The sequence below is a fragment of the Lysinibacillus sp. A1 genome (genome assembly GCF_000801965.1).
GTDB classification, from domain to species: Bacteria; Bacillota; Bacilli; order Bacillales_A; family Planococcaceae; genus Lysinibacillus; species Lysinibacillus fusiformis.
This window is the reverse complement of sequence record NZ_JSZM01000001.1, coordinates 173,015-230,685: the sequence shown is the minus strand read 5'-3', so window position 1 is coordinate 230,685 and position 57,671 is coordinate 173,015. Positions and strand designations below refer to the sequence as shown.

General features: G+C 38.1%; 55 protein-coding genes, 1 pseudogene, 1 riboswitch and 2 other annotated features (2 of these 59 running past the window's edge). Of the genes and pseudogenes, 9 read left to right on the top strand and 47 right to left on the bottom strand.

The window, feature by feature from the left end:
• The 3 genes from sdhB to PI85_RS01015 all read right to left on the bottom strand — a co-directional run.
• Positions 1-328 carry the beginning of a succinate dehydrogenase iron-sulfur subunit gene (sdhB, locus tag PI85_RS01025; RefSeq protein ID WP_008179159.1) on the bottom strand. Its footprint begins 452 nt before the window's first position, so 328 of the gene's 780 nt are visible here — the first part of the coding sequence; the start codon lies at positions 326-328; the stop codon falls past the left edge of the window.
• 5 nt (positions 329-333) lie between these two features.
• A complete protein-coding gene (gene sdhA, locus PI85_RS01020) occupies positions 334-2,088 on the bottom strand; it encodes a succinate dehydrogenase flavoprotein subunit (RefSeq protein WP_036119419.1) in 1,755 nt (584 codons plus the stop codon).
• A 65-nt stretch (positions 2,089-2,153) separates the two neighbouring features.
• Positions 2,154-2,762 carry a succinate dehydrogenase cytochrome b558 subunit gene (locus PI85_RS01015; protein WP_036119422.1) on the bottom strand — a complete coding sequence of 203 codons (609 nt, stop codon included), beginning with the start codon at positions 2,760-2,762 and terminating at the stop codon, positions 2,154-2,156.
• A 272-nt stretch (positions 2,763-3,034) separates the two neighbouring features.
• Between PI85_RS01015 and PI85_RS01010 the strand changes: the two genes are divergently transcribed.
• On the top strand, positions 3,035-3,469 hold the full coding sequence (locus tag PI85_RS01010; RefSeq protein WP_036119424.1) for a YslB family protein: 435 nt from the start codon (positions 3,035-3,037) through the stop codon (positions 3,467-3,469).
• Positions 3,470-3,559: 90 nt separating this feature from the next.
• On the opposite strand, the gene PI85_RS01005 is transcribed toward PI85_RS01010, so the two are convergent.
• From PI85_RS01005 to zapA, 14 genes are all read right to left on the bottom strand, one after another.
• Positions 3,560-4,786 (bottom strand): aspartate kinase, encoded by a 1,227-nt coding sequence (locus PI85_RS01005; RefSeq protein WP_036119426.1) that lies wholly within the window; start codon positions 4,784-4,786, stop codon positions 3,560-3,562.
• A 131-nt stretch (positions 4,787-4,917) separates the two neighbouring features.
• Positions 4,918-5,096, bottom strand: a riboswitch (Lysine riboswitch).
• Positions 5,097-5,188: 92 nt separating this feature from the next.
• Positions 5,189-6,979 (bottom strand): excinuclease ABC subunit UvrC, encoded by a 1,791-nt coding sequence (gene uvrC / locus PI85_RS01000; protein ID WP_036119428.1) that lies wholly within the window; start codon positions 6,977-6,979, stop codon positions 5,189-5,191.
• Positions 6,980-7,099: 120 nt separating this feature from the next.
• Positions 7,100-7,411: a thioredoxin gene (gene trxA / locus PI85_RS00995; RefSeq protein WP_008179170.1), complete on the bottom strand. Its 312-nt coding sequence runs from the start codon at positions 7,409-7,411 to the stop codon at positions 7,100-7,102.
• Positions 7,412-7,538: 127 nt separating this feature from the next.
• Entirely contained in the window at positions 7,539-8,849 is a 1,311-nt protein-coding gene (locus tag PI85_RS00990; protein ID WP_036127309.1) for an amino acid permease, read from the bottom strand.
• Positions 8,850-8,944: 95 nt separating this feature from the next.
• Positions 8,945-9,177: a binding site (T-box leader), on the bottom strand.
• Between the two features lie 152 nt (positions 9,178-9,329).
• Complete coding sequence (locus tag PI85_RS00985) at positions 9,330-10,307, bottom strand: electron transfer flavoprotein subunit alpha/FixB family protein (RefSeq protein WP_036119430.1); 978 nt, start codon at positions 10,305-10,307, stop codon at positions 9,330-9,332.
• 37 nt (positions 10,308-10,344) lie between these two features.
• Positions 10,345-11,118, bottom strand: coding sequence for an electron transfer flavoprotein subunit beta/FixA family protein (locus PI85_RS00980; RefSeq protein WP_036119433.1), 774 nt, complete (start codon positions 11,116-11,118; stop codon positions 10,345-10,347).
• A 116-nt stretch (positions 11,119-11,234) separates the two neighbouring features.
• Positions 11,235-12,008, bottom strand: coding sequence for an enoyl-CoA hydratase (locus tag PI85_RS00975; RefSeq protein WP_036119435.1), 774 nt, complete (start codon positions 12,006-12,008; stop codon positions 11,235-11,237).
• Positions 12,009-12,022: 14 nt separating this feature from the next.
• Positions 12,023-12,604: a TetR/AcrR family transcriptional regulator gene (locus PI85_RS00970; protein ID WP_025114529.1), complete on the bottom strand. Its 582-nt coding sequence runs from the start codon at positions 12,602-12,604 to the stop codon at positions 12,023-12,025.
• 148 nt (positions 12,605-12,752) lie between these two features.
• Positions 12,753-14,447, bottom strand: a complete 1,695-nt coding sequence (locus tag PI85_RS00965; RefSeq protein ID WP_036119437.1) for a long-chain-fatty-acid--CoA ligase — start codon at positions 14,445-14,447, stop codon at positions 12,753-12,755.
• A 427-nt stretch (positions 14,448-14,874) separates the two neighbouring features.
• Complete coding sequence (locus tag PI85_RS00960) at positions 14,875-15,288, bottom strand: DUF350 domain-containing protein (protein WP_008179180.1); 414 nt, start codon at positions 15,286-15,288, stop codon at positions 14,875-14,877.
• A gap of 22 nt (positions 15,289-15,310) precedes the next feature.
• Positions 15,311-17,677 (bottom strand): endonuclease MutS2, encoded by a 2,367-nt coding sequence (locus tag PI85_RS00955; RefSeq protein WP_036119439.1) that lies wholly within the window; start codon positions 17,675-17,677, stop codon positions 15,311-15,313.
• A gap of 18 nt (positions 17,678-17,695) precedes the next feature.
• The gene (gene polX / locus PI85_RS00950) at positions 17,696-19,405 is read right to left on the bottom strand and encodes a DNA polymerase/3'-5' exonuclease PolX (RefSeq protein WP_082011527.1); all 1,710 of its coding nucleotides are present in this window, start codon (positions 19,403-19,405) and stop codon (positions 17,696-17,698) included.
• Between the two features lie 59 nt (positions 19,406-19,464).
• Positions 19,465-20,004, bottom strand: a complete 540-nt coding sequence (locus tag PI85_RS00945; protein ID WP_012295574.1) for a CvpA family protein — start codon at positions 20,002-20,004, stop codon at positions 19,465-19,467.
• Between the two features lie 5 nt (positions 20,005-20,009).
• Positions 20,010-20,270, bottom strand: a complete 261-nt coding sequence (zapA, locus tag PI85_RS00940) for a cell division protein ZapA (RefSeq protein WP_008179187.1) — start codon at positions 20,268-20,270, stop codon at positions 20,010-20,012.
• Positions 20,271-20,405: 135 nt separating this feature from the next.
• Between zapA and rnhC the strand changes: the two genes are divergently transcribed.
• Positions 20,406-21,332, top strand: coding sequence for a ribonuclease HIII (rnhC, locus tag PI85_RS00935; protein WP_036119446.1), 927 nt, complete (start codon positions 20,406-20,408; stop codon positions 21,330-21,332).
• A 204-nt stretch (positions 21,333-21,536) separates the two neighbouring features.
• Here the strand turns inward: rnhC and pheT are convergent, their stop codons facing one another.
• From pheT to PI85_RS00920, 3 genes are all read right to left on the bottom strand, one after another.
• Complete coding sequence (gene pheT / locus PI85_RS00930) at positions 21,537-23,954, bottom strand: phenylalanine--tRNA ligase subunit beta (RefSeq protein WP_036119449.1); 2,418 nt, start codon at positions 23,952-23,954, stop codon at positions 21,537-21,539.
• A 12-nt stretch (positions 23,955-23,966) separates the two neighbouring features.
• Positions 23,967-25,004: a phenylalanine--tRNA ligase subunit alpha gene (gene pheS, locus PI85_RS00925; protein ID WP_036119452.1), complete on the bottom strand. Its 1,038-nt coding sequence runs from the start codon at positions 25,002-25,004 to the stop codon at positions 23,967-23,969.
• Positions 25,005-25,397: 393 nt separating this feature from the next.
• A complete protein-coding gene (locus PI85_RS00920; RefSeq protein WP_036119455.1) occupies positions 25,398-26,162 on the bottom strand; it encodes an RNA methyltransferase in 765 nt (254 codons plus the stop codon).
• Between the two features lie 195 nt (positions 26,163-26,357).
• Between PI85_RS00920 and PI85_RS00915 the strand changes: the two are divergent.
• A pseudogene (locus PI85_RS00915) lies at positions 26,358-26,753 on the top strand ((deoxy)nucleoside triphosphate pyrophosphohydrolase).
• A 7-nt stretch (positions 26,754-26,760) separates the two neighbouring features.
• Here the strand turns inward: PI85_RS00915 and PI85_RS00910 are convergent.
• From PI85_RS00910 to PI85_RS00900, 3 genes are all read right to left on the bottom strand, one after another.
• A complete protein-coding gene (locus tag PI85_RS00910) occupies positions 26,761-27,738 on the bottom strand; it encodes a sensor domain-containing diguanylate cyclase (protein WP_036119458.1) in 978 nt (325 codons plus the stop codon).
• 27 nt (positions 27,739-27,765) lie between these two features.
• On the bottom strand, positions 27,766-28,557 hold the full coding sequence (locus PI85_RS00905; protein WP_036119461.1) for an alpha/beta fold hydrolase: 792 nt from the start codon (positions 28,555-28,557) through the stop codon (positions 27,766-27,768).
• A 150-nt stretch (positions 28,558-28,707) separates the two neighbouring features.
• A complete protein-coding gene (locus PI85_RS00900; protein ID WP_036119463.1) occupies positions 28,708-30,057 on the bottom strand; it encodes an FAD-binding oxidoreductase in 1,350 nt (449 codons plus the stop codon).
• 163 nt (positions 30,058-30,220) lie between these two features.
• Between PI85_RS00900 and PI85_RS00895 the strand changes: the two genes are divergently transcribed.
• The 3 genes from PI85_RS00895 (at position 30,221) to PI85_RS00890 (ending at position 32,116) form a co-directional block, all read left to right on the top strand.
• A complete protein-coding gene (locus tag PI85_RS00895) occupies positions 30,221-31,630 on the top strand; it encodes a LysM peptidoglycan-binding domain-containing protein (RefSeq protein ID WP_036119466.1) in 1,410 nt (469 codons plus the stop codon).
• A 117-nt stretch (positions 31,631-31,747) separates the two neighbouring features.
• On the top strand, positions 31,748-31,915 hold the full coding sequence (locus PI85_RS24170; protein WP_115663427.1) for a YfhD family protein: 168 nt from the start codon (positions 31,748-31,750) through the stop codon (positions 31,913-31,915).
• A gap of 12 nt (positions 31,916-31,927) precedes the next feature.
• A complete protein-coding gene (locus PI85_RS00890; RefSeq protein WP_008179225.1) occupies positions 31,928-32,116 on the top strand; it encodes an H-type small acid-soluble spore protein in 189 nt (62 codons plus the stop codon).
• A 49-nt stretch (positions 32,117-32,165) separates the two neighbouring features.
• Here PI85_RS00890 and PI85_RS00885 read toward each other — a convergent pair whose 3' ends face one another.
• Positions 32,166-34,316 carry an EAL domain-containing protein gene (locus PI85_RS00885; protein ID WP_369794206.1) on the bottom strand — a complete coding sequence of 717 codons (2,151 nt, stop codon included), beginning with the start codon at positions 34,314-34,316 and terminating at the stop codon, positions 32,166-32,168.
• Positions 34,317-34,506: 190 nt separating this feature from the next.
• The gene (locus PI85_RS00880) at positions 34,507-35,049 is read right to left on the bottom strand and encodes a sigma-70 family RNA polymerase sigma factor (protein WP_036119469.1); all 543 of its coding nucleotides are present in this window, start codon (positions 35,047-35,049) and stop codon (positions 34,507-34,509) included.
• A 236-nt stretch (positions 35,050-35,285) separates the two neighbouring features.
• Here PI85_RS00880 and sspI point away from each other — a divergent pair, with 236 nt between their 5' ends.
• The gene (sspI, locus tag PI85_RS00875; protein WP_008179231.1) at positions 35,286-35,495 is read left to right on the top strand and encodes a small acid-soluble spore protein SspI; all 210 of its coding nucleotides are present in this window, start codon (positions 35,286-35,288) and stop codon (positions 35,493-35,495) included.
• A gap of 78 nt (positions 35,496-35,573) precedes the next feature.
• Positions 35,574-36,953 (top strand): FAD-binding oxidoreductase, encoded by a 1,380-nt coding sequence (locus tag PI85_RS00870; RefSeq protein ID WP_036119472.1) that lies wholly within the window; start codon positions 35,574-35,576, stop codon positions 36,951-36,953.
• A gap of 41 nt (positions 36,954-36,994) precedes the next feature.
• Here the strand turns inward: PI85_RS00870 and PI85_RS00865 are convergent, their stop codons facing one another.
• From PI85_RS00865 to PI85_RS00810, 12 genes are all read right to left on the bottom strand, one after another.
• Complete coding sequence (locus tag PI85_RS00865) at positions 36,995-37,507, bottom strand: GNAT family N-acetyltransferase (protein WP_025114512.1); 513 nt, start codon at positions 37,505-37,507, stop codon at positions 36,995-36,997.
• Positions 37,508-37,524: 17 nt separating this feature from the next.
• Positions 37,525-38,232: an amino acid ABC transporter permease gene (locus PI85_RS00860; protein ID WP_036119475.1), complete on the bottom strand. Its 708-nt coding sequence runs from the start codon at positions 38,230-38,232 to the stop codon at positions 37,525-37,527.
• 11 nt (positions 38,233-38,243) lie between these two features.
• Entirely contained in the window at positions 38,244-38,948 is a 705-nt protein-coding gene (locus PI85_RS00855; protein ID WP_036119478.1) for an amino acid ABC transporter permease, read from the bottom strand.
• 24 nt (positions 38,949-38,972) lie between these two features.
• Complete coding sequence (locus tag PI85_RS00850; protein WP_036119480.1) at positions 38,973-39,797, bottom strand: transporter substrate-binding domain-containing protein; 825 nt, start codon at positions 39,795-39,797, stop codon at positions 38,973-38,975.
• Positions 39,798-39,816: 19 nt separating this feature from the next.
• Complete coding sequence (locus PI85_RS00845; RefSeq protein WP_036119482.1) at positions 39,817-40,095, bottom strand: glutaredoxin family protein; 279 nt, start codon at positions 40,093-40,095, stop codon at positions 39,817-39,819.
• Between the two features lie 12 nt (positions 40,096-40,107).
• A complete protein-coding gene (locus PI85_RS00840) occupies positions 40,108-41,121 on the bottom strand; it encodes an LLM class flavin-dependent oxidoreductase (protein WP_036119485.1) in 1,014 nt (337 codons plus the stop codon).
• Positions 41,122-41,167: 46 nt separating this feature from the next.
• Complete coding sequence (locus PI85_RS00835; RefSeq protein ID WP_036119489.1) at positions 41,168-42,496, bottom strand: LLM class flavin-dependent oxidoreductase; 1,329 nt, start codon at positions 42,494-42,496, stop codon at positions 41,168-41,170.
• A 185-nt stretch (positions 42,497-42,681) separates the two neighbouring features.
• Positions 42,682-43,578 carry a LysR family transcriptional regulator gene (locus PI85_RS00830; RefSeq protein WP_036119492.1) on the bottom strand — a complete coding sequence of 299 codons (897 nt, stop codon included), beginning with the start codon at positions 43,576-43,578 and terminating at the stop codon, positions 42,682-42,684.
• 305 nt (positions 43,579-43,883) lie between these two features.
• Entirely contained in the window at positions 43,884-44,849 is a 966-nt protein-coding gene (argF, locus tag PI85_RS00825) for an ornithine carbamoyltransferase (protein ID WP_036119495.1), read from the bottom strand.
• Between the two features lie 312 nt (positions 44,850-45,161).
• Positions 45,162-46,667, bottom strand: coding sequence for a thiol-activated cytolysin family protein (locus PI85_RS00820; protein WP_082011526.1), 1,506 nt, complete (start codon positions 46,665-46,667; stop codon positions 45,162-45,164).
• A gap of 217 nt (positions 46,668-46,884) precedes the next feature.
• Positions 46,885-47,973 (bottom strand): M42 family metallopeptidase, encoded by a 1,089-nt coding sequence (locus PI85_RS00815; protein ID WP_008179256.1) that lies wholly within the window; start codon positions 47,971-47,973, stop codon positions 46,885-46,887.
• Between the two features lie 97 nt (positions 47,974-48,070).
• Entirely contained in the window at positions 48,071-48,556 is a 486-nt protein-coding gene (locus PI85_RS00810) for a dUTP diphosphatase (protein ID WP_036119501.1), read from the bottom strand.
• Positions 48,557-48,661: 105 nt separating this feature from the next.
• Here PI85_RS00810 and PI85_RS00805 point away from each other — a divergent pair, with 105 nt between their 5' ends.
• The gene (locus PI85_RS00805; RefSeq protein ID WP_036119503.1) at positions 48,662-49,054 is read left to right on the top strand and encodes a hypothetical protein; all 393 of its coding nucleotides are present in this window, start codon (positions 48,662-48,664) and stop codon (positions 49,052-49,054) included.
• A gap of 27 nt (positions 49,055-49,081) precedes the next feature.
• On the opposite strand, the gene PI85_RS00800 is transcribed toward PI85_RS00805, so the two are convergent.
• The 10 genes from PI85_RS00800 to coaE all read right to left on the bottom strand — a co-directional run.
• On the bottom strand, positions 49,082-49,345 hold the full coding sequence (locus tag PI85_RS00800; protein ID WP_025114501.1) for a DUF1294 domain-containing protein: 264 nt from the start codon (positions 49,343-49,345) through the stop codon (positions 49,082-49,084).
• Positions 49,346-49,478: 133 nt separating this feature from the next.
• On the bottom strand, positions 49,479-49,838 hold the full coding sequence (rplT, locus tag PI85_RS00795) for a 50S ribosomal protein L20 (RefSeq protein WP_004226314.1): 360 nt from the start codon (positions 49,836-49,838) through the stop codon (positions 49,479-49,481).
• A gap of 55 nt (positions 49,839-49,893) precedes the next feature.
• Positions 49,894-50,094 carry a 50S ribosomal protein L35 gene (gene rpmI, locus PI85_RS00790; RefSeq protein ID WP_004226312.1) on the bottom strand — a complete coding sequence of 67 codons (201 nt, stop codon included), beginning with the start codon at positions 50,092-50,094 and terminating at the stop codon, positions 49,894-49,896.
• Between the two features lie 31 nt (positions 50,095-50,125).
• Positions 50,126-50,629 carry a translation initiation factor IF-3 gene (gene infC / locus PI85_RS00785; protein WP_025114499.1) on the bottom strand — a complete coding sequence of 168 codons (504 nt, stop codon included), beginning with the start codon at positions 50,627-50,629 and terminating at the stop codon, positions 50,126-50,128.
• A gap of 95 nt (positions 50,630-50,724) precedes the next feature.
• Positions 50,725-50,873 (bottom strand) — a sequence feature (ribosomal protein L20 leader region).
• A gap of 170 nt (positions 50,874-51,043) precedes the next feature.
• On the bottom strand, positions 51,044-52,975 hold the full coding sequence (gene thrS, locus PI85_RS00780; protein WP_036119505.1) for a threonine--tRNA ligase: 1,932 nt from the start codon (positions 52,973-52,975) through the stop codon (positions 51,044-51,046).
• A 428-nt stretch (positions 52,976-53,403) separates the two neighbouring features.
• A complete protein-coding gene (dnaI, locus tag PI85_RS00775) occupies positions 53,404-54,333 on the bottom strand; it encodes a primosomal protein DnaI (RefSeq protein WP_225316173.1) in 930 nt (309 codons plus the stop codon).
• Positions 54,334-54,360: 27 nt separating this feature from the next.
• Entirely contained in the window at positions 54,361-55,725 is a 1,365-nt protein-coding gene (locus tag PI85_RS00770) for a replication initiation and membrane attachment family protein (protein WP_036119509.1), read from the bottom strand.
• Between the two features lie 16 nt (positions 55,726-55,741).
• Positions 55,742-56,212: a transcriptional regulator NrdR gene (gene nrdR, locus PI85_RS00765; protein WP_008176873.1), complete on the bottom strand. Its 471-nt coding sequence runs from the start codon at positions 56,210-56,212 to the stop codon at positions 55,742-55,744.
• 181 nt (positions 56,213-56,393) lie between these two features.
• Entirely contained in the window at positions 56,394-57,416 is a 1,023-nt protein-coding gene (locus PI85_RS00760) for a glyceraldehyde-3-phosphate dehydrogenase (protein WP_008176871.1), read from the bottom strand.
• 204 nt (positions 57,417-57,620) lie between these two features.
• On the bottom strand, positions 57,621-57,671 hold the final stretch of the coding sequence (coaE, locus tag PI85_RS00755; protein WP_036119512.1) for a dephospho-CoA kinase. It continues 543 nt past the right edge of the window; only the last 51 of its 594 coding nucleotides appear in the window; the start codon falls outside the window, past its right edge; its stop codon occupies positions 57,621-57,623.

Below are 57,671 nucleotides of genomic sequence, written 5' to 3'. Positions count from 1 at the left end.
TAACAGGGAATGTTTTCATTGGCTCCAATTTAATTGGCTCAGTCAATTGGTCAACAAGTGTTGAACATGATTGACGTGGACGGCCATTAATAACCATTGAACATGCACCACAAACTTCTTCTAAACAGTTCATATCCCATGATACTGGCGATGTATTTTCACCATTTTCAGTAACAGGATTTTTTTGAATTTCCATTAAAATAGAAATTACGTTCATACCATGACGGTAAGGCACTTGGAATTTTTGCCAATAGCTATTGCCGCCCTGTGTATCTTGACGTAAGATTTCAACTTTAACCATTCTTCCAGTATTAGCTGCGATTTGCATAACTTTTAGTCTCCTTTCGCAGAGTAGTCGCGTTTACGTGGTGGGATTAAAGAAACGTCGACTTCTTGGTACGTGATGATTGGATTACCAGTAGCTGGGTCAAACTTCGCCATTGTTGTTTTCAAGAATTGCTCGTCATCACGGTTAGGGAAATCAGGCTTATAGTGCGCACCACGAGATTCATTACGTAATAATGCACCTTTTGTCATTACTTTCGCAAGCACTAACATATTTTTAAGCTGACGTGTAAAGTGTGCGCCTTGATTACTCCATTTTTGTGTATCGTTGATGTTGATGTTGTTCCAACGCTCAGTAAGGTCATCAAGTTTTTTCAATGTATCTTCAAGCTGATCATTGTAACGTACTACAGTCATTGTAGCAGTCATCATTTCACCAAGCTCTTTATGCAGTAAGTAAGCGTTTTCTGTGCCTTCCATTTTCATGATAGCATCCCATTTCGCTTGTTCTTCTGTTACGCGAGCATCGTAAATCTCTTGTGGAATATCTTCTGCATGCTTTTTAAGATGTTTTACATAATCTACTGCGTTTGGTCCTGCAACCATACCGCCATAGATAGCAGATAATAATGAGTTCGCACCCAGACGGTTTGCACCGTGTTGAGAGTAATCACATTCACCTGCTGCAAATAGACCAGGAATTTCAGTCATTTGGTTGTAGTCAACCCATAATCCACCCATTGAATAGTGAACTGCTGGGAAAATTTTCATAGGTAATTTACGTGGGTCATCTCCTACGAATTTTTCGTAGATTTCGATGATACCACCAAGTTTAACGTCCAACTCATGTGGATCTTTATGAGAAAGATCTAGGTATACCATGTTTTCGCCATTGATACCAAGTTTTTGGTTTACACAAACGTCGAAAATTTCACGTGTTGCAATATCACGTGGCACTAAGTTACCGTAAGCTGGGTATTTTTCTTCTAAGAAGTACCAAGGTTTACCGTCTTTATAAGTCCAAATACGACCACCTTCACCACGAGCTGATTCTGACATTAGACGGTTTTTGTCATCTCCAGGAATCGCTGTAGGGTGAATTTGAATGAACTCACCATTCGCATATGAAGCACCTTGTTGGTACACGATAGAAGCAGCAGAACCTGTGTTAATAACAGAGTTTGTTGTTTTACCGAAAATAATACCAGGGCCACCAGTCGCCATAATAACAGCGTCTGCACGGAATGATTTAATTTCTTCTGTACGCATATCTTGCGCTACGATACCACGGCACACGCCGTCTTCATCGATAATAACACCAAGGAATTCCCAGTGCTCATATTTATTTACTAAACCAGCTACTTCATGAGAACGAACTTGCTCATCAAGCGCATATAGTAATTGTTGACCAGTTGTTGCACCAGAGAAAGCTGTACGGTGCATTAAAGTACCGCCAAAACGACGGAAATCTAATAATCCTTCTGGTGTACGGTTGAACATAACACCCATACGGTCCATTAAATGGATAATGCCAGGTGCTGCATCACACATACCCTTAACTGGTGGTTGGTTCGCTAAGAAGTCCCCACCATATACTGTATCATCAAAGTGGATCCATGGAGAATCCCCTTCACCTTTTGTATTTACTGCACCATTAATTCCGCCCTGCGCACAAACAGAGTGTGAGCGTTTTACAGGAACTAATGAGAATAAATCAACTTCAGTACCAACTTCAGCTGCTTTAATCGTTGCCATCAGACCGGCAAGACCACCGCCGACAACAATTACTTTGCTTTTCGCCATGATTATTTCTCACTCCTCTTAAAAAATTGCAATGATTGCATGTGCTCTATTGTAGCTCTATTGAATTATACGAAAGCTAAAATAGCAGCCACACCAACTACACTTAGAATTACGAAAATAATGTTTGTTACGTAAGTAGCAATCTTTTGAGACTGAGGAGATTGTACAATACCCCAGCTTACTAGGAATGCCCATAAACCGTTAGATAAGTGGAAAGTTGCTGATAAAATACCAACAATGTAGAATCCAAGCATGAATGGATTAGCAACAATATTCGCCATCATGTCGTAATCAACGTGTGCTCCAAGTGCTTTTTGAATACGAGTTTGGAAAATATGCCATGCAATGAAAATCACTAGGAATACACCAGTGAAACGTTGTAATGAGAACATCCAGTTACGGTATGTGCTGAAACGTCCTGTGTTTGGTGAAGCAGTGAATGCAATGAACACTCCATAAAATGCATGGAACATCAATGGAATATAGATGACAATCCATTCAACTAGGATAAGGAATGGAATCTTTTCCATTACTGCGGTAGCATCGTTATAACTATCTGCCCCGCCTGTTGCTGTAAAGTTAATGAACAGGTGCATCGTTAAAAACAGACCTACTGGAATGATCCCAAGTAGAGAATGTAAGCGACGCCATAAAAACTCTCGATCTTTCGACAAGACTGTTACCCCCCTTAGTACTTAAAATAGCACAACAAAAGAAGTCATCATTTTGTAAATGATACTTCATTGACTGTGTATTTCATCATGGTACAATATTATGACATGTTTATTGTACTCTCAAGAGCTACGAGCGTCAAGGCAACTCGGAGTTTTTCATAGAGCTTATTAAAGAACTAATCTAGTGCATAATGCGTCGTTTTTTCTCGAAAAATCTACCATTACTTTATTAACGTTAAATTATAAGAAAATTCTAAGAAAGAAGGATAACAATGTTAAACACTCCATCTCCTACAATCTCATCCTTTGGTTATGAGATCATTCGCGATCATATTCTATCTTCTGTACTCGGTAAACATGAGGATGATGTCCTTTATTGGGCAGGTAAAGAGCTTGCGCGCAAGTTTCCATGTAAAAGTCAAGACGAACTAATCGCATTTTTCGCAGATGCCTGTTGGGGTACATTAGAGCTAATGAAAGAATCGAAGGACGGACGTATTTTCCAGTTGACAAACGACCCTGAAATCTTGCAAATCAAACAACGCAGCTTCAGACTTGAGGCAGGATTTATAGCTGAACAGATTCAGCTAGCTAAAGGCTATTTGACAGAATGTTATGATGAAAAACGTGAAAAGCAACATTACGTTATGTTTACAGTCAAATGGGACGTGAAGGAACGAATTATGCATACGATTCCAACAGAATAACAAAAAAAGGATTGTCTCCCATACAATAAACGGGATGACAATCCTTCCTTTTATTTCGGACAATTACAGAAAATGCTGTTTCTTCTATTATTATATGTAAAGAGCCTGCTCTAAATTAAATTCATCATGCAATGCATTTGCTGCACGAATCATTTCATCCTGCGGTACTACAACAGACACTTTAATTTCTGAGGTGCTCACCATCTTCACAGGGATATTTTCACGACGTAAACGATCGAACATGCGAGCAGCGACACCTGGATTCGAGACCATACCGGAGCCAACTATCGAAACTTTCGCTAATCCAATTTCGAAATCAGCAAAGCTAAAGCCAAGTGATACTTTGCTATCCTCTAAAACACGTAAAGCTTCTGCAAATTCTTCTTTCAAAATCGAAAAGGACACAGTTGGTTTTAATCCATCAATGATTGCTTGAACAATGATATCCACGTTGATGCGATTTTCAGCAAGAGTTGAAAATATATCCGCTAATGAAGCATGTGAATAAGCATCATACCCAATTGTTAAACGAATAACATCTGATTCAAAGGCCACACCACGCACTACTAAATTTTTCTCCATCTCTACTTCCTCCTTCAATAAAGTACCTACTGACTCCACTAAACTAGAGCGTATGATCACTGGCATTTGGAACTTTTTAGCTAACTCCACTGCACGTGGATGAATGATGTGTGATCCTAAATGTGCTATCTCTAACATTTCATCATAGGAAATTTCCTGTAGTTTTTGCGCCTTTACAACAAAGCGTGGATCTGCTGTATACACACCATCAACATTCGTGTAAATGTCTGTCCGCTCAGCATCTAATGCAACAGCAAGTGCAACGGCTGTCGTTTCCGTTCCACCTTTCCCAAGCGTTGTTATATTTTGGTCATTATCAATGCCTTGATCTCCAGCAATAACGACGATTTGTCTTTGCAGCAAATGCTCATCGATACGGCTAACATCGATATGATTGATCCTTGCATGACTATGCATAGGATCCGTGTAAATGCCAGCCTGCCAGCCTGTTAGTGACACCGCATTATAGCCAGCTTCTTGTATTGCAATGGCAAACACGGAGCTGGATAACTGAGAGCATGAAGATACAGCTGCATCTAATTCACGTTTTGACACATCATCCGTGAAATGAAGTACGCTCATTTTCACATCCTGTATCGTTTGTCTCATCGCACCAACTACTACTACCACATCGAACCCTCTATCTCTTTCAGCAATTGCTTTTCGAGCAGCATCTTGAATTTGTTCGGGCGATGCTAAAGCAGCCCCTCCAAATTTCATCACTATTCTAGACATTTCTTTTGTTCTCCTTTCCAGTCATGTAATTCACCTAAAATGAGGTGTAAAACAGCCTCTAGAAAACTAAAAAGGCAGCCTTCACAAAACGTGAAAGCTGCCTATAACATGTACAATAACAAAACTTGCGCATGTGTGATAGCTCTCCGAAACGTTTAGAATCGACAGTCTTACATTTTTTAAATGCAAAACCAGTACAACAGCGGAAACAACAATGCTGTACTTCGGCAAGCTCCCCTTTCACGCAATGTCTTAGGATTTGTTCATCCTCTTTTGCGCTACTTTTGAATCTTGCACCTCTATCATCACCTTAAAAGTGATTATATTAAATTTTTCCGCCCTCATCTAACAAGTGGGCTGTTAACATTGGATCACAATGTTATTTACAACCTTAGCATATGTCTATTCCTTTGACAATGACTCCTGCTGAAAATAGGCATAAATCTGAATTGCTAAATTAGCTGGCATCCCAGCTTCCTGTAAAGCTAGCTCACTAGCCTCCCGTATTTTCTTCACGGAACCAAAGTGTTTCAGTAACTGCTGTTTTCGTTTTGGACCGACACCTTCAATTTGATCCAGCACAGATTGGATAGCATGCTTTTCATGCTGTTGACGCAAGAAGGTAATCGCAAAACGATGGACTTCATCTTGTATTCGCTGCAATAAATAAAAACCGTCACTTGTGCGTTTTAAGGCAATGACCTCTGGTGGATCACCAAACAATAGCTGGGATGTATTATGCTTGTCATCCTTTGCTAAACCAGCAATAGGTATAACTAGTCCTAATTCATCCTCTAATACTTCACGCGCAACTTCCATTTGACCTTTACCACCATCAATTAGCACTAAATCTGGTAATGGAAGACCTTCCTTCAAAACACGGATATAGCGTCGACGAATTACCTCTTGCATAGCACCATAATCATCATGCTTGGCTGCTGTACGGGTTTTATATTTGCGATATTCCTTTTTGGCGGGTTTGCCATCAACGAAAACAACCATTGCAGATACGGCATCTGTTCCATGCATATGACTATTATCAAAAGCTTCAATTCGTAATGGTGTCGTTATGCCCATCGCATCACCAAGTGCCTCGCATGCACCAATAGTACGTTCTTCCTGCCGTTCGATAAGCTGGAATTTAGCGGACACTGCAATTTCAGCATTTTTCGTCGCTAAATCTACCAACTCCTTTTTTTGACCTCTTTTTGGCGTAAGAACTTTGATACCTAACAATTCTGTTAAAATGGCACCATCAATTGCTTGCGGAATAAAAACTTCTTTTGGCTTAATATGCTCTGGTTTTTCATAAAACCGTCCCACAAATGTTAGGAACTCTTCCTCTGCGTCTTGATAGATCGGGAAAATAGAAACATCTCGCTCGATCAGTTTACCTTGCCGAACGAAGAAAACCTGAACACACATCCAACCTTTTTCCACAGCATAGCCAAAGACATCACGGTTAGTAGTGTCACTTGATACTATTTTTTGCTTCTGCATAACTGTATCAATATGGGCGATTTGATCACGAAACTCCTTAGCTCGTTCAAACTCTAAGTTTTCGGCAGCCGCAAGCATTTTTACTTCAAGCTCCTTTTTGACTGCCTCCACACCGCCGTTTAGAAACTTCGTCATATCCTCAATCATTTCCTGATAAACATGACTATCAATTTCTTTCACACAAGGTGCTATACATTGACCCATATGATAATACAAACAAACTTTTGAAGGTAGCTGCACACATTTTCGTAGTGGATATAAACGGTCCAACAGCTTCTTTGTTTCGCTTGCCGCATAGGCATTGGGATACGGTCCAAAATATTTAGCCTTATCCTTTTTTACTTTACGTGTCGTAATTAGACGAGGATGTTTTTCATTCGTAATTTTTAAATATGGATACGTCTTATCATCTGTTAACATGACATTGTATTTTGGATCATGCAGTTTGATGAGATTCAGCTCTAAAATGAGTGCTTCAATATTTGATGATGTCACGATATACTCAAAATCTTCTATTTCGCTTACAAGTCTTTGCGTTTTACCTTCATGTGTTCCTGTAAAATAAGAACGAACACGATTTTTCAGTACCTTCGCTTTACCGACATATATAATTGTCCCCTGTCGATCTTTCATCAAATAGCAGCCAGGCTGGTCTGGTAGAATATCCAGTTTACGCTTGATTAAATCGTTCATTACCTACCTGCCCCCCTACGTAAGATTCCCCTCAATGAATCATTTTTATCTTCCTTTATTATATAACGAAAAAAAGCCGAACACATCAATTGATGGTCCGGCTTTTGTGAACTTCATTCATTACGCATGTTTTGCGATAAATGCTTCTAAAGCTTCTTTCGGTTGGAAGCCTACAGTTTTGTCAACTAATTCTCCATCTTTAAATAATAATAATGATGGGATTGACATGATTTGATACTCAGCAGCAGTACCTTGGTTATTATCTACATCAACTTTTACAATTTTAGCCGCACTACCTGCAGCGTCCATTTCTTCAAGAACTGGCCCAATCATTTTACAAGGTCCGCACCAAGCAGCCCAAAAGTCCACTAATACTAACCCTTCTTTAATATCGCTTTGGAACGTAGCATCTGTTGCATGTACAATTGCCATTTGAAATCCTCCTTAAACTTACTATGATTGTAGTATAGCATGGATAAATTCACTTGAGCGAACAATCTGCCTGTAATGTATTTTTTATGAAAATCCGTGTCGAAAAATTAAACGCTATCGATTAATTTTATTGATGACGGCCTTTCCATAAATACGTTAACGTAATGAAAATGTAGATGGCTAATGTAATACCTGTCACGATTATTGAAGTGGTAAAAATAATACCAATTAAGATCGTACTCAACGCAATAATCGCTATCCAAGTAGTATAAGGGTACCATTTCACTTCATACACACTTGAGTTGGCTGACTGTTTTTTTCTTGATTTTAAATGGGCTATTGCAATAATTAACCAAATAAATAATACCGTATATCCAAGTGACCCCATTAGAAAATCAAACGTCTTGCTTCCAGCATATAACGAAAAGATGACACCTACATACAATGCTAAAGTACACATCAAAATCGCATATACGGGAACATTTCTTTTGGATAATTGAGCAAATATTTTAGGGACACGACCGTCAACCGCTTGCGTATAAAGTACACGGGATGAACCATAAAGGCCCGAATTCATCGAAGAAATAATGGCAAGTAAAACGACAGCATTCATAATATGATCCGCGCCAGGAATTCCGATCATTTTAAATACCATGACAAATGGACTTTCTGGTACTCCATTCACTTCATTCCAAGGAATCAAACTAACGATAATAAAGAATGGCAGTAAATAGAAAGTAACAATACGGATTAATGTACTGCGCACAGCTTTTGGGACTACCTTTTCAGGATTTTTTGTTTCAGCTAATGTAATCCCTATGATTTCCGTTCCACCATAGGAATAGATCACCACAAGCATAGCTGCAATTAATCCCATTGATCCATTTGGGAAAAAACCACCGTGCGAAGTTAAGTTAGAGAAACCTACAGCACTATGATGACCAAATGAGACAAGCAATAAAATGAGTCCTGCAATAATAAATACAATAATAACTGTAATTTTAATCAATGCTAGCCAATATTCCGTTTCAGCAAAAATCTTCACAGATAACAGATTAATAGCTGTCACTAGCACCGAGACAGATAACGCCAATATCCAAATTGGATATTCAGGCAGCCAATATTGAATAAAAATAGCGGCCACTATAGATTCGGCAGCAATATTTAATACCCACATCTTCCAATAAATCCAGTCTAAAAAATAAGCTGGATATTTACCTAAAACGGATTCAACTAAATCTCTAAACGTTCTTGCCTCTTTATTGCGGACTGCCATTTCTGCAAGACCTTGCATAACAAATAGTAAAATAATGCCCCCTAATAAATAGGCTATAAGCACTGATGGGCCTGCCATATCGATGGCTGCACTACTTCCTTTAAATAATCCTGCGCCAATAGCACCACCTAATGCCATCATCGTAATGTGACGCGAGGTCATTGTTCGTTTTAATTGTTGCTGATTGTTCTTTTCCACTTTCCTACCTCCTAAAAATCAAAAAAGGCATACCGTCTGTTCCTTCATCATCAAATGAAAGAAGAGACGATATGCCATAAGCAAACCGCGGTACCACTCTAATTGGTTCATCATGAACCCAACTTAAAACCTTGTAACGAAGGTTAATCGTCAAACAAATAGAATAATCCGACAATTCCATTTATCTTACCACTCCTAGGCAAGTTCAAAGTCTTATTGGTCTGCGTTGCACCAACCCGCAGCTCTCTTTACCGAATAATGAGCTTTTACTACTCCTAATCTTTGCGTTTAAAAACATTATGATTGTAAATTTAATGATTATTCAACACTATAATCGTAACTGTTAATTATGTCAATATTTTATTTTGCGATAATTTTCAAATAGCAGTTGCTTGCTTAGAAAATGAAAAAAGCAGGAAGGATCATCCCTTCCTGCAATAACCTTTATGCATTCACTTTTAAAGCCTTAAATTCCTCAATTAAAAGCGGAACTACTTCAAATAAATCTCCAACGATTCCATAGTCAGCTACTTTGAAAATATTTGCTTCAGGATCTTTATTGATAGCAACTATAACTTTAGAGTTTGACATTCCTGCTAAATGCTGAATAGCCCCTGAAATACCAGCAGCAATATAAAGATCAGGCGTTACAACCTTACCAGTTTGGCCAATTTGCAGCGAATAGTCACAATACTCAGCATCACATGCACCACGAGATGCTCCAACTGCACCACCTAGTAAATCTGCCAGCTCTTTTAGTGGTTCAAATCCTTCTTCAGATTTTACACCACGACCACCAGCAACTACTACTTTTGCCTCTGATAAGTCAACACCCTCTGAAGATTTACGAACAACCTCTTTAATAATTGTGCGAAGGTTTGTAATTTCTACAGTAACTGCCGAAACATCTCCTGATTTACCATCAACTTTTTCTAAAGGTGTAATGTTATTTGGACGAATAGATGCTAATACAATTCCGTCTTTTACTTTCACCTTTTCAAAAGCTTTACCAGAGTAAATTGGTCGGATGAATACAACATCATCGCCTGCGCCTTCAATTGTAGTAACATCAGATACTAAACCTGCTTGTAATTTACTTGCAATTTTTGGCGATAAATCTTTCCCATTTGCCGTATGGCCAAAGACAATGCCAGCTGGCTTTTCTTGCTCAATAACAGCTAGTAGCGCTTGACTATAGCCATCAGATGTATATTGTTTTAAATGTGGGTGTTCCACCGTTACAACACGATCAGCACCGTATTCAAATAATGGACCTGTTAAATTTGCTACAGCATCCCCTAAAAGTACCCCTACAACCTCGCCACCATCAGCGATTTGTTTTGCTGCTGCAATTGCTTCGAAAGAAACATTACGTAAGCTTCCTTCACGAACTTCACTTAATACTAATACTTTTTTTGACATAGCATATTCCCTCCGTTACCCTTTAAGATTCGATTTTTTAAACTACCTTTGCTTCTGTGTGAAGTAGATTTACCAGTTCTTTTACTTGTACAGAAAGGTCGCCTTCAAGAACACGGCCTGCTGCTTTTTGAGCTGGTAAGAAGATATCAACCGTTTCAATCTTCACTTCTACATCATCTTCATCGATATCTAAATCATCTAATTCAAGCTCTGCAAGCGGTTTCTTCTTCGCTTTCATAATACCTGGTAGAGATGGATAACGTGGCTCATTTAAACCTTGTTGAGCTGTTACTAACAGTGGTAAAGAAGTTTCAATTACTTCTGAATCTCCTTCTATATCACGAATAATTTTTGCAGAAGTTCCATCAATTTCAAGCTTTGTAATCGTTGTTACATAATTAATATCTAATAAATCTGCAACACGTGGACCCACTTGACCAGAACCACCATCAATCGCAACATTTCCTGTTAAAATTAAATCAGCATCTTTATCTTTTAAGTATTCTGCTAATAGAAAAGCAGCAGCATTTTGATCTAATTCATCTAAATCATCTTCCGTATTGATAAGCACTGCTTCATCAGCGCCCATTGCTAAAGCTGTTCGTAATTGCTTCTCAGCATCTTCGCCACCAATTGTTACTACCGTCACTTTACCGCCAGTAGCGTCACGCACTTGGATTGCTTCTTCGATGGCATATTCATCGTAAGGGTTAATAATGAATTCTGCGCCGTCCTCTTGGATTTTACCACCCGACACAACGATTTTTTCTTCTGTATCAAACGTACGTTTAATTAATGCAAAAATATTCATATATCCATACCTCCTGGAACGTTTTATAATTCTAAGTAAACTTATAAATATTATATATATTTAGTTTCAATAACATCGATAACATACTTGCTCGTTGCTATCGACTTATGGGAAATTTATTTGCCAGTAAACATAGGCTCACGCTTTTCAATGAATGCTTGAATTCCTTCTTTTGCATCTTCTGTGACGAATACTGTGCCAAAGGATTTCGCTTCCGCTTCAATACCTTCATAAAATGAAGCATGCTTTGCATATTGCAAGGTTTGAATAGCTGCCTTCAAAGCAATTGGGCTCTTCTTGGCAATATTCTTTGCAATATTTAATGTTTCCTCTAACAGTGTCTCTTCTGAGAATGCACGGTTTGCTAAGCCCCATTGCACAGCTTCCGTACCGGAAATCGGCTCGCTCGTAAACATCATTTCAGCAGCCTTTGCTACACCAACATAACGTGGTAGTCGCTGCGTACCTCCGAAGCCAGGAATAAGGCCTAACTGTAACTCAGGTAAACCTAGTTTCGCTGATTCCGTCACAAAGCGCATATGGCAGCTCATTGCTAGCTCAAGCCCACCGCCTAATGCTGCACCATGAATAGCTGCGATAATTGGCTTAGGGAATGATTCCACACGCTCAAATACTTGCTGTCCATTGCTAGCTAGCTTCGTAAACTCTTCTCCAGATTCTACCCCAGTAAATTCTTTAATATCTGCACCTGCAGAGAAGAAACGGCCTTCACCATGAAGTACAAGGACTCTTACAGCATCATCATGTTCTACAGCATCTAGCACAGAATTTACTTCTGCAATAATACCGCGAGATAATGCATTTGCTGGCGGACGTGCAATTGTAATATTTGCTACCCCATCTTCCACTTTCCAACTTAGAAATTCCATTTCTCCACATCCTTTTAACCTTTAATGGCGTTCAGGATTAATGCCTGAACCTTTGGAACCTGCTCCATCAAATCATATCGATAGTCATTCATAACCCACGACGTAATAGTTTCATCGATTGTTCCAAAAACCATTTGACGTGCCAAGCGTACATCCATCGTTTGATTGAACTCACCTGAAAGCATACCTTCGATTAAAATTTGATCAAGTAAATGTAAATACTCACGTAATACTGAATTAATTTTTAGTCGTAAGTCTTTATTTGATTGGCGAAGCTCTAATTGTGTGACGGTTGCTAGGTATCGATCTGTCGCTAGAACATTAAAATGATTTTCAATCATTCGGGAAAGTTTGTCTTTTGACGTATTCCCATTTTCTATTATATCTTGTAATGACTCTACAAAAACAGCCATTTTTTCATTAAAGACAGAAATTAATATATCTTCTTTATTTTTAAAATATAAATAGATTGTTCCATCGGCCACCCCAGCCTGTTTGGCGATTTTCGATACTTGCGCTTGGTGATACCCATTTTCCGCAATAACGATGACAGCTGCATCAATAATTTGTTTATATTTTGGCTTATCTCGTTTCACTTTTATATCACCACCTAAAAAACATGCGCACGTCAACATAATCAAGTATGACGTGAGAACCTAAAAAAATATGAAAATATGAATGGTCATTCATTCATATTTTCATATTATATTTTACGTCATTGCTTGTCAATACTTTAACACGTATTTATTTCGCTTCTTTATTCGCCATTTTTGTTTTTTCTTCTTCCACTAATGTACGGCGCAAAATTTTCCCAACGGCTGTTTTTGGCAGCTCATCTTTAAATTCATAATACCGCGGAACTTTAAATGACGCTAGATGCTGACGGCAATATTTATTTAGTTCGTCTTCGGTAATCGAATATCCTTCTTTTAAAACGATATAAGCTTTTACCGTTTCTCCTCGATAAGGATCAGGTATACCTGCTACAACGCATTCTTGGATTTCCTCACGCTCGTATAACACTTCTTCAACCTCACGAGGGTATATATTAAAGCCCCCTGCAATAATCATATCTTTTTTACGGTCCACTACATAGAAATAGCCTTGCTCATCCATATAGCCAAGATCTCCTGTTAAAAACCAGTCATCTGTAAATGTAGCGGCCGTATCCTCTGGGCGATTCCAATAGCCCTTCATCACTTGTGGTCCTTTAACTGCAATTTCGCCAACTTCACCAACTGGCAATTCTTCCGTATCCCCTGTCCGCAAAATAATCGCTTCTGTATTTGGCCAAGGTAATCCTATCGAGCCAATCACCCGCTTGCCCCAAATTGGAGTAGCATGTGTCACTGGTGATGTTTCAGTTAATCCATAACCCTCTACTAATTTTCCACCTGTTACCTCTTCAAACTTCTCTTGCACTTCAATTGGCAATGAAGCAGAGCCACTTAGGCAGGCCTTAATAGATGATAAATCGTAATTAGCAATATCTGGATGATTTAATAAACCGATGTATAGGGTTGGCGCACCAGGGAAAAGTGTAGGCTTTTGCTTATCAATTGTCTTTAATGCAGTTTCAGCATCAAATTTCGGTAACAGCACCATTTTATTTTGAGTGAAAACTGATAAAAGCATAACAGTTGTCATACCATAGACGTGGAAGAATGGTAGGATACCCATAATGACCTCATCACCGTGCACACATTTATACATCCATGCATCACACATTGTCGTATTGGCGATTAAATTTTTATGGGTTAGCATGACTCCTTTCGGGAATCCGGTTGTTCCACCTGTGTATTGAAGTAATGCTAGGTCTTCTTCAAAATCAAAAGGAATATGATCCATTACCTTGATTGGTGCAGAACGCATTATTTCTGAAAACAAATGATTTTGTCCACTATGTTCAACCTTGACACTAAAGCCATATTGCTTTTTTTGAATAAATGGATAGACTAAATTTTTTGGGAATGGTAAATAATCTTTGATGGCTGTCACAATGACATTTTCTAGTGCGGTTTCTTTTATAATTTTCATCACTCTTGGGTACAAAATATCCATCACAAGAATAACTTTTGCACCCGAATCTGCCATTTGATATTGAAGCTCACGTTCAGTATAAAGTGGATTTGTTTGTACGACAACAGCACCTGCATACATGGCACCGTAGTAAGCGATTACACTTTGAGGCGAGTTAGGTAACATAATTGCCACTCGGTCTCCCTTTTCCACACCTAATGATTGTAAATAGTTTGCGAATCTTAAAGCAGACTCATATAGTTCGGTGTACGTCAAATCCTTCCCCATAAAATGAATCGCTACTTTTGATGGATTCTTCTTATAGGCGCGTGTCAAAAACTCTTGCACTGGAATTTCCTCAAACGTTAAAGACGATGGTACTTCTTCAGGATAATTTGCTAGCCATGGTTTTGCTGTCATACGTCCTCTCCCCTTTGTCCCAAACTTTGTCAATTCTTAATTTTATTATAATGAAAAAGAAATGCACTTTCAAACAGAAAATAGAAAATAAACGCATTTTCGATTAATTATTATGCATTTAACAACATTATTATGACTAGTTCTTAATAGGATTTGTATGGGTAGATACGATGAATACTCATTCATTCTCCGATTTTTCAGATTAGAAATAACCTATATATTTCTATATTTGAAAAACATTTTTTCCTATCAGGGCTTTAATAGATTTAGTTGAAGCCACCTGCAATAAGCTCAATAAAAAACGCATCCTTTTAAAAGGATGCGTTAAATGTGCTTAAATAGTCATCATATAATAGACGCCCACTGCCAAAAATGCAATACAGACAATGATTAGTACCTTTGCTAATTTTTCCATGTCATGACACTCCTATGCAATACTTGCCCCAATTACAAACGATAGACCAACTGAAATGGTAAAGGAAATGAAACCAACTGAGCGATTATCATTGGCAATCTCTTGATCAACATTAAAACGAGGTGTCATAAATTCAAATAAGAAATAGGCCACAATTAACAACGTAAAACCAAAAAGACCCCAGCCAATCATTTCACTTAATGTACTATGACGAGCAATAGAAAAACGAAAAATATTACAAATTCCTAGTATTTTTCCTCCTGTTGCAAGTGCCACAGCAACATTACCTTTTTTAATTTCTTCCCAATTTTTATACTTCGTCACGACTTCGAACAATGCCATCGACACGACCAAACATAACACAACAACACTAAAGTATCCTGCCGTTTCGATAATTGGATATCGCCAAAAGCCAGAATTCAGCATTTTTCTCCGTCCCCTTTATAGCTTATTTCAATTCAACAACTGTGACGCCTAAGCCCCCTTCGCCGGCTTCACCAAAACGGAAGGATTTCACACGCTTATTGTTTTTCAAATAGCTTTGAATACCTTGGCGTAAAGCCCCAGTACCAACACCATGGATAATAGATACCCGACCATAATTCGCAAGTAAAGCATCATCAATATACTTTTCTGTCCTTAAAATTGCATCTTCATAGCGCTCTCCACGCAAATCTAATTCTAATTTCACATGGCCATTTCGATTTTTTACACCAGCTGTTCGTACAATAGGCTCTTTTTCAGGCTTAATATATTCCAAATCACTATCAGAGATTTTCATTTTTAAAATCCCCATTTGGACAACCCATTCAGTATTCGAAACTTTTTCTAACAAAGTACCTCTTTGACCATAGCTTAACACCTTTACCTCGTCCCCGACAACTAAGTTTTGCGCACGGGCTTTTACTTGTGCAGCTTTTTTTAGTACTTTATTGTTTTCAAGCGGTGTTGCTTCTTCCAAACGCTTACGCGCTTCAATCAGTTCATGCTCTTTAACAACTTGGTCGGCATTTTTTCGCATTTCTCTCAGCTCAGCAATAATGCCTTCCGCTTCATGCTTCGCTTCTTCTACAATTTTACGAGCTTTTTCTTTAGCTTTCTTGTCAAGTGCCTCTTTACGCTCATCATAGGCTTGTAATTTATCTTGCAGCTCTTTACGTAAGCTCTCTGACTCTAACAATAATGCATGGGAACGCTCTGCATCATCTTCCGATTGACGACGTGTTTCCTCTAATGAAGCAATCATCGATTCAACCTCATGTCGATCTGTTCCTGTGAAGCCTTTAGCACGTTCAATAATGGTTTCAGGGAGCCCCAAGCGACTGGAGATTTCAAATGCATTCGAACGTCCAGGAACACCAATTAGTAGACGATAGGTAGGACTCAATGTTTCTATATCAAATTCAACACTAGCATTGGCAACACCAGGTCGATTATAGCCGTATGCTTTGAGCTCAGGATAGTGAGTCGTTGCCATCACACGTGCACCACGACCATGCACCTCGTCTAAAATAGAAATGGCTAAAGCTGCCCCTTCTTGTGGGTCTGTACCTGCTCCTAACTCATCAAAAAGAACAAGTGACTCATCATCAAATTTTTGTAATATGTCGACAATATTGACCATATGAGATGAGAATGTTGAAAGCGATTGCTCTATAGATTGCTCATCACCAATATCAGCAAACAATTGTTTAAACACAGCAAGCTGAGATCCATCCAATGCTGGTACTGGTAACCCAGCTTGAGCCATTAGTGTACACAAGCCCACTGTTTTTAATGTTACCGTTTTACCACCTGTATTCGGACCCGTAATTACTATTGCCGTAATGTCTTTCCCAAACTCAATATCGTTTGGCACAGCTGTATCTATTGGTAATAGAGGGTGGCGTGCACGAACAAGGCGAATATAGCCATCCTGATTCATTTTAGGCATTGTACACTTATTGGCTTGGCCATACTTGCCTTTAGCTAAAATAACATCGATATCCCCTAATACCTTTACTAAGTTAAATAAATCTGGTGCTACATCTTGCACCATTGCGCTTAATGCTAGTAAAATTCGTTCAACCTCAGCCTGTTCTTTCATTTTCAAACGATGAATTTCATTATTCGCTTGGACAATAGAATCTGGCTCAATGAATAGGGTTTGTCCAGAAGAAGATTGGTCATGAACGATTCCACCATAGTGATGACGATATTCCTGCTTAACGGGAATAACAAAGCGATCATTCCGAATTGTAACAAGTGTATCAGATAGCATTTTCGATGCATTACTGCCACGGATTAAGCTCTCCAATTTAGAGCGTACCTTTGCTTCCTCCGAGCGTAAGGATTGGCGAATAGTTCGTAAAGTTGAACTAGCCGAATCTAAAACAGCTCCGTTATCATCAATACAGTTATTAATTTCATGCTGTAATCCCGTTAATACGGGCATTGTTTCCTTTTTGGCGATAAAATGGGGAATTTCAATCACTTCATCGGCTTCCAAATCCTCAATAAAATTGCGAAGAATTCTACTAGCTCTAATAGTACTAGAAATTTCCATTAGCTCTATCGCCGCTAACATGCCTCCTATTTGGGCACGTCTTGCAGATGGTCGAACATCAAATATTCCACCCATTGGTACATTACCTTTTACACGTAAAATGGATAAACCTTCGTCCATTTCTTCCAATAGTTGTACTACTTTATCAAAGTCAGTCTGTGGTACAAGCTCCTCGATGGCTGATTTCCCAATTGAAGAAGTACAATGAGTAGCCACTTGTTGCCGTACTTTATCGTATTCTAGTGTTTTCAATGCGCGTTCTGCAATCACTGAGAACACCTCCTCAACCTATTTATTTCGTCGTATGAACGCCTCAAATTGTTCACGCGTCCATGTATTCACAATCAAATCTTTTGGTATCCATGCTCTATTGGCATAGCGAACTCCAATATCCATAAAACGTAAATGTGCGATATCATGCGCATCCGTATTAATCGCTATTGGCACACCTGCTGCTAAAGCCATCTCTAAATGCTCCACACATAAATCAAGACGATATGGATTAGCATTTAACTCTAAAATTTTACCATACTCCTTCGCCCAGGCAATTAACTGTTGCATATCAGGATTATAGCCATCACGATCTTCAATAATTCGCCCTGTAGGATGGGCAATCATATGGACATAAGGATTTTGCATAGCTGTCAGTAGACGGGCCATAATTTTTTCCTGTGTTTGTGTAAAGCTTGAATGTATAGAAGCAATTACAAAATCTAATTCGTGCAAAACTTGATCATCAAAATCTAAGCTACCATCCGGTAATATATCCATTTCTGTCCCTGAAAATAAATGAAATTCTGGGTGAGCTTCATTAAATGCCTCAATTTCCACTCGCTGTTTTTCTAAACGCTCTGGTGTTAAACCATTTGCGACTTTTAGAAATTGGGAGTGATCCGTAATAACACTATATTGATAGCCACGCGCTAGTAATGCCTTGCCCATTTCTGCAACAGAATAAGCACCATCTGACCACGTCGTATGCATATGCAAATCGGCCTTAATATCTTCTAGTCGAACCAATTTTTGGATATCCTCTGTTTTGTCAAATTCTACTGTCCCTGTACGCAAGCTTGGTGGAATCCAAGGTAAATCAAAATGAGCAAAAAATGCCGCTTCATCTTGAAATGTTAGAACAGTTCCACCTTCCTGCTCCACACCATATTCACTAATTTTTTCACCTCGCGCTTTTGCAAGCTGGCGCATGCGTACATTATGGTCCTTAGAACCTGTAAAATGATGCAAGGCAGTCGCATATTCCGTATCCTTCACTAAGCGAAAATCAACGCTTACTGGCTCATCTAAGTCCAAAATCACCGAAATTTTTGTATCTCCTGCAGCAACGACTTCTTGGATGGCTAATGTATTTAATAATTGTTCACGGACTGCCTCAACCGCTTCTGTTACAACAATAAAATCAATATCTTTACTAGTTTCCACAGCACGACGGAAACTTCCAGCTACAGAAAAACGTTCTACTTCCTCCATACTATCTAGAAGGGCCTCTATTTGTAAAACCACAGGCTCTAGCTGCCAAACGGGTAGACGCTCAGAGCGATTAGCTAAATTGGCAAGTTCCTTTAAAATTTTCTCCTCTGTTTTGGCAGCAAAGCCAGCTAATTCACGAACTTTGCCCGCTTCACAGGCCTCCTTTAAACTTTCTGCTGAGTCGATTCCTAGCTCTTGGTGAAGCTTGGCTATCTTTTTTCCACCTAAGCCTGGCAACTTTAACAATGGCAATAACCCTTTAGGGACAATCTCTTCTAGTTCCTTTAGCAAACTTGACTCACCTGTTACCATCAAATCCTCAATAACAGCAGCCGTCCCCTTGCCAATTCCTTTTAGTTTTGTCACATCATCCATTTCACTTAATGAACGCTCGTCTCCTTCAAGTGCCGCAGCTGCTTTTCGAAAGGCGGATACCTTGAATGGATTTTCACCTTGTAATTCCATATACAGAGCAATTTTTTCGAGCGTGCGAATAATGGTTTTTTTATTCACCAATAATTCCTCCTATCGTAAAAACACTTCTCTCCAAACAGAGAGAAGTGCATAGTTGACTATTGCATATAAATATACCACCAGTTTTGGAACATCTTTGTAATGACCGGTGTATGCTCCAAAATAAGACCACTTAACAATGACTTCGACATTAAATTTTGTATGCTATCAATCGGTAGTAGTGCGCATACATATAGCAAAATAAACATAATTAAATAGTTTTCAATCATGCCGAATAGCGCTCCAAGCCAACGATTTACTGTGTTCAGTACAGGTAAATAAGCGATAAAATCAAAAATCGATGCCACTATTTGCAATGTTATTTTTACGGCAAAGAAAATTACCGCAAAAGCAATTACACGATAGAATGTGCGGTCTAAATCTAGACTGTCTATCACGACACCAAGACTACCTGTATCAGTAACTCCTGGATACGGAACCCAAAATACAAATTTTTGTGCTAATGGCTTATAATAAATATACGCAACAATTAGGGCTACTATAAAGCTGACAATGTGCATCATTTGTACAATGAAACCTCGTTTTGCACCGACACCAATTCCAGCTAACAGTACCACTAATATGATTAAATCTAACATTCTCTTCAACCCTTTAATTTTTTCAATTCTTCTTCCAGCTGCTCCAGCCGCTCTTTTAATAGTAAATGATCATGTACTGTATTTACTGCTGTCAGAACAGCAAGTTTTGTGCTATCAAGTGAGGGATTATGTACGTTCATCTCGCGCATACGGTCATCAACAATCGAAGCAACAAGTCGCATATGGCCAATGGATTCCAAGCCGACCATTTTATATGTATGACCATATATTTCCACAGAAATTTTATTCTTTTCTTGTTTTTCCATAGTCGCACCCTCCTATAAATTCGATACATGCAAGATTTTTTTGGCTTGCTAGCACCATCACACAAAAAAGCTATTTATTATCATACCATGAAAGGTATAAAATTGTGAACAATGAGGACAGAAAGGATCGATTAAATGTCAAATATTGTACTTTCCATTTCAACAAATATTCAAAAAGAGGTGATGGCATACTATGCATCCAATTATATTGAACGCAAGGCTGCTGGTGTAATCTTCGCCGCAAAACTACCAGATACCTCCATAACCATGTATAAATCAGGAAAATTAATGTTTCAGGGTGGTGGAGCTGAACGTGAAGCTGCCCGCTGGGGGACCATTGAAAAAACATCGAACTCAAAATCATCTAGTATTGGAGCAAAGGGTGATACACTACCCGACCAATTTGCAACGATGTCCGTATTAGGCTCAGATGAAACAGGCACTGGTGATTATTTTGGCCCTATTACAGTAGCTGCCGTATATGTACCTGCCTCCAAAATTGAACTGATCAATGAGCTTGGTGTCAAAGATTCAAAAATGTTATCGGATGATTACATGCGGAAAATTGCTCCTGATTTACGCGCAGCTTGCGTTCATAGTGTTCTCGTCTTACGCAATGAAAAATATAACAGCTTACAGGCAAAGGGTTACTCTCAAGGGAAAATGAAAGCCATGATGCATAACAAGGCACTGCAAAACACACTGACAAAAATGGCTCCTGAGAAACCTGAATGTATTTTAATTGATCAGTTTGCAGAACGAGGCGTTTATTACAATTACTTAAAAACCGAACGAGAAATTGTACAGGAAAGCGTGTACTTTTCTACTAAAGCCGAGCAATTACATGTAGCCGTGGCTACAGCATCCATTCTAGCTCGTGCTGCGTTTTTAAAGGAAATGGATCGTCTCAGTGAAATAGCGGGTTTAGAGTTAATGAAAGGGGCCTCTAGCAAGGTAGATGTGCAAGCTGCACGTATTTGGCGTAAACAAGGCGAAGAATTTCTACGCTCCATTACAAAATGGCATTTTGCTAATACAGAAAAAGCGAGAAAGATGATTTAAAAAACATGAAGCTCCAAACGAAAAAGATTGTCTAGATGACAGTCTTTTTTCTTTACCAAAATAAAGTAAAGGCGTTATTTTCCATGAGAAAGTCATTATCCGTATGACCGTGTAATAAAAATGACAAAAGCCATCGAGAGTAAACTTCTCGATGACTTTTGACTAAATCTGAGACTATCTAGTACGACAGTCTTTTTTATAATTTTAGCGCACTTCTGTACCATCGATTGTAGCAATTGCTTTTAGTACTTTATTGTGTGCAGCTACTACTTCTTCGTCTGTTAACGTGCGTTCTGGGTCGAAGTATGTGAGCGAGAATGCCACGGATTTTTTCCCTTGCTCCATTTTCTCACCCTCGTAAACGTCAAATACGCGGATATCCTTCAATAATTTCACACCAGCTACATTAATAGCTTTAACGACTTCGCCTGCAGTTGTTGTACGGTCCATAATAAGCGCAATATCACGAGACATCGCAGGGAAACGAGGTACTGGTTTGTAGGAAAGTGGCGCTTCTTGATCAGTTGCATTTAATAGAGCAACAAGATTCATTTCCATAACATACGTATCTTTTACACCCCATGCCTTTTCCTCTGCAGGGTGTAGTCCACCAATAATACCTACTTGCTCGCCATCCAATACTATACTAGCTGTACGACCTGGGTGTAACCCATCAATTTGTGCTTTTTCAAATGAAATGCGATTTTCTAAGCCAAGCTTGCCAATAACACCTTCTATTACACCTTTTAAGACGAAGAAATCTACAGCTTTTTTCTCGCCTTGCCAAGCGTGATCTAGCCATTTCCCTGTAAGGACGGCTGCAAGATGCTCTTCTTCGAAAGGTTGCCCTTCCTCCGATTGACCAAGGAATACTGAGCCAATTTCATATAGAGCTACACTGTCTGCTTGGCGGGCAACATTATAGGCTGCTGCTTCTATTAAGTGTGGAACTAGGCTTTGTCGTAATGTAGAGCGTTCTTCACTCATAGGCATTAATAAACGAGTGACTGGTTCAGCTTTCAATGCAAATCGCTGTGATAGCGCATCAGATGTTAATGAATACGTCACAGCTTGATACAAGCCAGCACCCTCCATATAATTACGAACAACACGACGATTAGCTTGATAAGCGGTTAAACTACCTACTTGTGTAGCCCCCTCTGGTAATGTCGTTGGAATCTCATCGTAGCCATAAAGACGAGCAATTTCCTCTACGATATCCTCTTCGATTTTAATATCCTGACGACGTGTTGGTGCATCAATAATTAATAAGCCATTTGCAGCCTCTACTCCGAATTTTAAGCGCTCTAAAATAGAAAGCATATCCTCTAATGCGATTTTCATGCCTAAACGTTCGTTAATAAAATCTGGTGATACGACAACACGAGCTGGTGTTTTATCTAAATCGTCTACCACACATGTACCTTCCAATACTTCACCACCAGCTAATGCAGCAAGTAATGTTGCAGCACGTTCAGCTGCAGGTAAAACACGATTCGGGTCTACCCCTTTCTCAAAGCGGGCAGATGCATCAGATCGAAGGCCAAGATGACGAGATGTTTGACGCACTGTTAAGCCGTCGAAATAAGCCGATTCAATGACAACAGTCGTTGTAGAATCTGTTACCTCAGAATTAGCACCACCCATTACACCAGCAATAGCAACTGGCTCTTTGCCATTCGTAATAACTAAATCTGACGCTTTTAATGTACGTTCTTGGTCATCCAAAGTTGTGATTTTCTCACCCTCCGTTGCTTTACGAACAACGATTTCACCTGTTGCTAGACTATCATAGTCAAAGGCATGAAGTGGTTGACCATACTCCATTAACACATAATTCGTTACGTCCACTACGTTATTATGCGGGCGTACACCTGCTGCCATCAAACGATTTTGAAGCCACATCGGTGACTCCCCAATTTTGACGTTTTTCACAACTTTTGCGACGTACATTGGGTTTGCTTGCATATCTTCCACACGAAGCTTTAGTAAATCCTCTGCTTTTTCGCTGGCAGCTTGATAAGAAATATCTGGATACTTTACTTCCTCTGACAGGATAGCACCCACCTCATATGCTACACCTAGCATTGAAAGGGCATCTGATCGATTTGGTGTTAACCCAAGCTCTAGCACTGTATCTCGTAAGCCTAGAATAGCCAGTGCGTCCGTTCCTACTTGCGCATCTTTTGGAAGTACGTAAATGCCCTCAGAGTACGCTTTAGGTACAAGCTTTCCTTCAATACCTAGCTCTTGTAATGAACAAATCATGCCATTTGATTCATGTCCACGAAGTTTAGCTTTTTTAATTTTAATACCGCCTGGCAAATGGGCACCTGGGCGAGCCACAATTACTTTTTGACCAGCATCTACATTGGGAGCACCACAAATAATTTGTTGAGGCTCTTCTTCACCAACATCCACTTGACAAATATTTAATTTATCGGCTTCTGGATGTTTTTCCTTTGATACCACATATCCGACTACAACTTTTTCCATTGCATTTGCACGATCAATGACTGCGTCTACTTCAATTCCTGAACGTGTAATTTTTTCTGCTAATAGCTCAGGTGCTAAGTCCTGTGTATTGACATAATCTTTTAACCATTCTAATGAAACTAACATGTTTTATCCCCCTTACGCCTCTGTTCGCTCGAATTGTGATAAGAAACGAGTGTCACTCGTATAGAAATGTCGAATATCGTCGACACCATATTTCAACATGGCAATACGCTCTGCACCAATACCAAATGCGAAACCAGAAACTTTCTTCGGATCATAGCCAGCCATTTCTAAGACGTTTGGATGAACCATACCTGCGCCTAGTATTTCAATCCAGCCAGTGCTCTTACATACGTTACATCCTGAACCACCGCATTTAAAGCACGAGATATCCATTTCAACAGATGGTTCTGTGAATGGGAAGAAGCTCGGACGAAGTCGAATTTCACGTTCAGCACCAAACATTTTTTTTGCTAAAGTATCTAAAGTTCCTTTTAGATCACTCATACGAATATTTTCGCCAATTACTAAACCTTCAATTTGCATAAATTGATGTGAGTGCGTGGCATCATCATTATCACGACGGAATACTTTTCCTGGACATATGATACGAATAGATTCACCTTTTTTAGCTTCCATAGTACGAGCCTGTACAGGCGATGTATGAGTACGTAATAATATTTCCTCGGAAATATAGAACGAGTCTTGCATATCACGAGCGGGATGACCCTTTGGCAAATTTAATGCTTCAAAGTTATAGTAGTCTTTCTCTACTTCAGGACCCTCTGCAATTTCATAGCCCATGCCAATAAATAAATCTTCAATTTCCTCAATGACACGTGTCAATGGATGACGATTCCCTACTTTTATTTCACGTCCAGGTAAAGTAACATCAATCGACTCACTTGCTAATTTTTCAGCAATAGCCGCTTCTTCAAGTACAGCAGCTTTTGACTCTAATACTGCCGTTACGTTTTCACGAACATTATTCACTAAAGCACCCATTTTTGGTCGCTCTTCAGCTGATAATTTACCCATTCCTTTTAATAAATCAGTAATAGGTCCTTTTTTCCCTAAATATGCAACACGTACTTCATTTAATTCTTTTAGACTTGCTGCCGCTTCAATTTTAGCAAGTGCTTCTTGCTCTAATTGTTTTAATTGCTCTTCCATGTTAAAACCTCCTTAGAAAATTAACGCCTGTTTTTAGGCATAAAAAAACTCGCCCCTAAAAAAGGGACGAGGACATATTCGCGGTACCACCCTAGTTATTGCAAGGCCAATATCCTTACAATCACTTCATTCACATAACGACTTGATAAAGCCGGCTTACCTTTACAGCATCAAGCTGGTCCCGGTAGCTGCTCGCGGGCTGAATTCAAAATTGCATCGGTACGGCGTTGGCTCTCAATCTCCGGCCACACGCTCCCTGTCGTCCATTCACAATCTTTACTACTTCCCGGTCATAGCATTTCATATTTAAACTTACATTTTAGAATTGATTATACAATAACGATCAGTTGCAAATCAAGGGGCAACTAGCGGAAACCCGCATGATTCTGTCAGTTATTTCACAAAACCATATAAAACTATACCAGTTGCTACAGCTACATTAAGTGATTCAGCCTGACCAAAAATTGGAATGATTATATTTTGGTCTGTCATTGCTAAAAGCTGTGGCTGAATACCACTACCTTCATTCCCCATAATAATCGCAAATGCACCAGTATGCTGAATGTCGCTATATGGCACTGCGTCTTCATCCAATGCCGTACCAAATACTGGAACTCCTTGATCCTGTAAAAAGTCTACACATTCCGTTAACTCTTCACGTACTACAGGGATGTGGAAATGTGAGCCTTGTGCAGCTCGTAACGTTTTAGGGTTGTAGACATCGGCACAGCCCTTCCCTAAAATAACGGCATCTAATCCAGCTGCATCGGCTGTACGAATCATCGTCCCAATATTGCCTGGGTCTTGAACAGCATCGATCAATAACACTTTACGCCAGGATGCCTTTACTTCCTCCTCTAATGCAGGCTGTTTACAAATAGCAAAAACACCTTGTGACGTTTCTGTTTCCGCAAATTCCTTCGCTACTACTGACGTAACCTCTACAATAGCAATGCCATCAATTGGCCATAGCATCGGTAAATCTACACCTTCACGTACAATAATTTGCAGGACTTGCTCTTTATTTTTTAATGCTTCTTCTACAAGGTGAAAGCCTTCGACTATGAATTCACCTGATCGTTCCCGTTCTTTTCTTGTTGTCGCTAATTTTTTCCAATATTTCACTAGCGCATTTTGCGTAGATTCGATTCTCTTCATCGCTACCTCTTACCGCCTTTTTCCTATATATTGACCATTATTATACCTTAGTAAATACTAAATTTCATAGCTATGTGAGAAAACTGTTTTTTCTAGGACAAGTGTAATTTTAATGCAGTGTCTAACAACTCCACCATGCTATAATGATACATACTTCGTAATAATTTTACAGTATCAAGAAAAAAGGTGATCCAGATGAAAAAAACAATACATGTAGTTGGTGCCATTATTGAAAATAATCAACAAGAAATTTTCTGTGCTTTAAGAAATGACCATATGGTACTCGCTAATTATTGGGAATTCCCTGGTGGTAAAATTGAACTCGGCGAAACTCCCCAGCAAGCACTTTATCGAGAAATTCTTGAGGAATTCAACTGCTTCATTCAAGTTGGTGAGCTAGTGAACGAAACTCTTTATGAATACGAACAATTTTTTGTTCACCTAGAAACTTATCTAGCCACTATTGTTAAAGGTACTCCACAAATATTGTAACATGCTGAAGCAAAATGGGTTCCTCGTCAGCAATTGCTTAAGCTTTCTTTTGCACCTGCCGATTTACCTTCCATTGAAAAATTATTAGCGGAGCCATAACACATATTTACTTCATATCAAAAAAATGAGTCACTTGGTTACGACCATTTTTTTTCGATGCATACAAGGCATCATCCGCATTTTTTAGCAATGTCGTACCAGTATCTTCTAATGTGACGGTTGCCATTCCAATACTTATCGTCACCTGACCAGCTGTCCAATGATCCAATGCAACTGTTTTTCTAATTTGCTCCCCTATCTCTTTTGCTGCGGCAATCTCAGTGTCTGGTAAAATCATGACAAATTCCTCACCACCATAACGAGCAACGGTATCTTCTTTACGCGCTCGTTGTGTTAATAGCTGTGCCAATTGAGCAAGAACATCGTCACCTACTTGATGTCCAAACGTATCATTAACTTTTTTAAAATGGTCAATATCAAGAATACATAGGGAGAAAGGCTTTGCTGATTCATAATAACTATTGAGCTGTTGTTCAAGTTTATCTTGGAAGAATCTTCTGTTTTTCAAACCCGTAAGTTTGTCTGTCTCCGACAATTCAATTAAAGTAGCATTCACGGCTAATAATTTTGCCTGTTGTTGTTCGATTTCTACATGAATTTGCTCCAAATTGGCTAATGCCTGTTCTTTTTCTTGGTAGGCTGCCTCTAGTAGCTTTTTAGCTGAACGTAACTCTTGTTCATAATCAATACGCTTTTGCATTTTGACTAAAATACAATCAATTCGCTCTACCGTATCTTCCTTGTACAATCTAGCATTCATTAGAAATGGTATAGCCATCCCTTCCTTATGTTTGAGATGAATAAACAATTCCTCTACTTGTTGTTCTAAATTTATCATCGGATAAAAATACGAGTGAAAAATTAATTTATTAGCAGTAGATAGAAGTATCTCTAGATGCTGTTGCAGCAAATCTACCTGCTCAAAGCCTATCCAATTTAATAAGGTGTGATTGACCTCTGCAATTACTCCTTCGTGAGTGATGGAAAGAAAACCACATGGCGCATCATTCAGTCGTTGTTCCATTTACAATAATCCTTTCATTATTCTTCCCTACAAAAAACCCATAATACACAGGATGGTTTCATTTGGGTGACTAATGTGAGGGTAATGTCCTTTCGCTTCCATTAAGCTAAAAGTACTGCCTTTAATATGTTTATGTAAATAATCTCCTACACTTATAGGCACAATACTGTCCTCAGAGCATTGGATAATTAAAACTGGGACTGTTACCTTTGATAATTCATTTCGATGATCCGATAAAAATGTTACCTCGGCAAATTCTCTCGCAATGACAGGGTCTGCAGATTTAAATGTTTGTTGGAGCTCATCCGTTAATGCTGGATTTTCAGGATTGCTCATTGCGATAGGAGCCATATAGCTTGCCCAACCAGCAAAGTTCATTTCCATCATATCTAATAATTCCGAAATATCACTACGCTCAAATCCACCAATATATTCGCCATCATTTAAATAACACGGAGAAGGTCCAATCATAATCAATTTTTTAAAGTATTCAGGTCGTTTGATGGATGCAAGTAATCCAATCATAGAACTAATAGAATGTCCTACAAAAATACTTTGCTGTAATTTTAAAGATCCAATAACATCCAATAAATCTTGCACGTAGCCTTGCAAATTTTGATATTTCTCTGATGTATAGGCATTTTTATCTGAGCTTCCAGATCCGACATAATCGAATAATATAATTTTATATTTGTCCATAAATGCAGGCGTAATAAAACGCCACATGTTTTGATCACAGCCAAAACCATGTCCAAAAATAATCGGTTGATCTCCTTGTCCAATTACTTTCACATGATTACGAAAGGTAATATTTTCCATACTACTTACTCCTTTTTAGAAATATATGTAATAGTTTTATTGTGACCTTTGGTACTGTAATTATCAAGATTAATTTCCACCTATAGATCGGACATGCTTTCACTATAAAAAGAGAGCAGCAATGCGCCCGCATACTGCTCATCTTATAGACTATAACCATTTGCTAATAGGCGGAATACTTTGCTGAAATTGAAATACATTAAATGGATCATATTTTGTTTTCACTTCTCTCAACCTTCTAAAATTACGACCATAATAGGCTGTTGGCCAATCTTGAATAAATCGATCTGGGAAATTGACATAATCGCCTGTGGTATATGGAGATAAAGTCCTCCGTATGTCCTCCACCCATTTTATACTTTGCCTTTCTTCATCTGGATTTTTCCAAGAGGTATTGTATTCTTGAGCCATTATTGCATTTCGGTAGAAATAGGCTGTGTGATTTGGAGCAATTTCACTGACGGCTCCTCTTAAGGATTGCTGCCAAATTGTCGTATTTGGATTAGGGGCATGCGTTAAAAATTCCTTCATTCTCTTAATGGCCTCAAAAGGAAGCGGTCTCTCAATAAAAGAACCTGATCTTTTATAGAGCGCAGGTTGATTACCACTTGGTAGATCAAAAAATTCTACAGCCTTTATATAGGGTACTTCCTTTATCCATATATTTATTGGTGAACCTGCCTTTCTTAATGGTCGAAGAAGTTTTTTTAATTCCGCTGTGGAACCCACAAATTCTCCTTGAGATACGATCTCCCCAACTTCCTTCGTCTTTAATTCAATTTGTGATGTCAGACGCCTATCAGTAAATGGAGCCCATTTTTGCCATGTATCAAAAGCAAGCTCAAAATCACTCCATCCCCATGTGATAGAAAAGAGCGAAACATCACTGATCGCATGGAGCTTGAATGTTAATGAAGTGACAATACCGAAATTGCCACCGCCGCCACCACAACTGGCCCAAAAAAGGTCATTATTGTGTTGCCTATTTGCTTGGATCATCTTGGCACCATCCTGTCCACTTGCAATCACTATCTCTATTTCGAGGAGATTATCACAAGTTAGCCCAAAAAGTCGTGACAGCATGCCAATCCCTCCACCAAGGGTTAAGCCAACTATGCCAACGCTACTTTCTGTACCAGCAGGTATTGTTACACCTTTTTCCCATAATTCTCTGTATACCTTTCCTAAATTGGCACCAGCCTCGATTTTGACCGACATGTCTTGGAGATTAATAGCCATATTATTCATGTCACTTATATCAATAACAAGACCCTTATTTAATAACGAAAAATTTTCATAGCTATGCCGGCCACTGCGAACCCTGAAAGGTTCATTGTTTTCCCTTGCCCATTTTATGGCATTGACCACATCTTTTGTTCTTTGACAAAATACAATTATACTCGGATATTTGGAATTATTTAAATTATTATTCGTCCGCGCTTGTTCATAATTCGGATCTTCAGGAGTAACGATTCTACCTGTAAGTTTCGCCTTCTTCACCTTAAACCCCTTCCCCATCACATCTAATTTATGTCATATCCTATGCTAGGTATCCTAAGGAAAGAATTTGAAGCTTTAAGCTTTTGCATATCTCTTATAAAATACTCATTTCATCATTTGAATCATATGATGCAGTAATGAACTATCATTTAGGAGGTGTTCTATGATTATTCATGTAGTAAGTGCTGGGGAAACGCTTTGGCATATTGCCAATCGTTATGGGATATCTGTGCAATCTATTACCCTGTTAAATGCGTTAGCTACACCAGATCAATTAGCCATCGGACAATCACTTGTTATCCCTTCATCGTATACCACTTATACCGTGAAAAGCGGAGATACATTATGGTCGATTGCCCAACAATTTGGTGTTCCGCTACAAGCAATCATTGCAGACAATCATCTAACGAACCCTGATATGTTAACACCTGGCACTAAATTAATTATTCCACCAGTCGTTCATATTGTGCAGCCTGGTGAAACTTTATGGCAAATAGCTCAAAATTATGATACGACCATCCAAGCAATTATTGCTGCAAATCATATTAACAACCCTAATATGATTTATGTTGGTGCTCAATTAATCATCCCTAGAAAATTACCACTTATCGAAGTAAATGCTTATTCTTACCAACCACCTGATGAAGCAATTGATTCCATTAATGCTGTTGGTCATCTACTTACTTATTTTAGTCCTTTTGCTTATAAGATGAAGGAAGATGGTACATTACAGCCTATAAATGATGAAAAAATGATAGCAGCTGCACAGGCTAAAAACATCATTCCTATGTTAACACTCACTAATTTTACTTCAACAGAAGAAGGCTCTAATTTGGCACATGTTGTCTTGTCCAATGAAGAGTTACGTGTCAAAGTGATGAATAATGTTTTACAGGTGATGCAAGAGAAGGGCTATCAAGTTTTGAATATTGATTTTGAAAATGTTTTACCTGCTGATCGAGAAAATTACAATGCATTTATCCAATTAGCAGTGGATATGCTACATCCAAAGGGTTATCTCGTATCAACTGCACTCGCACCTAAAACCAGTGCAACGCAAGTTGGAACGTTATATGAAGCACATGATTACGAAGCACATGGTCGAATAGCAGATTTTGTAGTTTTGATGACGTATGAATGGGGATATCGTTTTGGATCTCCTCAAGCCATTTCCCCTATTAATGAAATGAAAAGAGTTGTTGAATATGCACTTACAGAAATACCTGCGGATAAAATTTTATTAGGCTTTGAGCTCTATGCCCGTGATTGGTTATTACCTCATGTCAAAGGCCAAGAAGCCGAGACATTTAGTCCACAGGAGGCTCTTAATCGAGCCATTAAAAATGGGGCCACCATCCAATATGACCAAACAGCGCAATCCCCATTTTATCGTTATGCCGATGAGCAAGGAAGAAATCATGAGGTATGGTTCGAAGATGCGAGAAGTGCACAAGCTAAATTTGACATGGTCAAACAATATAATCTTCGGGGAATTAGTTATTGGGCTTTAGGTTTCCCATTCCCACAAAATTGGGTACTTTTAAATGAAAATTTTTCTATAAAAAAACCGTAGTTTTTTTATTGTGCACTCAACTAATAAAGATATGCTACTTTTCCCGATTTTTTCCCATGATAAAAAGCTCCTTTCAAAGCCATATTAAGATATACCAATTTGAAAGGAGCAACTCACATGGGAAGAGACAATAAACAAGGTCAAAGTAACAATAAAGGTTCATTACCTCAAACGCCAAAAAACCAGAAAATCGCCCCTAATAAGGTTAGCGAGGAATTTTCTCAAGAGTTCATGGAACTGATAAATACAGTAACGCAAAAACAGCACAATAAGAAGAAAAAATAAGGGGGGCTTCTGTTGGATTTTCAACGTGCACGTGAAATTGTCGCCTCACCGTTAGAATATGAAGTAAGCTATAATGGTGTATCCGTTTGGATCGATAAACTCCATGATGAGAAAACAGCGACTGTTCACCTACGCCGCTCTTTAGAGGAACGGTCTGAAGTAGATATATCTGAACTGAAGGAAGAATATCTCGTTCACTAGAAAAGAAAGAACCTGCTTATCTTTACCTAAGCAGGTTCTTTGCATTGCTTTACATACTATATTGTTCTTTATATCGAAGCTGCGTTAAGACTTCATCTACATGATTGTGTAAATCATGAAAGGTTTCCGAAATTTGCTGAGGTGAAATCGGTCTACTAAATAAATAACCTTGAATATAATCACATCCACCTTCCATCAGAAACGACAGCTGCTCAACCTCTTCGATGCCCTCCGCTACAACCTTCAAGCGTAAATGCTTCGCCATCGAAATAATCATCGACACAAGAGCCTCATCATTTGGATTATGTTGAACATTTCTGACAAAAGTACGGTCAATTTTTAGACAATCAATGGGAAAATCCTTTAAATAGGATAAAGATGAATATCCTGTTCCAAAATCATCGACTGCTATTTGAATACCGAGCGCCTTTAATTCATGCAGTAGCTGTGTCATTTGATCAATATTCATTGTCATACTTTCCGTAATTTCTAATTGCAAATAATGAGCATCTAATTTCGAACGCTGTAATATTTCACCCACCATTTCAACTAAATCCTGTTGAAATAATTGTCCAAGTGAAAGATTAACAGCCACTTTGATTGGAGGTAACCCTTGTTCTTCCCATTGTTTCGCCTGCTGACAGGCTGTTTCTAATATCCATTTACCAAGAGGAATGATGAGACCACATTCTTCTGCAATCGGAATAAATATTTCAGGTGACACAAATCCTCGATTTGGATGTCGCCAGCGCACTAATGCTTCAACTGACTCAATCGCCCCACTTTTTAAATTTATCTGTGGTTGATAATCTAAATAAAATTCGTTATTGACTAACGCATTATGTAAATCTTGCTCTAACAAGATACGATCTGCTATTCCTTTAGACATGTATGGCTTATAGAAAAGAAATCTTTGCGGTATTTGTCTAGACTCTCGCATGGCTAATTGGGCATGCATCAATAGCTCTTCACCCGTCCACTTTTCCTCCTGTAAGGCAATTCCCATATTTAAATTGCCATTTAACGAAAATAATTGTACCTGTAAAGGTTTTTTCATGGCACTTTTTAAATTCAAACAAAATTGTAATAGCTCTTCAATTGTCTTTACATGATGAATATAAATGACAAATTGGCCCTCTTGTAGTTTGGTCGCAAAATAATGCGGTGGTAGGATTGTTTGTATACGTTCTGCCACTAGCTTCATCATTTTATTAGAATGACTGATCCCTATGGAAGAACGAATGGCTGCAAACCGATCAATTTCTATGGCAATGATCGCCTTTTGATGTCCATTTTCATGTAATTTTTCTTTTAATGTTTTTAGTAATAAATGCTCATTTGGTAATAGTGTAATATCGTCATGATAGGCTTGGAATTGTAGCTCCCGTTGTGATTGTTCAAGATCCTTCTTTATTTTTAACAGTTGTTGAAATGGTTTTTCAACAGATGTATAATAAATCGCCTTTAGGAAAAAGTAAAAAGCTAAAAATTGATAGATAAGGGCGGAGAAATCCCATATCGCATGCGTATCTTGGCTTATAATGAAAAACGTATCACTTACAATGAGCGAGATAGCTGCACTGATGAGCCACATGGAACGCTTTGGCATTTTCTTAAAGAACCTACTAATAATGTTTATTGTTATCAGTTGAAGAACAATAGAAAATAGGTGTACGATATTATCAATATGATCTATCCATTGCACTGGCAATAATTTTGGTGAGATATATACTAGGACAATACTTGCTATAACAAAAAGTAGAGAACCGCTATAACTAAGGATTCGATGCTTCATTGTTAATTGTTTTTTAGGGTATAAAATAATGAATAAAAAGCCGAGTGATAAGTAAAAACGTATTAATATATGTAAAGTATCCTCCATAAAGGCCCATCTGATGGAATGATTATGGCTAAAAAATAAACTGACTAATTCAAGTAATGCTAAAATAAAAAACACATTTCCTATGTATAAAGTTTGATTTGATAGTAAGTGGGAAAAAACTAAATACGATTGTATGGCAATTGCCATCGTAAATACAATAATTAATACTTGTATAATCAATTTTAAATTTGTATAAATTTCACCTTGAAAAACACCATATATTTGATTGCTAAAACTTAATAATGGTATGACCAGCAGTAATGGTAATACCATGTACCAAACCTCTTTTTTATCGATCTGATTAAACCATTTGCCCAACACAAACCCTCCATACTACTATGTAAAAAAATCGCTAGGTATTTTTAACTATCACAATTGAATAATTTATGTAAAATTGTATTTTTCTTTGACTACTTACAAATCATAACACTTTTATCGTAATTTGTATGCATTCAAGTGAAGTATGCTAATATTCATTTTATTACAATATTAGCATACTTTTGATATATTATTGCTTTTTTCTCACTTCAAAATCCTTATTTCTTAACTTCTTAATGATTCTTTGCCTTCTTTTTTTACTGGCTTCTACTGAAAAACCTAGTATATTAGCGATGTCTAGATCACTCAGATCTTCTACATAATATAGGTATAAAATGCTCCTTTCTACCTGTTTAAACTGGCACATCAAACCTTCTAGAAAGTTGGAACTTTGTGGATAGTTATACTCCTCCCGCTCAAACTCATTACAAAGAAAATCAAGGGTTTCATCATCCACTGTTGCTATTTTCTCTAAATAGTTTTTTTCCTTTATTAATTCATTTAATAGTTCCCCTTTTATTGTGGAATAAATATAACCAGATAATTGTCCTTTTGATGGATCTGCCTTTAGCCATGCCTTCCAAACAGCAATAGCCGCCACTTGACGATAATAATCATAATCTTTATAAATTCTCAAACTTGTAAGAATAGAGCTAATCATCGGTTGCACGCTTTCCAAGACTTCCTCAAATGATTGGGTAGTTGTGAGCTTTCGATTGTTACGAATGGTCACTTGTCTCTTCCTATCGACTATGCACAGTCTAATATTCCTAGGTGACATTATCTTAAACTGGATATTTCTCGAAATCGAATGTTCACTTTTAGTATTTGATCGCTTAATATGGTTCAAATCCCTCTCAGTATTCATCATAATTACGGCTTATTTTTGCAAATTTGATATTTTTTCTTTGGCATTTCGTACATATTAAAACGATACTTGGACAAATTACTAGTAAGGAGGCGAAATAGATGAATTTTCAAATTAGAGATGCGATTACAGCCAATGTACACGGTCAATCTGCAGCAGAAATTAAAGACATTGTTGAAGATGCCATTAGCCGTGGAGAAGAGCATTTACTGCCAGGACTTGGGGTATTTTTTGAAAAATGGTGGAAGCAATCAAGCTCCACTGAACAGGAAGCATTCGTTCAAAAGTTAGAAAAAGCATTTGCAAACTGATTTTTTATAAGCAATGCATTCCATTTCCAATAAATGCATGATAATGTTTTACTTATCAGAAAATTTGGAGGGATTGGAATGACTGTTGCAGTAGAATTTATTGTCAATCAACTCAAACAGGTATTATTAGAAGAACAAGTGTCAACAAACGAAACGGTACGACAGCTACATGGTAAGGATGAATCCCATCATCCGATGAGCTTACCTGATATCGTTGTTTTTCCCCGTTCCACCGCTGATGTCAGTGCCATCTTAAAAGTCGCGCATGCACAACGTGTTCCAGTTGTACCATTCGGTGTTGGCTCAAGCCTTGAAGGAAATGCAATTCCCATAGCAAATGGTATTTCAATCGATTTCTCTGAAATGAATGCTATTTTAGAAGTTAGACCTGAAGACCTTCTTGTAAAAGTACAGCCAGGCGTCACACGTTCACAATTGAATAAAGAATTAAAAAAGCATGGGCTACAATTTACAGTGGACCCGGGTGCAGATGCCACACTAGGTGGTATGGCAGCTACTAATGCTAGTGGCACTACTGCGGTTCGCTACGGTGTTATGCGCGATCAAGTTCGTGATTTAGAAGTAGTACTGGCAGACGGCTCTGTCATCCATTCAGGAAATTTGGCAGCGAAGTCCTCATCTGGCTATCATTTAAACGGTTTATTCGTTGGCTCAGAAGGTACGCTTGGTTGCTTTACAGAGCTTACACTGAAAGTATATGGAATACCTGAATTTGTGACCGCGGGGCGGGCTGTCTTTAATACAGTCGGTGATGCAGTCAGTTCCGTCACAGCATTATTACAAACAGGAATATCAGTTGGTCGGGTGGAATTGGTCGATGAGGCCTCCATTCAACAAGCCAATATTTATAATGACACTGCCTTTAGCGAAAAGCCGACACTCTTTTTAGAGTTCCATGGAAATGAAGCAGGTATGCATGCAGACATAGCATTTGCTACGGAAATTTTTGAGGACTTTCATTGCCTATCTGTTGAGTTTGAACACGATAATGCTGGACGTAATAAGCTTTGGGAAGCACGCCATTCATTGGCCTATGCTTATATGCATGCTCATCCTGGTAAAAAGCTTATGTCGACAGATGTTTGTGTTCCTATTTCCATGCTTGCAGAAACTATTTTATATGCTAGGGAGCAACTAAATACTGTTGGACTAGCAGGAGGAATTGTCGGGCATGTAGGAGACGGTAACTTCCATGCGCTGTTAATGTTAAATCCCGATGATGCGGAGGAGCAGGCAAAAGCCGACCGCTTCAACGAGCACATCGTTCAATATGCTCTACTTCGTGGTGGCACATGTACAGGAGAACACGGTGTTGGAATTGGCAAAATGAAATATCAGGCTACTGAACACGGTAGCTCCCTTGCTGTCATGAAAAGTATTAAGATAGCACTTGACCCCCTTAACATCATGAATCCAGGGAAAATTTTCTCCCTATAGCCATAAAGAAACCGCTGATTCCAATAATCAGCGGTTTTTATTTATAAATCATAGCGGAAGCTCTTTACTAATATATCTCCCTTATAAAATTCCTTCGACTCGTCTCTTACAAAACCTAAAGATAAATAAAGATTAATGGCAGCCTGCATAATATCTCCTGAATGCAAATATAGGGCTTGATCCTGTCTCTTTCTTGCAAAGGAAAAGCTTTCCTGTAATAATTTCTTGGCCACTCCCTGCCCTCTCCCTTTTGGATGGACCCCCAATAAACGCACGATGGTCGATTGAATATTAAGCTCAGGCAGCCCATATGCTTTCTCCGCATCGGTAAATAATTGTAGTCCTCCTAAAATCTCATCACCTCGCTTTGCAACTAGTATCGTTTCGGCGTTTGGATTGCCAACGGATGCTCGAATATCATTTAAATACGAAGCCCAGTTCTCCGGGTCCTTATAATCCTTTTCATATTGCCCATAGCTTTCTACTAAAACCTCAAGATAATTTGCATAATCTTCCTCTTGTAAATGTTCAATAACAATTTCCGCTATTGTCATATATTTTCCCCCTTCTACTATAGGCCACTTTTACTATAGGCCGTTACTCTTTTTTCAATATGATGTGAGATCCATTCTGTAATAATTGATATCCCCCAATAAATGATACCAACCGCAATGAAAGCCTCTAAAAACTTCAAGTTCACAGAAGCAACAATGTTCGCCACTCCTGTCAATTCTTTAATCGACAGAAAAAAGGCTAATGATGTAGCATGTAAAAAACCTATAAAGACATTCGTAAAGTTAGGAATGGACTTACCAAATGCTTGGGGTAAAATATAACGTCTCATTGCTTGTGTAAACGTTAAACCTATTGCATACGCCGCTTCCAATTGCCCTTTCGGTACACTTAAAATACCAGAACGAATAATTTCTGATGCATAAGCACCTGCACTGAATGTTAGTGCAAGTATGACAAAAAATAATATTGGAATGGAGCTGGATTGAAATGATAAGTGGAAAGTATTGGCCACAACATCCACAAGCATGGGAAATCCAAAATAAACAAGCATGATATGCATTATAATAGGTGTGCCTCTGAAAAAGGAAACATAAAAATTTAAGAAGGGTGTCAAAAATTTTATTTGTTTTATCCGCACAAAGGCTATAAGTATTCCAATTACAATGCCTAATAAAACAGGTGTAAATGTCATGAATAGAGTTAGCGGTATTACTCTACTAATTTCTCGTAAAGCCACTAAAACAAATGCAATATCAATGGTCATAGCACTTCCCCCTAATGAGTGGCAACTTCTTTTGGCATATAGCGGTTGAAATAACGTTCATTGAATTTGAATATTTTTTCAAGAATTATGACAATCGCAAAGTAAACGATCGATAATGCCACATATATTTCAAATGCCCGAGTTGTGGACGCGATTAAAGTTTCTCCACGCCCAACCATATCCATTACACCTATGGAAAAAGCGAGTGATGTATCTTTTAACGAACTAATCATTGTGTTCGCTATATTTGGAAAAGCAACACGGATTGCTTGTGGGAAAACAATTCGCAGAAAAGCCTGAGGACTGCTTAATCCCACAGAATAGGCTGCCTCTATTTGCCCGCGATCAACAGTTAATATGGCTGCACGAAATATTTCAGCAAAGGCTGCCGCATTGCTCAAAGTATACGTAATAATGACAAAATACATCGCATCCATTCGAGTAACATCAATATGAATAAGCTTGAGGAGTGCTGGTACACCATAAAATACTAAAAACAACTGCACTAAAATGGGTGTGCCACGAACAAATGAAATATAAATTGTAATAAGTTGCTTTAATCCCGCTACGTTTAGAAGCTTTGGTATAGCTAGCATAATTCCAAGCACCATACCAAAAAGTATGGAGAACACTAGTATTTCAGCTGTTACTGGTAAATACTGAAGCAATGTCGGAAGTACTTTCGCAATAAGTACGAAATCAAAATTATTATCCATACTTCTTTCTTCCTTTCCTGATTGTTAGAAGTCTACTGTGTAATCATCTCCTAACCATTTCTTACTTAGATCGCTAATCACTCCCTCTTTCTTTAGCTCAACAATGGCCTCATCTAAACGCTCTTGTAACTTCACTTCATCCTTATTTAATAAGAAATAAACCTTCGAATTTAATAATGCATCCCCAACGACCTTTTGCTGTGCCTCATTGCTTTCGTTATAGTATTTCACCGCAAAGGGTGTCGTAATAATGGCATCAATACGGCCACTTGCCAGTTGATTATTCACATCGACTGAACCTGAAGAATAAACGATATTTGCGCCTAAATGATGGTCCTTATTATATTTTTCAATAAAGACAGCGGAGTTACTTGTTGGCGAAACACTCACATTCTTTCCTTTCAAATCTTCAATAGATTGAATCTCATTATTCTTTTCATTAACTGTCACCTTTAATGGGAAAACATTATAGGGTTCTTTATTAAATAAAAACTTTTCTTCTCGTTCACTATTAACTTCCATTTGATGGGCAATAAAATCTATTTTTCTCGTTTCTAAACTTAGTAATAAATTTGAAAATTCCATTGTTTTCAATTCGAATTCATATTCAGGTAGCTTTTCATCGATTGCTCGAACTAGTTCTACATCATAGCCAGTTAAGTTTCCTTTTTCATCTATAAAACAAATATTTGGAAATTGTGTACCTGTACCGACAATAATTTTTTGGACATCTTTCCCACCTTGTGATGTTTTTTGTTCATTTGAACCTCCGTCCATTTTTTCCGAACTCGCACATGCTGTTAATAGCGTCATCAGTAAAAGTAACAGCAAAAACAATATTTTTTTCATATATTTCCCTCTCCTTCTTCTATATATGTGAGGGTAAGCCCACGGCAAGTGCATTCTTTACATGCTCTAATCCAATTTCTGTTATGGCTCTATAGACACCACTTTCACTCGAGCCAATTTCCACAATCGGCACATATCGAACGCCATATTTTAAGTCAAGAATGTCTCTAAATGTATCATTATTAGTTACATCGACTGTTTTATAAGGAATATGCTGTTCACGTAAATACGCTTTTATATCATCACAATAGCTACATCCCTGCTTCGACCAAACAATAATATCTCTTGTCACTGCCATTAATTTTCCTCCTTAGCTTACCGTTACTTGTTGCTGTAGCTTTAAATGAATAGGACTTAAAAGCTCAAAGGAGCGTTGCCGTTCAAATTCCTTTCGTACAGGCGTGTGCAAAATGAATTCATCTATTTCATATTGCACGTGAAAATGATCTAGTAGATCTTTAATTTCTTCTGGCGACCCATAAACGATATCCGCATCATATTGTTTGACCGTATATGCTTCTCCAGATTCCTGCCCAAATTTTTCTGCTAGCTCTACTGATTGTAAAGTCAATGTCCTACCGCTTGCTAAATGGACTTTTGTAATTTTTTGGTCTTCAATCAAGCCTTTTGCCTCTTTATTTGTCGGTGCTGCAACGGCTGCAATCGAGACAGCAAAATGACCATTTGGATGATGTTCACGATAAATGCTAGACGACTGTGCCAATAATTCATTGTCGCTATTAATAAATCGGGCAAAGACAAATGCAATACCAAGTCTCCCTGCAAGTTCTGCACTTTGCGGACTTGCCCCTAGTAAGAATAGAGACGGCTTTACTTTCGGAATGGGTGTTGCTTGCACGCCATGAAGATCATGATTCGTAGGTACATTTTGTTCAATTAATTGCTGTAAAAATGCTAGTCTTTCCTCAAAGTCCTCTCCTTGATTGAGCGTGCCATATTGTAAAGCTTTTGTAGAAAGCGGTAAACCACCTGGTGCCTTCCCAATGCCTAAATCAACTCGCCCCGGCTCTAATGATGCAAGAACATGAAAATTTTCAGCTACTTTGTATGGACTGTAATGCTGAAGCATGACTCCACCAGACCCAATGCGAATAGACGCGGTTTTTGCAAGTAAATAGGACACTAATACTTCTGGTGATGACCCTGCCAGTGCATCCGTATGATGATGCTCCGAAACCCAAAAACGAGAGTAGCCTAACTGCTCCGCTTTCTGTGCCAATGCGACCGTTTTTTGCAAGGTTTGCTCATTTGTATCTCCATCAATAATTGGACTTTGATCTAATATGCCTAATGTATAACTCATACACAGCCTCCTTAATTTCACTTATTCAAATAAATTTACTAGGTTTTTAGACAGACTGTTTGATATACCGGCTTTCTTTAAATGGTAAACCTAAATTCCCACGCAATGTATCTGCTTCATAGTCTTCTCGATAAAGTCCTCTAGCTTGTAAAATCGGTACTACTTTATCAACAAAATCTTCTAAGGCACCTGGTACCGTTACACCGATTATGAAGCCATCTGCTGCCTCTTGCTCAAACCATTCCTGTACAAGATCTGCCACCTGCTCTGCCGTTCCAAAAAATGCTGTTTTAGGCGTTGCCTCTCGTAAAGCGACCTGACGTAATGTAAGTCCCTCCTGCTTAGCATAGCGTTTAATATAATCAGTCGTACTTCTAAAGCTATTGGCTCCAATATCACCTAGCTCAGGAAACAGTGCGTCCACATCATATTGTGTAAAATCATGATGATCAAAATAACGTCCAAGATAAGCCAAAGCACGGTCAATGGAAACTAATTCAACAATTTCCTGGTATTTTGCCTCTGCTTCCTCCACTGTATCGCCAATGATTGGGGAAATACCCGGAAAAATCTTTACCTCATCAGGATTTCGCTCAAATGCTACAATCTCTGCCTTTACTCTTTTATAAAATTTTTGAGATTCTTCAATAGATGCTCCATGTGTAAAAATGGCATCTGCATCCTTGGCAGCCAACCGAATCCCAGCATCAGATGCCCCAGCTTGGAATATAACTGGCTGACCCTGCTTTGTTCGTCCAATATTAAGTGGACCTTGGACTGAAAAATATTGCCCTTTATGATGTAGCGTGTGCAATTTTTCTGGATCAAAAAATTGGTCGTTTTCGATATCTGCAATAAAGGCATCATCTTCCCAGGAATCCCATAAACCTTTGACAACCTCTAAATATTCTTCAGCGATTTGATAGCGTTCTGCATGACTAGGATGTTGTTCAATCGTTTTATTGTAGTTCAAAGCAGTACTTTCTAAAGGAGTAGTGACAACATTCCAGCCTGCACGCCCTGCACTAATATGATCTAAAGAAGCAAACTGGCGTGCCACTGTGAATGGTTCGCTATAGGAAGTCGATACTGTTCCAACTAACCCAATATTGTTAGTTGCTACAGCCAATGCTGATAATATCGTAATAGGCTCAAAACGATTTAAAAAATGAGGAATCGATTTTTCATTAATAAATAAGCCATCCGCAATAAAAGCAACATCAAATTTCCCTTCCTCTGCCTTTTGTGCCTGTTGAATATAAAAAGGTAGGTTGACACTTTGATTGCTCGCTACCTTAGGATGACGCCAACTTGAAATATTACCACCTACCCCGTGAATAATTGCTCCAAAACGAATTTTGTCTTGTCTCGCCATATCCATTCCTCCTCATTTTTATTTTTTACTAAACATAGTGGTTAAGTATGTTTTTGTGTTAAAAAAATATTTATTTACGATTACTCATAAATAAATTTGGATTGAGAATGATATTACAGTTCATTCAGACAATTTGCAATAGGTTCAGTAATAGAAAAAATTTAGCGTTTATATAAAAAATTTTATCACTCCACCATTTGTACCCTTTCAAAATCCTTCGCTGTCTGACAGATTGTCTCCCAAAAAGCTGATGTCAATGTATCTTTATTTTTATAAGTTAGGAAGATATGCTGATTCATATCCAGTAAATGCTTGATATCTACTTCAATAAATTCGCCGCTTTCAAGTTCATTTTTGACACAAAGCTGTGGTAAAAAGCTAATATAATTTTTTGTGCGAATGAAAGCCTTAGCGACCTCTAAATGGTCGGTTCGAACCTCTATATTGGCTGCTACACCCTCTACCTCGAACATTTTATGCACATAATTCCAATCAAACGCTCCACACTCAAAAAACACCATTTTCTGTTGTGCCAATTCTTTCGCTTCGATGCATTCATATTGTCGTAATGGATGTTCACAATGCTTCACAAGCTTCACCGCATTATTTAATAAAAACTCATTACATATTCCTTCTCTGTGCACATACTGAATAAAAGCTACATGAATTTGGTGACTCTCTAATTTCTCTAATAGACTAGCTGTTGAACCTGTCACCAATTGAAAACGCAAATTAGGAAATTGTTCTTTCCATTTAGGCAACGCATACGCTAAAAAATATTGGGCTGTTACGCCATTTGCACCAATACATACATCATCTGTTTTCTGTGTCTTTTCTAATTGCTTCTTTCCTTGCTGAAATGTTTGTACGATTTGAGTCGCAAAAGGTAAGAAATCTTTGCCTTTATCTGATAAGGTTACACTTCGTCCCTCTCGATAAAATAACTCAACCCCTAGCTCCCGCTCCAATGATTTGATGCGTGCAGTCACAGTCGGTTGAGAAAGAAACAAGGCGTTGGCAGCCTTATGCGTACTCTTATAATGGACAACATATAAAAAAGCCTCGATATGATCTATATTCATGTGAATTCCATCCCTTCACTCCTTATTTACTCTATTATATAAATAATTCTTTATATTCTCTATATTTTATAGGAAAACTTAGTTTTTAGTCCTATACCCCTCGATACAAAAGAAAAAAGTAACCCAGCGTCTCCCAGGTTACTTAACTATGTAGCGATGTAGCCATCCATCTTGACAACAAGCATCGCGCGTGGTGAACATCCCTCTGTCTGTCAGCCACTTGTATGTTATTCACATAGGCACCCTCTGTTGCCCATGTAAACTCTATTTATTGTACTTCTCACCCTTACAGTAAAGGTCACATTTTACGCTAGAATCGATGCAAGAACTGCTTTCTGTGCATGAAGTCGGTTCTCAGCTTGCTCAAAAATGTAAGAATTAGGGCCATCAATAACAGATGTTGCCACTTCTTCCTCACGATGTGCTGGCAAGCAGTGCAGGAACATGTAGTTCGGTTTTGCATACGCTACAAGCTCATCATTAATTTGGTAATCAGCAAAATCTTGCAAACGTTTTGCTGCTTCTTCCTCTTGGCCCATTGATGTCCAAACATCTGCATAAACAACATCTGCATTTAATACCGCTTCCACAGGGTCATGTGTCACCAGAATTGTGCTGCCATTTGCCGCGGCAATTGCTTGTGCCTTAGTGATAACTGCCGCATCACATTCATAGCCCGCTGGTGTCGCCACAGCTACATTCATCCCAACATGTGCTGAAGCAACTATTAAAGAATGTGCTACATTGTTGCCATCTCCTACATAGGCAATTTTAAGCCCCTTTAAATAACCCTTGTTCTCTGCAATTGTTTCTAAATCCGCTAAAGCTTGGCATGGATGATAAATATCTGTTAATCCATTGATGACAGGAATAGCTGCATGCTCTGCTAGTTCCTTTACCATTACATGGGAATTTGCTCGAATCATAATGCCATCCAAATAGCCTGATAAGACATGTGCTGTATCGTAAATGGATTCACCACGACCTATTTGTAAATCACGCGCATGCATAAACATACTTTTTCCACCTAGCTGATTCATACCAACTTCAAATGAAATACGAGTACGCGTTGAATGTTTTTCAAAAATCATACCAAGTGTTTTGCCTTCCAATAATCTTGGGCATTTCCCCTCTTTGGTAATCATTTTAAGCTGTGTTGCTAATTCAACAAGTTCTTCAACTTCTTGGCTTGTATAGTCTAGCAAAGTTAATAGGTCTTTCCCTTTTAAACTAGAAACTAATTTTAGCTGTACTTCTTCGAGTAATTTCATGGCCTTCGCTCCTTGTATCATTGCTATTGAAATCAGTATATCATGCATAAATATAAAATCAACTGAATTTTTATAATTTTATTAAAGAAATATTAAATGTGACAAAAATTCTTCAATTTGAATATTTATGCATAACAACCATTTTTACGATTGACTTCTTTGTATAAATTCACTGAAAGAAAGGTGGATTAAGAAGAAAAAAAGAAAAGGAAGAGCAGTTATTGAAAGAAATTGAAAACGTTAAAAACCTCCTAACAATAATTTGTTAGGAGGTAAAATTTTATACATGTCATTACCTTTATATATTGCTACTTACTCGATGCTACCTGTTGGGTATAATGTAGTTCCTCCAATGGAGACTTTGATTTCATTAGACATGGGAACATTATATTCATCAATAACCGTTCTCCACCATTCCCATGCAAGACCTGTACATTCTCTTGCATAAATTCTTATATTTTTTGAATTAGCCGGAAGCGGTATGACTGTAGAGAAATGAGCAGTTTTGTCCTTCCAATTGCCATCCCAAGTTTTATGGGTTAATACTTCATTTCCATTTTCATCGTATGAGAATTCGTCCCAAGCTACTTCAAATTGAGCAACGTATGCACCATAATGATCGAGGATGATCTTTCCTTTAGAATATTCCGTAGCTGTCGTCTCGATATAATCTGTATTATTATGAACAGCAGCAATTGAATGATCCTTTAAGAAAACACTTGTATATGAGATTGGATAGCCTGGATTTTTAAGACTAAATTCTCCATTATCTTTAATTACTTCTCTAATATCATTAAAGTCCTTTGAGACAATTTGATTATGCTTTTGTGAATCTCCGCCTAATACTACAGCCGTAAAGGAACTTTCCTCAAAAATATCCTTGTATTGTGCACTAGTTTCTACATTCGTATTAGCATTCTTCAGTAATGCTTTAAAAGCAGCTTGTACATCCTTACTCTTTGAGCTTGTCTCTAATTTCACATAAATGGTTCTCCCATAGGCTACATTCGACACCATAACAGGAGGGGCATCATTGCTTACTCCTTTACGAGTTAACTCTGCAAAATTAACGCTATCATCGAAAAGGTCTGATGGATTGTTAGGCAATTCAGCACTTACGGTATAAAAAATTTGTTTGTATGCCGCAACCATCACTTTTTTCTCTCCATTGGCAATTGCATTAAAGTCAATCCCCAGCGAATTGTCGAGAACTTGGGCGTTTACATTCAAAGCGCTTGCTATTTGAGATTTGCTATAAACCATAGATTCTGAATATTGTAGTCTTGCAGGCAAAGTATGTGTTGTGGAATACTTCTCACTCCAAGTAGACACTAACTCATCCACTGCACCAGATACATTTCCATATGTCGGATTATCCACAGTTAAAGTATTTTCTCTTTTCATACCAGGTAAATCAATGCTAATATTAAGTGGTTTTCTTTTAGCCACCAATAGGTTAGGTTGATTGTCTACAAAAGCTTGGTTTGCAAGTTGTAATGCTCCTGGATATGTACGATTCGCCATAGAATCAATAATTGATATATCCACTGGAGAAGTTGTCAGTGATTTTTTGTTACGTTCCACCACTATAAATTTATCATTTGAGCTAACTCCTTCTTTAGGAACAAAGCTATCCACCCTATCACCATTCACTGCTAATATTTCCCTGTTGTTGTAATTCAAGTTTGCTATACCCGTATCAATATCACTAGAACTATTAGTATCAAGTGTTTCAGCAAATGAAATACTTGGATAAGTTAGAAGGCATAAACTAATAGATAAACATATTAAAAACTTGATTGTTTTTCGAATTCCCAAATTAATCCACTCCTTTTATAGGAAATTATACCATATAAAAATAATTTTTAAATATAGTATTTTCGTTTCATTTTCATCGTGCTCATAACATGTACTTATGATTACTATTAATAACCATTATGTTAAATCGTTGCGATTCCTACCAACGAAAAAAGCCTCCTAACATTTTAGTTAGAAGGCAAACCGCATGTAATTCTAATTAGTTTTTTCCATTCAATTAATCGAATGTAATTTTATTGACTGCATCACGGTCTAATTTTTTAATGACTTCCACCATTAATTTAACGGCATTATCATAATCATCACGATGTAGGATACCTGCATGTGAATGGATGTAGCGTGTTGCAATACCGATGGAAAGTGCTGGTACGCCATTTGCTGTTACGTGGATGGAGCCAGCATCTGTACCACCGCCAGCCATTGCTTCAAATTGGTACGGAATATTGTTCTCGTCTGCTACGTCTAATACGAATTCACGTAAGCCACGGTGTGATACCATAGATGCATCATACACAACGATTTGTGGGCCAGCACCCATTTTACTAGTTGATTCTTTAGCTGTTACTCCTGGAGTATCTCCCGCTACACCTACATCAACTGCAAATCCAATATCCGGTTGGATTTTATGTGTTGCCGTTTTAGCTCCACGAAGTCCAACTTCTTCTTGCACATTCCCTACTGAATAAAGAATATTAGGATGTTTTTCATTTTGTAAAGCTTTCATTACATCAATAGCAATGGCACAACCAATGCGATTATCCCAAGCTTTTGCTAATAAATATTTTTCATTTTTCATTACATTAAATTCGAAATATGGTGTTACCATATCGCCAGGACGTACGCCCCACTCAAGCACTTCATCTTTAGATGCGGCACCAATATCAATAAACATATCTTTAATGTCTACTACTTTATTGCGCACATCAGCAGGTAAAATATGAGGTGGTTTTGAACCGATAACCCCAATTACTTCATCGCCTTTACGTGTCGTAATTGTAACGCGCTGTGCCAGCATAACTTGGCTCCACCAGCCACCTACTGTTTGGAATTTGATAAAGCCTTTGTCATCAATCTGTGTAACCATGAAGCCTACTTCATCTAAATGTCCTGCCACGACGATTTTAGGACCGTTTTCATCGCCTACTTTTTTAGCAATTACACTACCTAAGTTATCTGTTTCTACAGTATCTGCATATGGTGCAATATATTTTTTCATGACCTCACGCGGTGCACGTTCATTGCCTGCAATACCATTTGCATCTGTTAAATCTTTAAACATTTGTAATGTTGGATCTAGTTGTGTCATCCTTTTGCCTCCTACGTCTTGTATCTATTTTATTATACTTCGTTTACCGAAATATTCCTAGCTTAATCGTCTGAAAATTGGTGTATTTCTTAATTATTTAATATCCTGTCCGTTGACGATTATAATTTTCCTTGTTTTTTTCAACATACGCCCGAACTACATCTCCGAAAGTAAAACCAAAATTGTACGCAAGTAAACCATAGCATTGCCAAATTGCTAGATATCGATCCTCTGTCGGTTGTTGGATAAATGCCAAAATAGCACCTTGTGTCTCTAAAAATATTGCTGTTAAATGTCTCTGTTCTTCTATCACTGGCCACTTTTCGATTGTTGTATAGTTCTTTAATAAGCCTAATGAAAGGATAAAATGAATAGAATCCACATATTCTTCTAAAATGACTTCTCGTGCTGATGGCCCTTTTGTGCTCCAAAATTTAAAGCAGCGCGTTTCATTGGCTAGCTCAGCTAGCTCTACCATTAATGCTAGTCCTTTTTCTTGAAATACATCTTGCTGAATATTTTGAGTTTGCTCAATAAAATTATCCAGCTCTTTTTGCATCATAAACAATTGTTGTATATTCATTTTTTTCTCCTAAATTTCTAAAAAATATTTAAATAAAAGTGAAACTATTTGACCTCCCTAATCGTATAGGAAAGAATAACCTTTCTTCAAGGGGGAAATTTAAACATGTTGCCGTTACTAATTCGATTTGCTGTAATTGCGCTTATTATTTATGTATTTTATAAAGCGATTCGTTATATAACTGATCCTAAACGCAAACTTGATGAAGCCTATGAAAAAGGCCAATATTACTTTTATGATGACGTTAAAAACGTCCGGAAAAATTTCTTTATTTCCTATAAGGGTGCTCTTTTTGAAGGTGAAAAATATTTAGGTACAACTGAGGATGCTTTCGAGGTTGTCACTATTTTTGTCGGCGCACGTGATACTGCAACATTGCAGGGCTTTACAAAAGGCGACTTTGAATATTTACAGCAAGAAATTTTATTGAATTATCCAAGTGCGAAAATCAATTGGAAGCAGCCCATTGAACAGCTTATGCGTAACACATCCTCTTGATGAGGATGTGTTTTAAAATATTTTCATTTATAACCAAAGCTGTACGATAATAAAAATTTGGATGGCTGCAAGTAGAGGAAATCCAAATGCAAAACTATTATGGCGTGTTTTATGACGGAATAAATACATGCCAAGCACCCCGCCTACTGCTCCTCCTACGATGGCTAGTGTAAACAAAGTACGCTCTGCAATACGCCATTCATGCTTTTTAGCACGCGATTTATCCATACCCATTAAAATGAGTAACACAATCGATATAATACTCATATAAGCTAATAATGCTTGTCCCATTCTCTACTCCTTTATTAACAAACGTATATTATTAATCTAACACAAAAAAGACTGATGGAAAAATCCATCAGTCTTTTTTTACACCTGTCGCATCCGCTTTCAGTGCAGAAACAATATTTAACTGAGTCAAATATTATTTAGCTACAGCTTTTTTAGCAGCGTCTGCTAATTGAGTGAATGCAGCAGCATCAGTTACAGCAAGGTCAGCTAACATTTTACGGTTAACTTCGATACCAGCAACTTTTAAACCGTGCATTAAACGGCTGTAAGAAAGACCGTTCATACGAGCAGCTGCGTTAATACGAGTGATCCATAATTTACGGAAATCACGTTTTTTCTGACGACGGTCACGGTATGCATATTGACCTGACTTCATTACTGCTTGGTTAGCAACTTTATATAATGTATGTTTTGAACCGTAGTAACCTTTAGCTAATTTTAATACTTTTTTACGACGTTTGCGCGTCACTGTTCCGCCTTTTACGCGTGGCATATGAATTACCTCCTGCTTTTCATTAAAAAATGAATGTTAGTATTTTTGTAGTCAATTATTTCATGTAAACAAGTAGAGATTTGATGCGTTTGAAGTCACCTGATGAAACGATGTTTGCTTTACGTAGGTGACGTTTTTGTTTCGTAGATTTGTTTGCGAATAAGTGGCTTCCATAAGCACGGTCATATTTTAATTTACCTGAACCCGTTTTTTTGAAACGTTTCGCAGCTCCACGGTGAGTTTTCATTTTTGGCATGTCGAATTCCTCCTAAACTGTTCGTCTAATATTATTTCTCGTTCTTTGGTTGAAGAACTAAGAACATGCTTCGGCCTTCCATCTTCGGTTTTTGTTCTACCGTTGATACTTCAGCACAAGCTTCAGCAAAACGATCTAACACACGTTGACCAATATCTTTGTGTGTAATCGCACGACCTTTGAAACGTAGGCTACATTTTACTTTATCGCCTTTTTCAAGGAATTTAATCGCATTACGTAGCTTCGTTTGGAAATCATGTTCATCGATTGATGGGCTCAGACGAACCTCTTTCATTACGATGACCTTTTGATTTTTACGAATTTCACGGTCTTTCTTTTGCTGTTCAAACTTAAATTTACCATAGTCCATGATACGAGCGACTGGCGGCTTGGCTTGAGGGGCCACAAGGACAAGATCCAAGTTTACACGAGTGGCGATTTCTAGCGCTTCATTACGTGTCTTTACACCAAGCTGGTCACCATTGTGATCGATTAATCGAAGTTCACGTGCGCGAATGCCTTCGTTTACATACATGTCTTTGCTAATAGTAATCCACCTCCAAGTAGTTGTCGCGAATACATGGTTTGGGCAAAGCCTTGCCCGGTTGAACGGTACATCCTCTTGTCATGTCCATAAAAAAAGGACGGACATTTTTGAAGATGTCCGCCCGCTATATGTGCATGCGCAAGTCTACGCAAAACAATTCAACGTGTCATACCTGTTCACAGCCTTTAAAGCGTTGTATCAGGTGAGAAGCGGGCAGCCTCTACTTCAACCACAAACTTTGTATTCATTAACCTTAATTATATTAGCATGTATATGATAAGCTGTCAAATATTAATTTTCTTATCATACCTAGATTGACCTAATCTTAAATAATTTATACAACAGCAAGATTCATTTTATACAAAAAACCTCACTTATGCAAGTGAGATTTTTTAGGAAATATTATTTTGTAATTTCCGCTTTTATAGCTGCTAGGAAATTCTCAAAGCTAATTGTTTCGGAATCTTTAGAGCCATAACGGCGAACATTTACACCATTAGCTTCAACTTCTTTATCACCAATGACAAGCATATACGGTATCTTTTTCATTTGTGCTTCACGGATTTTATAGCCTAATTTTTCTTCACGATCATCCATTTCCACACGTAAGCCCGCTGCTGTTAATTGCTCTTCAATTTGTTTTGCATAATCGAAGTGCGCTTCATTCGATACTGGAATGACTTCTACTTGCACTGGAGCTAACCAAGTTGGGAATGCACCTTTATACTCTTCAATTAAGAAGGCAACGAAACGTTCCATTGTTGATACAACGCCACGGTGAATTACGACTGGACGGTGTGGTTTGCCATCTTCCCCAACGTAACTTAGATCGAAACGTTCTGGTAATAAGAAGTCTAGCTGAACAGTTGATAAAGTTTCTTCTTTACCGATTGCTGTTTTTACTTGCACATCCAGTTTAGGGCCATAGAAGGCTGCTTCACCTTCTGCCTCGAAGTAATCTAAGCCAAGCTCATCCATTGCTTCTTTTAACATGCTCTGTGCTTTTTCCCACATAGCATCATCATTGAAGTATTTTTCAGTATCTGCAGGGTCGCGATACGATAAACGGAATGAATAATCATTTAAATCAAAATCTTTATAAACCTCTAAAATTAACTGCACGACTTTTTGGAACTCTGCTTTAATTTGGTCTGGACGAACAAAGATATGTGCATCATTTAAAGTCATTCCACGTACACGCTGTAGGCCAGAAACTGCTCCCGACATTTCATAGCGGTGCATTGTACCAAGCTCTGCAATACGTAATGGTAAACTACGGTAAGAATGCATGCTATTTTTGTAAACCATCATATGGTGAGGACAGTTCATTGGACGCATAATTAATGTCTCGTTGTCCATTTCCATTGGTGGGAAAATAGAATCTTGGTAATGATCCCAGTGACCTGAAGTTTGATAAAGCTCTTTTGAACCTAATACAGGTGTATAAACATGCTTATATCCAAGAGATAGTTCTTTATCGACGATATAACGCTCAATAACACGACGAATTGTTGCACCATTTGGTAACCAAAGTGGTAAACCTTGGCCGACCTTTTGAGAAGTAGTAAATAGCTCTAATTCCTTCCCGATTTTACGGTGATCACGTTCTTTTGCTTCTTCTAACATTTGTAGATGATGTTTTAATTCTTCTTTTTTGAAGAACGCCGTACCATAAATACGTTGTAGCATTTTGTTATCAGAGTTTCCTCTCCAATAGGCACCTGCTAATGATAACAGCTTAAATTCGCGAAGTTTACCAGTAGATGGTACGTGAATACCACGGCAAAGATCGAAAAATTCCCCTTGATAATAAATGGACACTTGCTCATCTGCAGGGATTGCTTCTAGCAATTCTAGTTTATATTCATCGCCAATTTCTTCATACATTGCTTGTGCTTCCGCACGACTTACATTTTTACGTTCTACCTCTAGATTTTCAGCAATAATTTTTTTCATTTCCTTTTCAATTGCTGGTAGATCTTCGGCAGTGATCGGTGTAGGAGAATCAATATCGTAGTAGAATCCACCATCGATAACAGGACCAATACCAAGCTTTACATCAGGAAATAAACGTTTAATTGCCTGTGCAGTTAAGTGGGCTGTTGAGTGACGTAAAATTTCAAGTGCTTCTGCATCATCTTGTGTGATAATGGCAATGGCAGCATCTTCTTCGATTGGTGTTTTTAAATCTACTAATACACCATTAATTTTACCTGCGTAAGCTTTTTTTCGTAAGCCAGGGCTGATTGATAAGGCTACGTCATCTGTTGATGTACCTTTTACAAATTCCTTTACAGCGCCATCTGGGAAAGTTAATTTAATCATTTCTGACATATTCGTTGCACTCCTTTGTTATTGTTTGAATACATAATGATTGATGAAATGTTGACTAATGAATCAAGTGATATGGCTGCTTATATGAGCGCTCTTCACCTCGAATTGAGCGAGGTCTCTCCACAAAATAAAAAAGCCCCGTCCCTCACGAAAGGGACGAAGCGTATGCTCGTGGTTCCACCCTTCTTCCTTCCGACTTATCAAGTCAGACGAAGCTCAAGGCTAGCTAACGGGCTAGGGACCGGCGAAAGATTATCCCTTTCGCTGCTCAGTAGGTAGTAAATGATGCGTTCATACTAGGAAGCTTTCAGCCGTTGACTTCCCTCTCTAGAAGCTGATACACAAAATTCATGTCCTCATCAATGCATATTGATATTTAGTATATGAGTCAGTATACGCTCGATTGTCGAAAAATGCAACTACCAATGTTACATTCTACGGTTATTGCCACGCATTTCAATTGGCTCTGTTAAGGCTTTAATACGCTCCATTATACGGCCCGCCTTGACAACCTCAATATCACCTTTTTGCGATTGGGCTAAATGGTGTTCTAATTCTCCATAATTAAAATTAGATGTAATAAACGTTGGCAATTGCTCAGCCATTCGATAATGGAAAATAGTCCCTAAAATTTCATCCCTTGTCCATGCGGTCATTGTTTCTGCCCCTAAATCATCGAGCATTAAAACTGGAGCCTTTTTTATATAGTCTATTTTTTCATTCAATGTATTATCGCCAATAGCATTTTTCATTTCCCGTAAAAATTCTGGCACGAAGACAACAACTGAACGTATTTTAATAGACGCTAATTCATTGGCAAGTGCACCAAGTACAAAAGACTTCCCTACGCCGAATTTACCGTATAAGTAAAAACCTTTTGATGGTAAATGACCCGATTCTTTTGTCGCTTTAACAAATTGCGCTGCTTTTTGGGCGATCATCACTCGAGACTCATCATCAATACTTAAATCGTGAATCGTTGCTTGAAGCACATCTTTAGGCATATGCATACTAGCAATCATATTCGCGACATCCCGACGCTCTTCTTCTCTAATTTTTTGCTCACAGCGTACATAATCAATTTCAACTGTATTCCGAACTACCCTTAAAGTAGGAAGGAAGCCTTTTAAATAGTTTGTACAATGTTCTGTGTTATCACAACCACAGCATTCCGTAGATTGACTAATAAATTCATGGAGCTTAGGTAAATTTCGTTCGATATTATCGTAGCTTAATTCATCTGCATGACGTGCTAGAAATTCTTGGACGCGTGGATTTTCTAAAATTTCACGTCGCATGGCTTCATAGCGTTCTTGAAACGAGGGTACATTAATAGCTCGTTTTAATGGTCCATTTATAGGTTCGATTGTTGCTCACCTTCTTTACTATTCACTTTTCCCTAGCATCTCTAATATTTTTTGACGTTCTTTTTCAAAATCTATCGTGCTAGAAGTACTTTCCTCTTGTTTCTCATCACGTTTATAAAACCACTCGGGGACTTTTTCTTCTCGTTGATGTCCTGAACGTCCCTTAGCTCGCTGGCTCGTTTTAGTGGTTGTTTGAGGTTTATTTTTCCAAGTTGTATATTTATCATGCTCTTGGCGTGCAAGCTCCATTGCTTCTTTAGCCGTTTGGATATTTTTACGAACCCAATGATCCGCAATTGTTTCCACATATTTTTTAGGTAACTTCATATCCGTTGTTAACATAACATACTCAAGTAACGCATTGACTACCCCAATCGGCATGCCGTGCTGCACAATTAAACTTTCGGCAAGTTGTACAGAGGTTTGCAAAGGTTCTTTCCCATTATTAATGTCACGCAACACTTGAATAGGAGCCGTAGTCTCTAAATAGTGTTGTAGCTCCTGATCCTTTGATTTTTGTCCAGTTTCTTCTACTGGCAATGGCTCGCTAACTCTCGCTATTTTTGGTGGCTCTTTTGACATCGTTAACTTATAGAAATCAGCAGCTGCCTTGCGTAAGCGCTCTTGGGAAATCCCTAAATCATCGTCTAAAGCAAGAATCACTACTTTTTGCATATCAAGCGCTGTTAAGTGATATAAAAATGCCAGCTTAGCAATAGCCTCACGAACTTCTAATGTCAGTAAATTGGATGGCACCAGTTGCTCAGATAAACCTGCTTGCAACAGATCGAAGTCAAATTGCTCCAAATAAAAAGGATACACCTTTTGTTGTTTATCCTTACGATTCGTATCTACTTGTAAATCTGATGGAATATTGGAATGAACGGGCTTATAGACATCTATAAAGGCACGAGATACATCTTTAAAATCCGCGTCCCTCACAGGGGATATAAACCGTTGCCGTAAATTACGATATGCCTGCTCTCCAATTTTGCTAAATAAAAACATCGACAACAACGGGTCTTTCATAAAGCTTTCCGCATCTAATGGGCGCTGTAACTCATATAAAAAACTTCGCTCACCAGCATTTTCTTTTTTCCATGTACGTAGTAAACCAATCGCTTCAAGGGCTATACGTGCCTCAAACACTTTACCAATAGGCAGTCCGAGCACATTCATTAAATAATAATGTGTCATTTGCGGCTTTGGTATCTGTTCTGCTTCTGCCCATAAAGTTAAATAAAGGCTAATAGGGTCTGAGCCCGTTAACGGTTGATAGAATAATGTTACTAATTGACGCTCTTGAGTAGAAAATGCATGAGGTAGACGAATGTCAAAAGGATCGCCAGGCTGCAATTCCTTAAATAAATGAATCAACGTCATTCATCCTCTCTATTTTCTATGATTTCTGCTCCGTTTGACGTTGAATAATATCTTTAATCTCCTCGATAAAGACATTGATATCTTTAAACTGTCGGTAGACCGATGCAAAACGGACATACGCCACCTCATCAATTTTGGCTAAGCGATCCATTACCAATTCACCGACATCTTCTGAGCGTACTTCTGAATTTCCAATACGACGAAGATCTTTTTCAATTGATAGGACAAGTTGCTCCAGTATATCAAGCGCAACTGGGCGTTTCTCACAGGCACGAATAAGTCCACGAAGTACCTTTTCACGGCTAAATTCCTCTCGTGAACCTTCTTTTTTCACTACAACTAATGGGGTCTCTTCAATTTTTTCAAACGTTGTAAAACGGAAGCCACATGACTCACATTCACGACGTCTACGAATTTCTTTATTATCATCTACTGGCCTCGAATCCACAACACGCGTTCCGTTAAATTGGCAAGATGGACATCTCATATAATTACTCTCCTGGTTTACAACAATTTAATATTTCTATTATAACAAATTTCCTACATATAAGAAAAGTGCATTCACGTAGTGAGCTCATGATAAACCTAAAGCACCTAAAGTACAAGGAAAGTTTTTAAAAAAAGCACATTGAAACCAGTTAGATTTCAATGTGCTCAAAATGAATATATTATGCGTTTACCGTTTCTAATGCATTAGCCACTTTTTTCACTAGGTCAACCACGCGTGCAGAGTAACCCCACTCATTGTCATACCAAGCAAGTACTTTCACCTTACGGTTACCTAATACCATTGTGGAAAGCCCATCAACTGTTGATGAGTAAGTCGTTGTGTTGTAATCAGAAGATACTAGTGGTTCAACTGAGAAATTTAAAATGCCTTTCATTGGACCTTCTGTTGCAGCTTTTACGAATGCTGCATTAACAGCATCAACTGTTACATCTGTATTTAAATCTACTACAAGGTCAACTAAAGAAACATTTGGTGTTGGAACGCGAAGTGCCATACCATGAATTTTACCTTCTAACTCAGGTAGAACTAATTTTAATGCTTTGGCAGCGCCTGTAGATGTAGGAATAATTGATTGTGCACACCCACGTGCACGACGTAAATCTTTATGTGGATTATCTAAGTTCTTTTGATCGTTTGTATAAGCATGAACAGTTGTCATTAAGCCATTTTCAATACCAAATGTATCATTTAATACTTTTGCTACTGGTGCTAAGCAGTTTGTTGTACAAGAAGCGTTTGAAATTACATCATGTTTAGCAATATCAAGTTTGTCATCATTCACACCTAAAACAATTGTTACATCTTCGTTTTTACCAGGTGCTGTTAAGATAACTTTTTTCGCGCCAGCTTCTAAGTGCATTGCTGCTTTGTCACGTTCATTAAATTTACCTGTAGCTTCGATAACGATATCAACACCCATTGTAGCCCAAGGTAATTTTAATGGATCACGTTCGCTAATAATTTGAACACGTTTGCCATTTACAACTAAAGCATCGCCTGCTGGTTCTACTGTACCTTCAAATGTTCCGTGATTTGTGTCATACTTAATCAAATGTGCTAACGTTTCTGCTGGATAGCTAGCGTTAATAGCAACAATATTTAAATTTTCTTGTACGATCGCTTGGCGGAAAACCATACGTCCGATACGTCCGAAACCATTAATAGCAATTGATACTGTCATTTAAAAATCCTCCTGTGAGTACATACTCAGATTAATTATATACTTTATGGTGATTAGTATAACACAATTTTAAAAAAGATGAACATTAAATAGTCATATTATAAAAGTTCTTATTTTCTGAAAAATTATCTTTTATTATGGCATTTGCCCATAAAAAAATGTGTAGCAAGATTTACTTACTACACACTTTTAGCTCGAAACACTTTAAATTACATCCCAGAAAGCTAGAATTTTCTTTAATTGTTCCTCTGTATT

What these genes read in the sequence shown, in the direction of transcription:
- sdhA (WP_036119419.1), bottom strand. Translation starts at nt 2,088, where the DNA reads ATGGCGAAAAGCAAAGTAATTGTTGTCGGCGGTGGTCTTGCCGGTCTG.
- PI85_RS01010 (WP_036119424.1), top strand. Translation starts at nt 3,035, where the DNA reads ATGTTAAACACTCCATCTCCTACAATCTCATCCTTTGGTTATGAGATC.
- PI85_RS01005 (WP_036119426.1), bottom strand. Translation starts at nt 4,786, where the DNA reads ATGTCTAGAATAGTGATGAAATTTGGAGGGGCTGCTTTAGCATCGCCC.
- uvrC (WP_036119428.1), bottom strand. Translation starts at nt 6,979, where the DNA reads ATGAACGATTTAATCAAGCGTAAACTGGATATTCTACCAGACCAGCCT.
- trxA (WP_008179170.1), bottom strand. Translation starts at nt 7,411, where the DNA reads ATGGCAATTGTACATGCAACAGATGCTACGTTCCAAAGCGATATTAAA.
- PI85_RS00990 (WP_036127309.1), bottom strand. Translation starts at nt 8,849, where the DNA reads ATGACCTCGCGTCACATTACGATGATGGCATTAGGTGGTGCTATTGGC.
- PI85_RS00985 (WP_036119430.1), bottom strand. Translation starts at nt 10,307, where the DNA reads ATGTCAAAAAAAGTATTAGTATTAAGTGAAGTTCGTGAAGGAAGCTTA.
- PI85_RS00980 (WP_036119433.1), bottom strand. Translation starts at nt 11,118, where the DNA reads ATGAATATTTTTGCATTAATTAAACGTACGTTTGATACAGAAGAAAAA.
- PI85_RS00975 (WP_036119435.1), bottom strand. Translation starts at nt 12,008, where the DNA reads ATGGAATTTCTAAGTTGGAAAGTGGAAGATGGGGTAGCAAATATTACA.
- PI85_RS00965 (WP_036119437.1), bottom strand. Translation starts at nt 14,447, where the DNA reads ATGACAGCAAAACCATGGCTAGCAAATTATCCTGAAGAAGTACCATCG.
- PI85_RS00960 (WP_008179180.1), bottom strand. Translation starts at nt 15,288, where the DNA reads ATGCTGAATTCTGGCTTTTGGCGATATCCAATTATCGAAACGGCAGGA.
- PI85_RS00945 (WP_012295574.1), bottom strand. Translation starts at nt 20,004, where the DNA reads ATGTTAGATTTAATCATATTAGTGGTACTGTTAGCTGGAATTGGTGTC.
- zapA (WP_008179187.1), bottom strand. Translation starts at nt 20,270, where the DNA reads ATGGAAAAACAAGAAAAGAATAAAATTTCTGTGGAAATATATGGTCAT.
- rnhC (WP_036119446.1), top strand. Translation starts at nt 20,406, where the DNA reads ATGTCAAATATTGTACTTTCCATTTCAACAAATATTCAAAAAGAGGTG.
- pheT (WP_036119449.1), bottom strand. Translation starts at nt 23,954, where the DNA reads ATGTTAGTTTCATTAGAATGGTTAAAAGATTATGTCAATACACAGGAC.
- pheS (WP_036119452.1), bottom strand. Translation starts at nt 25,004, where the DNA reads ATGGAAGAGCAATTAAAACAATTAGAGCAAGAAGCACTTGCTAAAATT.
- PI85_RS00920 (WP_036119455.1), bottom strand. Translation starts at nt 26,162, where the DNA reads ATGAAGAGAATCGAATCTACGCAAAATGCGCTAGTGAAATATTGGAAA.
- PI85_RS00910 (WP_036119458.1), bottom strand. Translation starts at nt 27,738, where the DNA reads ATGGAACAACGACTGAATGATGCGCCATGTGGTTTTCTTTCCATCACT.
- PI85_RS00905 (WP_036119461.1), bottom strand. Translation starts at nt 28,557, where the DNA reads ATGGAAAATATTACCTTTCGTAATCATGTGAAAGTAATTGGACAAGGA.
- PI85_RS00895 (WP_036119466.1), top strand. Translation starts at nt 30,221, where the DNA reads ATGATTATTCATGTAGTAAGTGCTGGGGAAACGCTTTGGCATATTGCC.
- PI85_RS24170 (WP_115663427.1), top strand. Translation starts at nt 31,748, where the DNA reads ATGGGAAGAGACAATAAACAAGGTCAAAGTAACAATAAAGGTTCATTA.
- sspI (WP_008179231.1), top strand. Translation starts at nt 35,286, where the DNA reads ATGAATTTTCAAATTAGAGATGCGATTACAGCCAATGTACACGGTCAA.
- PI85_RS00870 (WP_036119472.1), top strand. Translation starts at nt 35,574, where the DNA reads ATGACTGTTGCAGTAGAATTTATTGTCAATCAACTCAAACAGGTATTA.
- PI85_RS00865 (WP_025114512.1), bottom strand. Translation starts at nt 37,507, where the DNA reads ATGACAATAGCGGAAATTGTTATTGAACATTTACAAGAGGAAGATTAT.
- PI85_RS00860 (WP_036119475.1), bottom strand. Translation starts at nt 38,232, where the DNA reads ATGACCATTGATATTGCATTTGTTTTAGTGGCTTTACGAGAAATTAGT.
- PI85_RS00855 (WP_036119478.1), bottom strand. Translation starts at nt 38,948, where the DNA reads ATGGATAATAATTTTGATTTCGTACTTATTGCGAAAGTACTTCCGACA.
- PI85_RS00850 (WP_036119480.1), bottom strand. Translation starts at nt 39,797, where the DNA reads ATGAAAAAAATATTGTTTTTGCTGTTACTTTTACTGATGACGCTATTA.
- PI85_RS00845 (WP_036119482.1), bottom strand. Translation starts at nt 40,095, where the DNA reads ATGGCAGTGACAAGAGATATTATTGTTTGGTCGAAGCAGGGATGTAGC.
- PI85_RS00840 (WP_036119485.1), bottom strand. Translation starts at nt 41,121, where the DNA reads ATGAGTTATACATTAGGCATATTAGATCAAAGTCCAATTATTGATGGA.
- PI85_RS00835 (WP_036119489.1), bottom strand. Translation starts at nt 42,496, where the DNA reads ATGGCGAGACAAGACAAAATTCGTTTTGGAGCAATTATTCACGGGGTA.
- PI85_RS00830 (WP_036119492.1), bottom strand. Translation starts at nt 43,578, where the DNA reads ATGAATATAGATCATATCGAGGCTTTTTTATATGTTGTCCATTATAAG.
- argF (WP_036119495.1), bottom strand. Translation starts at nt 44,849, where the DNA reads ATGAAATTACTCGAAGAAGTACAGCTAAAATTAGTTTCTAGTTTAAAA.
- PI85_RS00815 (WP_008179256.1), bottom strand. Translation starts at nt 47,973, where the DNA reads ATGACACAACTAGATCCAACATTACAAATGTTTAAAGATTTAACAGAT.
- PI85_RS00810 (WP_036119501.1), bottom strand. Translation starts at nt 48,556, where the DNA reads ATGAATATACAACAATTGTTTATGATGCAAAAAGAGCTGGATAATTTT.
- PI85_RS00805 (WP_036119503.1), top strand. Translation starts at nt 48,662, where the DNA reads ATGTTGCCGTTACTAATTCGATTTGCTGTAATTGCGCTTATTATTTAT.
- PI85_RS00800 (WP_025114501.1), bottom strand. Translation starts at nt 49,345, where the DNA reads ATGGGACAAGCATTATTAGCTTATATGAGTATTATATCGATTGTGTTA.
- rplT (WP_004226314.1), bottom strand. Translation starts at nt 49,838, where the DNA reads ATGCCACGCGTAAAAGGCGGAACAGTGACGCGCAAACGTCGTAAAAAA.
- rpmI (WP_004226312.1), bottom strand. Translation starts at nt 50,094, where the DNA reads ATGCCAAAAATGAAAACTCACCGTGGAGCTGCGAAACGTTTCAAAAAA.
- infC (WP_025114499.1), bottom strand. Translation starts at nt 50,629, where the DNA reads ATGTATGTAAACGAAGGCATTCGCGCACGTGAACTTCGATTAATCGAT.
- thrS (WP_036119505.1), bottom strand. Translation starts at nt 52,975, where the DNA reads ATGTCAGAAATGATTAAATTAACTTTCCCAGATGGCGCTGTAAAGGAA.
- PI85_RS00770 (WP_036119509.1), bottom strand. Translation starts at nt 55,725, where the DNA reads ATGACGTTGATTCATTTATTTAAGGAATTGCAGCCTGGCGATCCTTTT.
- nrdR (WP_008176873.1), bottom strand. Translation starts at nt 56,212, where the DNA reads ATGAGATGTCCATCTTGCCAATTTAACGGAACGCGTGTTGTGGATTCG.
- PI85_RS00760 (WP_008176871.1), bottom strand. Translation starts at nt 57,416, where the DNA reads ATGACAGTATCAATTGCTATTAATGGTTTCGGACGTATCGGACGTATG.